Source organism: Shinella sp. GW821-FHT10F02 (genome assembly GCF_058809275.1).
In genome coordinates this window covers 1-55631 of sequence record NZ_JBXASL010000003.1, presented here as the reverse complement: position 1 = coordinate 55631, position 55631 = coordinate 1, and the positions used below count along the sequence as shown (strand labels likewise).

General features: G+C 64.9%; 54 protein-coding genes and 1 tRNA gene (1 of these 55 running past the window's edge). 21 read left to right on the top strand and 34 right to left on the bottom strand.

All coding sequences use genetic code 11. The annotated features are described in order from the left end of the window. The 7 genes from AC1RWL_RS10005 to AC1RWL_RS09975 form a co-directional block, all read left to right on the top strand. On the top strand, positions 1-959 hold the 3' portion of the coding sequence (locus AC1RWL_RS10005; protein ID WP_439616387.1) for a gamma-aminobutyraldehyde dehydrogenase. The gene continues 469 nt to the left of window position 1, outside the view; the window shows 959 of its 1428 coding nt (coding positions 470-1428); its start codon lies beyond the left edge, outside the window; its stop codon occupies positions 957-959. Between the two features lie 61 nt (positions 960-1020). Further along, positions 1021-1539 (top strand): DUF2937 family protein, encoded by a 519-nt coding sequence (locus AC1RWL_RS10000; RefSeq protein WP_493094901.1) that lies wholly within the window; start codon positions 1021-1023, stop codon positions 1537-1539. A 57-nt stretch (positions 1540-1596) separates the two neighbouring features. Continuing rightward, entirely contained in the window at positions 1597-1770 is a 174-nt protein-coding gene (locus AC1RWL_RS09995; protein WP_256117273.1) for a DUF1328 domain-containing protein, read from the top strand. 141 nt (positions 1771-1911) lie between these two features. Continuing rightward, on the top strand, positions 1912-4086 hold the full coding sequence (locus tag AC1RWL_RS09990; protein ID WP_493094902.1) for a TonB-dependent siderophore receptor: 2175 nt from the start codon (positions 1912-1914) through the stop codon (positions 4084-4086). 100 nt (positions 4087-4186) lie between these two features. Then, the gene (fhuF, locus tag AC1RWL_RS09985) at positions 4187-4849 is read left to right on the top strand and encodes a siderophore-iron reductase FhuF (protein ID WP_493094960.1); all 663 of its coding nucleotides are present in this window, start codon (positions 4187-4189) and stop codon (positions 4847-4849) included. After that, a complete protein-coding gene (locus tag AC1RWL_RS09980; RefSeq protein WP_493094903.1) occupies positions 4846-5949 on the top strand; it encodes an ABC transporter substrate-binding protein in 1104 nt (367 codons plus the stop codon). The genes fhuF and AC1RWL_RS09980 overlap by 4 nt, the downstream gene beginning before the upstream one ends. Positions 5950-6007: 58 nt before the next feature. Then, positions 6008-6523: a hypothetical protein gene (locus AC1RWL_RS09975; RefSeq protein ID WP_493094904.1), complete on the top strand. Its 516-nt coding sequence runs from the start codon at positions 6008-6010 to the stop codon at positions 6521-6523. Here AC1RWL_RS09975 and AC1RWL_RS09970 read toward each other — a convergent pair. Genes AC1RWL_RS09970 through AC1RWL_RS09960 form a run of 3 tightly spaced genes read right to left on the bottom strand, consistent with a single transcriptional unit; the run spans position 6520 to position 12247 of the window. Further along, positions 6520-7356, bottom strand: a complete 837-nt coding sequence (locus AC1RWL_RS09970; RefSeq protein ID WP_493094905.1) for an isocitrate lyase/PEP mutase family protein — start codon at positions 7354-7356, stop codon at positions 6520-6522. The two genes, AC1RWL_RS09975 and AC1RWL_RS09970, sit on opposite strands and share 4 nt — an antisense overlap. Next, complete coding sequence (locus AC1RWL_RS09965; protein ID WP_493094906.1) at positions 7353-9800, bottom strand: GcvT family protein; 2448 nt, start codon at positions 9798-9800, stop codon at positions 7353-7355. The genes AC1RWL_RS09970 and AC1RWL_RS09965 overlap by 4 nt, the downstream gene beginning before the upstream one ends. Further along, positions 9797-12247, bottom strand: coding sequence for a GcvT family protein (locus AC1RWL_RS09960; protein WP_493094907.1), 2451 nt, complete (start codon positions 12245-12247; stop codon positions 9797-9799). The genes AC1RWL_RS09965 and AC1RWL_RS09960 overlap by 4 nt, the downstream gene beginning before the upstream one ends. A gap of 128 nt (positions 12248-12375) precedes the next feature. On the opposite strand from AC1RWL_RS09960, the gene AC1RWL_RS09955 reads away from it, so the two are divergent. Beyond that, positions 12376-13224 carry a LysR family transcriptional regulator gene (locus AC1RWL_RS09955; RefSeq protein WP_493094908.1) on the top strand — a complete coding sequence of 283 codons (849 nt, stop codon included), beginning with the start codon at positions 12376-12378 and terminating at the stop codon, positions 13222-13224. Positions 13225-13289: 65 nt separating this feature from the next. After that, entirely contained in the window at positions 13290-13547 is a 258-nt protein-coding gene (locus tag AC1RWL_RS09950; RefSeq protein WP_256117283.1) for a hypothetical protein, read from the top strand. A 167-nt stretch (positions 13548-13714) separates the two neighbouring features. Here AC1RWL_RS09950 and AC1RWL_RS09945 read toward each other — a convergent pair whose 3' ends face one another. From AC1RWL_RS09945 to AC1RWL_RS09910, 8 genes are all read right to left on the bottom strand, one after another. Beyond that, positions 13715-14491: an SDR family oxidoreductase gene (locus AC1RWL_RS09945; RefSeq protein WP_493094909.1), complete on the bottom strand. Its 777-nt coding sequence runs from the start codon at positions 14489-14491 to the stop codon at positions 13715-13717. Positions 14492-14608: 117 nt separating this feature from the next. Then, positions 14609-16258: an OFA family MFS transporter gene (locus AC1RWL_RS09940; RefSeq protein WP_493094910.1), complete on the bottom strand. Its 1650-nt coding sequence runs from the start codon at positions 16256-16258 to the stop codon at positions 14609-14611. A gap of 240 nt (positions 16259-16498) precedes the next feature. After that, a complete protein-coding gene (locus AC1RWL_RS09935; RefSeq protein WP_493094911.1) occupies positions 16499-18508 on the bottom strand; it encodes a sensor histidine kinase in 2010 nt (669 codons plus the stop codon). After that, positions 18501-19892, bottom strand: a complete 1392-nt coding sequence (locus AC1RWL_RS09930; protein WP_493094912.1) for a sigma-54-dependent transcriptional regulator — start codon at positions 19890-19892, stop codon at positions 18501-18503. The genes AC1RWL_RS09935 and AC1RWL_RS09930 overlap by 8 nt, the downstream gene beginning before the upstream one ends. A gap of 151 nt (positions 19893-20043) precedes the next feature. After that, positions 20044-20265, bottom strand: coding sequence for a hypothetical protein (locus AC1RWL_RS09925; RefSeq protein ID WP_435267878.1), 222 nt, complete (start codon positions 20263-20265; stop codon positions 20044-20046). Positions 20266-20441: 176 nt separating this feature from the next. Further along, positions 20442-21800 (bottom strand): histidine kinase dimerization/phospho-acceptor domain-containing protein, encoded by a 1359-nt coding sequence (locus tag AC1RWL_RS09920; protein WP_492646892.1) that lies wholly within the window; start codon positions 21798-21800, stop codon positions 20442-20444. Further along, positions 21797-22453, bottom strand: coding sequence for a response regulator transcription factor (locus AC1RWL_RS09915; RefSeq protein ID WP_493094913.1), 657 nt, complete (start codon positions 22451-22453; stop codon positions 21797-21799). The genes AC1RWL_RS09920 and AC1RWL_RS09915 overlap by 4 nt, the downstream gene beginning before the upstream one ends. 113 nt (positions 22454-22566) lie before the next feature. After that, positions 22567-24213 carry a phosphoethanolamine transferase gene (locus AC1RWL_RS09910; RefSeq protein WP_493094914.1) on the bottom strand — a complete coding sequence of 549 codons (1647 nt, stop codon included), beginning with the start codon at positions 24211-24213 and terminating at the stop codon, positions 22567-22569. A 128-nt stretch (positions 24214-24341) separates the two neighbouring features. Between AC1RWL_RS09910 and AC1RWL_RS09905 the strand changes: the two genes are divergently transcribed. Next, positions 24342-24485 carry a hypothetical protein gene (locus tag AC1RWL_RS09905; protein WP_256117295.1) on the top strand — a complete coding sequence of 48 codons (144 nt, stop codon included), beginning with the start codon at positions 24342-24344 and terminating at the stop codon, positions 24483-24485. A gap of 66 nt (positions 24486-24551) precedes the next feature. After that, positions 24552-25211, top strand: a complete 660-nt coding sequence (locus AC1RWL_RS09900; protein WP_493094915.1) for a glutathione S-transferase family protein — start codon at positions 24552-24554, stop codon at positions 25209-25211. On the opposite strand, the gene AC1RWL_RS09895 is transcribed toward AC1RWL_RS09900, so the two are convergent. The 12 genes from AC1RWL_RS09895 to AC1RWL_RS09840 all read right to left on the bottom strand — a co-directional run bounded on the left by AC1RWL_RS09895 (position 25208) and on the right by AC1RWL_RS09840 (position 41253). After that, positions 25208-25576 (bottom strand): hypothetical protein, encoded by a 369-nt coding sequence (locus tag AC1RWL_RS09895; protein ID WP_493094916.1) that lies wholly within the window; start codon positions 25574-25576, stop codon positions 25208-25210. The two genes, AC1RWL_RS09900 and AC1RWL_RS09895, sit on opposite strands and share 4 nt — an antisense overlap. Positions 25577-25613: 37 nt before the next feature. Beyond that, on the bottom strand, positions 25614-27782 hold the full coding sequence (locus AC1RWL_RS09890; protein ID WP_493094917.1) for a cellulose synthase: 2169 nt from the start codon (positions 27780-27782) through the stop codon (positions 25614-25616). A gap of 157 nt (positions 27783-27939) precedes the next feature. Beyond that, positions 27940-30294 (bottom strand): cellulose biosynthesis cyclic di-GMP-binding regulatory protein BcsB, encoded by a 2355-nt coding sequence (locus tag AC1RWL_RS09885; RefSeq protein WP_493094918.1) that lies wholly within the window; start codon positions 30292-30294, stop codon positions 27940-27942. Further along, positions 30291-32459, bottom strand: coding sequence for a UDP-forming cellulose synthase catalytic subunit (bcsA, locus tag AC1RWL_RS09880; RefSeq protein ID WP_493094919.1), 2169 nt, complete (start codon positions 32457-32459; stop codon positions 30291-30293). Before bcsA ends, AC1RWL_RS09885 begins: the two co-directional genes overlap by 4 nt. Positions 32460-32543: 84 nt before the next feature. Next, positions 32544-33500 carry a cellulose biosynthesis protein BcsN gene (gene bcsN / locus AC1RWL_RS09875; RefSeq protein ID WP_493094920.1) on the bottom strand — a complete coding sequence of 319 codons (957 nt, stop codon included), beginning with the start codon at positions 33498-33500 and terminating at the stop codon, positions 32544-32546. A 143-nt stretch (positions 33501-33643) separates the two neighbouring features. Next, positions 33644-34129: a GlcG/HbpS family heme-binding protein gene (locus tag AC1RWL_RS09870; protein ID WP_256117304.1), complete on the bottom strand. Its 486-nt coding sequence runs from the start codon at positions 34127-34129 to the stop codon at positions 33644-33646. A gap of 108 nt (positions 34130-34237) precedes the next feature. Further along, the gene (locus AC1RWL_RS09865; RefSeq protein WP_493094921.1) at positions 34238-34834 is read right to left on the bottom strand and encodes a response regulator transcription factor; all 597 of its coding nucleotides are present in this window, start codon (positions 34832-34834) and stop codon (positions 34238-34240) included. Continuing rightward, positions 34831-36411, bottom strand: coding sequence for a sensor histidine kinase (locus AC1RWL_RS09860; RefSeq protein ID WP_493094922.1), 1581 nt, complete (start codon positions 36409-36411; stop codon positions 34831-34833). The genes AC1RWL_RS09865 and AC1RWL_RS09860 overlap by 4 nt, the downstream gene beginning before the upstream one ends. Before the next feature lie 72 nt (positions 36412-36483). Next, the gene (locus AC1RWL_RS09855) at positions 36484-37926 is read right to left on the bottom strand and encodes an amidohydrolase family protein (RefSeq protein ID WP_493094923.1); all 1443 of its coding nucleotides are present in this window, start codon (positions 37924-37926) and stop codon (positions 36484-36486) included. After that, on the bottom strand, positions 37919-39013 hold the full coding sequence (locus tag AC1RWL_RS09850; RefSeq protein WP_493094924.1) for an amino acid ABC transporter permease: 1095 nt from the start codon (positions 39011-39013) through the stop codon (positions 37919-37921). Before AC1RWL_RS09850 ends, AC1RWL_RS09855 begins: the two co-directional genes overlap by 8 nt. A gap of 1 nt (position 39014) precedes the next feature. Further along, the gene (locus tag AC1RWL_RS09845; RefSeq protein WP_493094925.1) at positions 39015-40163 is read right to left on the bottom strand and encodes an amino acid ABC transporter permease; all 1149 of its coding nucleotides are present in this window, start codon (positions 40161-40163) and stop codon (positions 39015-39017) included. 70 nt (positions 40164-40233) lie between these two features. Next, positions 40234-41253: an amino acid ABC transporter substrate-binding protein gene (locus tag AC1RWL_RS09840; RefSeq protein ID WP_256117310.1), complete on the bottom strand. Its 1020-nt coding sequence runs from the start codon at positions 41251-41253 to the stop codon at positions 40234-40236. A gap of 569 nt (positions 41254-41822) precedes the next feature. Here AC1RWL_RS09840 and AC1RWL_RS09835 point away from each other — a divergent pair. Next, positions 41823-42020: a hypothetical protein gene (locus AC1RWL_RS09835; RefSeq protein WP_256117311.1), complete on the top strand. Its 198-nt coding sequence runs from the start codon at positions 41823-41825 to the stop codon at positions 42018-42020. 11 nt (positions 42021-42031) lie between these two features. Then, positions 42032-42190 (top strand): hypothetical protein, encoded by a 159-nt coding sequence (locus tag AC1RWL_RS09830; RefSeq protein ID WP_256117314.1) that lies wholly within the window; start codon positions 42032-42034, stop codon positions 42188-42190. A 57-nt stretch (positions 42191-42247) separates the two neighbouring features. Here the strand turns inward: AC1RWL_RS09830 and AC1RWL_RS09825 are convergent, their stop codons facing one another. Together AC1RWL_RS09825 and AC1RWL_RS09820 are read right to left on the bottom strand one after the other, a co-directional pair. Continuing rightward, positions 42248-43462, bottom strand: a complete 1215-nt coding sequence (locus AC1RWL_RS09825; RefSeq protein ID WP_493094926.1) for an MFS transporter — start codon at positions 43460-43462, stop codon at positions 42248-42250. A gap of 50 nt (positions 43463-43512) precedes the next feature. Continuing rightward, on the bottom strand, positions 43513-44211 hold the full coding sequence (locus AC1RWL_RS09820; protein ID WP_493094927.1) for a DUF899 domain-containing protein: 699 nt from the start codon (positions 44209-44211) through the stop codon (positions 43513-43515). An 86-nt stretch (positions 44212-44297) separates the two neighbouring features. Here AC1RWL_RS09820 and AC1RWL_RS09815 point away from each other — a divergent pair, with 86 nt between their 5' ends. Both AC1RWL_RS09815 and AC1RWL_RS09810 read left to right on the top strand, forming a co-directional pair. Beyond that, the gene (locus tag AC1RWL_RS09815; protein ID WP_493094928.1) at positions 44298-45518 is read left to right on the top strand and encodes a helix-turn-helix domain-containing protein; all 1221 of its coding nucleotides are present in this window, start codon (positions 44298-44300) and stop codon (positions 45516-45518) included. A 35-nt stretch (positions 45519-45553) separates the two neighbouring features. After that, the gene (locus AC1RWL_RS09810) at positions 45554-46186 is read left to right on the top strand and encodes a Vgb family protein (RefSeq protein ID WP_493094929.1); all 633 of its coding nucleotides are present in this window, start codon (positions 45554-45556) and stop codon (positions 46184-46186) included. A gap of 3 nt (positions 46187-46189) precedes the next feature. Here AC1RWL_RS09810 and AC1RWL_RS09805 read toward each other — a convergent pair whose 3' ends face one another. Continuing rightward, on the bottom strand, positions 46190-47050 hold the full coding sequence (locus tag AC1RWL_RS09805) for an urea carboxylase-associated family protein (RefSeq protein ID WP_256117322.1): 861 nt from the start codon (positions 47048-47050) through the stop codon (positions 46190-46192). A gap of 316 nt (positions 47051-47366) precedes the next feature. Between AC1RWL_RS09805 and AC1RWL_RS09800 the strand changes: the two genes are divergently transcribed. Continuing rightward, positions 47367-47954: a hypothetical protein gene (locus AC1RWL_RS09800; protein ID WP_493094930.1), complete on the top strand. Its 588-nt coding sequence runs from the start codon at positions 47367-47369 to the stop codon at positions 47952-47954. Between the two features lie 39 nt (positions 47955-47993). On the opposite strand, the gene AC1RWL_RS09795 is transcribed toward AC1RWL_RS09800, so the two are convergent. Then, complete coding sequence (locus AC1RWL_RS09795; RefSeq protein ID WP_493094931.1) at positions 47994-48893, bottom strand: LysR family transcriptional regulator; 900 nt, start codon at positions 48891-48893, stop codon at positions 47994-47996. A gap of 67 nt (positions 48894-48960) precedes the next feature. On the opposite strand from AC1RWL_RS09795, the gene AC1RWL_RS09790 reads away from it, so the two are divergent. Together AC1RWL_RS09790 and AC1RWL_RS09785 are read left to right on the top strand one after the other, a co-directional pair. After that, positions 48961-49293, top strand: a complete 333-nt coding sequence (locus tag AC1RWL_RS09790) for a cupin domain-containing protein (protein ID WP_493094932.1) — start codon at positions 48961-48963, stop codon at positions 49291-49293. Between the two features lie 69 nt (positions 49294-49362). After that, the gene (locus AC1RWL_RS09785) at positions 49363-49782 is read left to right on the top strand and encodes a VOC family protein (protein ID WP_493094933.1); all 420 of its coding nucleotides are present in this window, start codon (positions 49363-49365) and stop codon (positions 49780-49782) included. Positions 49783-49846: 64 nt separating this feature from the next. Here the strand turns inward: AC1RWL_RS09785 and AC1RWL_RS09780 are convergent. After that, a tRNA-Ile gene (locus tag AC1RWL_RS09780) sits at positions 49847-49922 on the bottom strand. Between the two features lie 154 nt (positions 49923-50076). Here AC1RWL_RS09780 and AC1RWL_RS09775 point away from each other — a divergent pair. Beyond that, a complete protein-coding gene (locus tag AC1RWL_RS09775) occupies positions 50077-50832 on the top strand; it encodes an SIMPL domain-containing protein (RefSeq protein ID WP_493094934.1) in 756 nt (251 codons plus the stop codon). 171 nt (positions 50833-51003) lie between these two features. Here the strand turns inward: AC1RWL_RS09775 and AC1RWL_RS09770 are convergent, their stop codons facing one another. The 5 genes from AC1RWL_RS09770 to AC1RWL_RS09750 form a co-directional block, all read right to left on the bottom strand. Then, complete coding sequence (locus AC1RWL_RS09770; RefSeq protein WP_256117397.1) at positions 51004-51390, bottom strand: hypothetical protein; 387 nt, start codon at positions 51388-51390, stop codon at positions 51004-51006. 109 nt (positions 51391-51499) lie between these two features. After that, positions 51500-51850 carry a nuclear transport factor 2 family protein gene (locus AC1RWL_RS09765; RefSeq protein ID WP_256117399.1) on the bottom strand — a complete coding sequence of 117 codons (351 nt, stop codon included), beginning with the start codon at positions 51848-51850 and terminating at the stop codon, positions 51500-51502. 56 nt (positions 51851-51906) lie between these two features. Next, entirely contained in the window at positions 51907-52329 is a 423-nt protein-coding gene (locus AC1RWL_RS09760; protein WP_493094935.1) for a secondary thiamine-phosphate synthase enzyme YjbQ, read from the bottom strand. Positions 52330-52339: 10 nt separating this feature from the next. Further along, positions 52340-52468, bottom strand: coding sequence for a hypothetical protein (locus tag AC1RWL_RS09755; protein WP_256117405.1), 129 nt, complete (start codon positions 52466-52468; stop codon positions 52340-52342). A 52-nt stretch (positions 52469-52520) separates the two neighbouring features. After that, on the bottom strand, positions 52521-52874 hold the full coding sequence (locus tag AC1RWL_RS09750; RefSeq protein ID WP_493094936.1) for a DUF1428 domain-containing protein: 354 nt from the start codon (positions 52872-52874) through the stop codon (positions 52521-52523). 277 nt (positions 52875-53151) lie between these two features. On the opposite strand from AC1RWL_RS09750, the gene AC1RWL_RS09745 reads away from it, so the two are divergent. After that, positions 53152-53436, top strand: coding sequence for a GIY-YIG nuclease family protein (locus tag AC1RWL_RS09745; protein WP_493094961.1), 285 nt, complete (start codon positions 53152-53154; stop codon positions 53434-53436). A gap of 36 nt (positions 53437-53472) precedes the next feature. Here AC1RWL_RS09745 and AC1RWL_RS09740 read toward each other — a convergent pair whose 3' ends face one another. After that, positions 53473-54045 carry a transglycosylase SLT domain-containing protein gene (locus AC1RWL_RS09740; RefSeq protein WP_256117409.1) on the bottom strand — a complete coding sequence of 191 codons (573 nt, stop codon included), beginning with the start codon at positions 54043-54045 and terminating at the stop codon, positions 53473-53475. Positions 54046-54346: 301 nt separating this feature from the next. Here AC1RWL_RS09740 and AC1RWL_RS09735 point away from each other — a divergent pair, with 301 nt between their 5' ends. Continuing rightward, entirely contained in the window at positions 54347-55453 is a 1107-nt protein-coding gene (locus AC1RWL_RS09735) for a branched-chain amino acid ABC transporter substrate-binding protein (protein WP_493094937.1), read from the top strand. Positions 55454-55631: the final 178 nt, after the last annotated feature.

Sequence of the window (55631 nt, the reverse complement as noted above, 5' to 3'; positions counted from 1 at the left end):
GGAAGCTGGCGCCGGCCATTGCCGGCGGCAACACGGTGGTCTTCAAGCCCTCCGAGCAGACGCCGCTGACGGCTCTGAAGATGGCGAAGCTCTTGGCCGATATCCTGCCGGAGGGCGTGGTCAACATCGTGCTCGGCCGCGGCGAGACGGTTGGCAATGCGCTGATCAACCATCCGAAGATCAACATGGTGTCGATCACCGGCGATGTCGCGACCGGCAAGAAGGTGCTGGCGGCGGCCGCAAAAACCGTCAAGCGCACCCATCTGGAACTCGGCGGCAAGGCCCCGGTCGTCGTCTTCGACGATGCGGACCTTGAGGCCGTTGTCGCGGGCATCCGCGCCTTCGGCTATTACAATGCCGGCCAGGACTGCACGGCCGCCTGCCGCATCTATGCGCAGGACGGCATCTACGAAAAGCTCGTCGCCGACCTCTCCGCCGCCGTTTCGACCATCAAATACAACGACCCGGACGACTCGTTGAACGAGATCGGCCCGCTGATCTCGAAACGCCAGCGTGACCGCGTGGCGAGCTTCGTCGAGCGCGCATCCGAACTGAAACATGTCGAGATTACCACGGGTGGCCGCGCCGGCAGCGACGAGGGCTATTTCTTCCAGCCGACGGTGGTGGCCGGCGCCACGCAGGACGACGAGATCGTGCGGCGCGAAGTGTTCGGCCCCGTCGTCTCCGTCACGCGCTTTTCCGAGGCCGACCAGGCGGTCAGCTGGGCGAACGACAGCGACTACGGCCTCGCCTCCTCCGTCTGGACCAAGGACATCGGCAAGGCGATGAAGGCCGCCGCCCGCCTGCAATACGGCTGCACCTGGATCAACACGCATTTCATGCTGACGACCGAGATGCCGCATGGCGGCGTCAAGCAGTCGGGCTATGGCAAGGACATGTCGATCTACGCACTGGAGGACTACACCGCCGTACGCCACGTCATGATCAGCCACGGCTGACGGAAACTTTTGGCCGCTCCGGCGGTTCCGCTCCCGGGATGTTGGTTCCCGGGAGAACGGCATGAAGATTTTATCCCGCACGGCGACTGCAACCGCCGCCCTGGTCGGCGCGCTGACCTTCTCGCAGGCGCCGGAATTCGCGCAGCAATACCAGCAGCGCCTCGGCGGCGCGCTCGATGAACTGCGCATCATCGTCGCCGATTTCGACCGCGACGCCACGCTCGCCGGCATCGACCGCACACAGGCGCTCGCCATCTATGACGGCGCCGGTGAACCCTTCCTGCGCAACCGGGGCCAATCGATGCGGCGCACGCTTACCCGTTTCGAGACGATCGCCCGCCAATCCGCCGGCATGGCCCGGACGTCGCCCTTCGCAAAACCCTTCGCGCTCCTGCGCAATGCCGACGACATGATCCTCACCAATGCCTGGCGGGATTTCCAGCCGGCCGTTCCCGTGACACCGGCCGGCCTTCTCTGGGCGACGACAGGTGCTGGCCTCGGCTGGGGGCTGGTCGGCGCGGCGAGAACGCTGCGCCGCTTTCGCCGCCATCGCCCTGTCTCTGCAAGCCAACTCACCTGACCGGGAACTTTTTTTGCCCTCGCGCGTCCTTCTGTCCATACATCTGGAGACACCGCCATGCTGAAATGGGCACTGATTTTCCTCGTCATCTCGCTGATCGCCGGCTTCCTCGGCTTCTCCGGCGTCTCGGCGGCAACGGCGACGATCGCCAAGATCCTGTTCGCGATCGCCATCGTCATCTTCTTGATTTTCCTCGTGCTTGCACTGATGGCCGGCAGCCTCGCCTTCTGAGTGCAATTCATCCCCAACCTGTGTTGCGCGCCGGCAACACAGGTTGAATCATGACTGTTCCAGTCATATAATTTGTTGCAGCGATCTGAATCCTGATAAAAACGGTCATCTTATTGATCCGCTTCGTCAGAAAGAGCCCGCATGCACAAGCCTCCCCGCACGATGTTCCGCCTGGCGCTCGCCGGTACGTCCCTCCTCACGCTCGCCACGGTCGCCCTTGCGCAGGACCAGGCAGCGACGGCACAGGGCGGCGCGACCGTTCTCGAGGACATCGTCGTGGATGGCGGCAGCGGCGGCGTCATCACCGCGGATGGTTATGTCGGCAAGAGCAGCGCGACGGGCGCCAAGGTCGATACGCCCTTCATCCAGACCCCGCAGTCGATCTCCTCGGTCACACAGCAGCAGCTCGAAGACCGCAACCCGCAGACCCTGCTCGACACGCTCGCTTATACGCCCGGCACCCGTGTCGGCGGCTACGGCTTCGACCCACGTTTCGACAGCTTCACGGTGCGCGGCTTCGACGTGACCTATACCGGCGTCTTCCGCGACAACCTGCGCCAGCCGGGCGCCGGCTCCTCGCTGTTCAAGACGGAGCCCTACGGCCTCGAAGGCGTGTCCATCCTGCGCGGCCCCTCCTCGGCGCTCTACGGCGCCTCCGGTGCCGGCGGCCTCTACAACCTCATCAGCAAGCGCCCGACGGAAGAGGCGCTGCGCGAGGTGCAGGTGCAATACGGCAGCCACGACCGCTACCAGGGCCAGTTCGACCTTTCCGGCCCGATCAACGACGAAGACCCCTTCTACTATCGCCTGACCGGCCTCATGCGCAGCGCCGACACCGAACAGGTCGGCGTGCCCGACGACCGCGCCTATATCGCGCCGGCCTTCACCTGGAAGCCGGACGAGGACACGCGCCTCACCATCCTCGGCGAATATTCGCGCACCAAGACGGGCGGCACGGCGGCCTATTATTATGACCCGGCCACCGGCAAGGTCAGCGATTTCTTCGCCGGCAACCCGGCCTATAACGACTCCATCCAGAACCAGGGCCGCGTCGGCTACGAGTTCGAGCGCCGCCTGAACGAGACCTTCACCTTCCGCCAGAACGCCCGCGCCTCCTGGCTCAACGTCGATGCCGACTGGGCCTTCGCCTACCAGCCGAACGCCGCCGATCCGACGCTGCTTGACAGCAGCGCCGGCACGTTCGAGGAGTGGCTGAACACCTACACGATCGACAATCAGCTCGAAGCGAAGTTCGAGACCGGTGCGCTGGAACACACGCTCTTGACCGGCGTCGATTTCACCAAGGTCTACTGGAAGTCGCTGAACGGCTACGGCGTCTCGCCGCCGCTCGACATCAACGACCCGACGCGCGGCCGCCCGGTCGATCCCATCGCCTTCCAGACGAAGAGCGTACAGGACCAGCTCATCACCGGCCTCTACATGCAGGACCAGATCCGCTACGACGCGCTGACCTTCACGCTCGGCGGCCGCTACGACTGGGTCTCGACCGACACCGACAACACGGACCTCGCCTCCGGCGCCCTCGACACGATCAGCCAGGACGACCGCGCCTTCACCTGGCGCGCCGGCGTGACCTATGAGACCGAATGGGGCATCACCCCCTATGCCAGCTACTCGACCGCGTTCTCGCCCAATGCCGGCGTGAACATGGCGACCGGCAACCCCTTCAAGCCGACCGAGAGCGAACAGCAGGAAGTGGGCGTGAAATACCTGCTGCCGGACAGCAACACGCTCATCACCGCCGCGCTCTTCAACATCGACCAGACCAACGGCCTCTATTACGAAGTCGTCGATCTGCCGACCGGCCCGGCCAACATCCAGGTGCAGCGCGGCAAGCTGCGCTCGCGCGGCCTGGAGCTTGAAGCCTCCACCAGCCTCGATAACGGCCTGTCGCTGATCGCCTCCTACACCTATACGCAGGCGAAGATCATCGACGGCCCGGCCGGCACCGTCGGCAACGACGTCTCCTCCATCCCGCGCCACATGGCCTCGCTCTGGGCGCATTACGATATGCCGGAAGACGGCGCGCTTGCCGGCCTCGGTTTTGGCGCTGGCGTGCGTTTCACCGGCTCCAGCTACGGCAGCGACGAAAATGTCTCGAAGAACGCGTCGCGCGCCTTCGTCGACGCATCGATCGACTACGATTTCGCCGCGATCAACAAGGAGTTCGAGGGCCTGAAGCTGCAGGTCAACGCCACCAACCTGTTCGATCGTCAGGATGCCGTGTGCTCGGCCGGTTTCTGCTACCGCGACCAGGGCCGCACGGTCATCGGCAGCCTGAAGTATTCGTGGTAAGCCCTTGACAAACCTTTCCTCCCAGGACGGCGAAACCGCCTTCAGGCCCCAGGGCCTGAAGGCGGTCTTTACCGGCGAGCACGCCTGGTGCGGCGAGAAGATGATGCTCTCGTCGGACCTCGACGGCGCGGTGCCGCTCGGCGATTTCCTGGCGGGGGACGGGTTTTCGCAAACACTCGACCGCTATGCCGCGGTCCACGGCAGCGCGGACCGGCGCGCCGTCGCCTCCTTCTGGTCGCTCTACTATTTTTCCGCGCTGACCATTCCCTATGTCGTCGCGCGCCGGGCGGAGATAACCCCGCCCATCGCGCTCGACGAGATGACCATCGCCATCGGTGAGGACGGCCTGCCGCGCGCCTTCGGCCTGCCGCATGAGGGCGACTGGAGCGAAAGCAAGGGCCTCGTCGACGTCATCACACCGCTGGTCGATTGCCACCTCGCCCGTGTCGTCGCGCTGTTCAAAGAAAAGACCGGCATCGCGCCGAAACTCGCCTGGAACAATGCGGCCGTCTATATCGACTATGCCTTCAACGCGACCGACCGGTCGCCCGCCGAAGGCGATGACCATTGGCCGTCCCGCCAACTCTTCGATTGCCCGCAACTGGCAAATGGCAGCCGCAACCCCTTTCACGGCTGCCTGCGCCATGAGATGGAAGAAGGCGCGGTCCACTGTCGCCGGAAAGTCTGCTGCCTGCGCTACATGCTGCCCGGCATTCCCGGCTGCGGCGAACTCTGCGCCCTGCCGGAACTGAGAAAACAATGACCATGCGCCTCCTCGCCCTCGCTGCCTTCCTGCTCCTCGCCGCGCTGCCGGCCCGCGCCGAGGTGCAGTACCCGTTGACCGTCACGGACGCGCTCGGCCGCGAGGTCACCATTCCGGCCGAGCCCAAGGCCGTGCTGCTCGGCAGCGGCTTCAACCTGGTGGCGCTGTCGCTGGTGCATCCCGATCCGGTGAGCGTCCTTGCCGGCTGGGCAAGCGACATGAAGGGCGACAACCCGGAAATCTATGCGCGCTTCAAGGACAAGTTCCCGAAGATCGAGGAGGTGCCGATCATCGGCGACGGCATCACCGTGTCCTTCGAGGCGGCGCTGTCGCTGAAGGCCGACCTCGCCATCCTCGCCAACTGGCAGGCCGACACCGAACTTGGCAAGCAGGCGATCGGCTATCTGGAACAGACCGGCGTGCCCGTCGTCGTCGTCGATTTCAACAGCGACGCGCTGAACAACACCGCCGGCAACATGCGCCTGCTCGGCAAGGTGATGAACCGCGAGGAGCAGGCGAACGCGTTTGCCGATTTCTACGAGGCGCGCGTCAAGCGCATCCGCGACCGGGTGGCCGAACACAAGGAACCCGGCCCGACCGTGCTGATGGACGCCTTCCCGAACCCGGAAAAGTGCTGCTATGCCTATGGCACCGGCGGCCTCGGCGCCTTCATCGCCATCACCGGCAGCCGCAACATCGCCGAAAGCCTGCCGGCGCAGGGCGGCATCATCAGCTCGGAATTCCTCGTCGCGGCCAATCCGGACGTATATATCGCCACCGCCTCGCCGGGCGGCACCTACAGCGCCTTCTCCATCGGCCCCGGCGTCGATGCGAACGAGGCGCGCGAGACGCTGGCGCGCGCCGTGTCCAGCCCCTTCCTCGCCAATCTGAAGGCGGTGAAGGACGAACGCGTCCATGGCCTGTGGAATTTCTTCAACGCCGTGCCGCTCAATATCCTCGCCGCGGAGGCCTTTGCGCACTGGCTGCGCCCGGAGATTTTCGGCGATATCGATCCCGACCGGACAATGAAGGAAATCAACGAGCGCTTCGCCGCCGTGCCCTTCGACGGCGCCTATTGGATCAGCCTCAAGGCAAAGTGACGGGCGCGGCCTTTCGACGGGCCGCCGCGCACGCTATATGATGCCCAGGAGGACCTGAATGATCTGGGCATTCGCAGTCGCAGCGGCGGCAATTCTATATCTCGCACTACGCTTCCGGCGCTTTCAGAGTTGGGTCGAACCCGCACTCACCATCGTGGTGGCCATCGGCCTTGCCGCAGCACTGCTCATCTGGTTCGTGGAAGAGCGCGCGCCCTCCGGCGAGGTCGTGGTGCAGGACACGGCGGCGCCGGCGCTTTCGGCGGACAATGTCGAGCTCTCCGAAACGGAGGCGAACGCCGGCCAGACGAAGACGAGTTTTCGGGTAACGGGCCGCATCACCAACAAGGGCACGGTGCCCATGCAGTCCTTCCGCCTCGATGTCGTGCTGTCCGATTGCCCGAACGGCACCTGCCGGGAGGTCGGCCGCGACGACGCGCTGATCGTGCTGCGCGTGCTGCCGGGCGAAAGCCAGGCCTTCAGCACCTTCGCCGTCTTCCCCGGCAGCGACATCACCCCCGTGACCACGCCCGAATGGGATTTTGGCGTGCGCGACGTGCGGGCCTACGGGCGCTAGGCTTCGTCGGCACCTTCATCGAGCATCGCGTTGACCCGGTCGCCGGAGATTGCAGCGGACAATTTGACGAAGCTGCCATCCTTGATGATGGCCTCCATCTGCTCGGCGATTGCCGCATGGGTGACGCGGGCGATGGTCGAGCCGAGCGAGATGCGGCGCACGCCCATCTCCGCGAATTGCGGCACCGTAAGCTGGCGCAGCGGCCCCGCGGCGAGCGCATTGACCGGTTTCGAAACCGACTGCACGACGCGACGCAACTCCTCCGCACCCGGCGGCACCGGCACATAGACGAGATCGGCGCCGGCCTTTTCGAAGGCCTGGATGCGCCGGATGGCCTCATCCAGATCGTAGACGCCGTTCATCACGCCATCGGCGCGCGCGCAGAGAATGAAGGGTTGGCCGAGCGACCGGGCCGCGTCGGCGGCAGCGCGGATGCGCTCCACGGCGAGGTCGAAAGCATAGGCCGGGTTGCCCTCGACCATCTGCGTGTCCTCGATCGAGCAGCCGGACAGGCCGACTTCGGCGGCAAGCCGGATCGTCTCGGCAACATCCTCCGGCGCATCGGCAAAACCGTTCTCGAAATCGCCCGAGACCGGCAGCGGCGTGGCGCGCACGAGGTCTTCGGCATGTTTCAGCGCCTCCTCGCGGGTGACGCGGCCCATGTCCGGGCGGCCGAGCGTGAAGGCGAAGCCGGCGGAGGTGGTGGCGAGCGCCACGGCGCCGGCCGCCGCCATCATGCGGGCGGAGCCGATATCCCAGGGGTTCGGGATGACGAAGCAGCCCGACTGGTGCAGCGCGTGGAAACGTTCGTGGCGTTCGGCAAGCGTCGTCATGCCCTTACCCTTTCCGACTTTGGATCGTACATCGGAACAAGCGAGGCTTCTGCCTTCACCCGCACGCCGGCAATCTCGATCTCGTAGCGGGAGGCGAGCACATCCGCCTCGCTTTCGCCGGCGCAGGGAACATAGCCCATGCCGATGGCGCCGCCGAGATGGTGGCCGTAATTGCCCGAAGTGATGGTGGAGACGATCTTGCCGTCGCGCACCAGCGCTTCGTTGTGGAAGAGCAGCGGCTGCGGATCGGTAAGCCGGAACTGCACCATGCGGCGCTTCAGCCCCTCCTCTTCCTTCCGCAGAACGGCGTCGCGGCCGAGGAAGTCGCCCTTCTTGGTGCGCACGGCAAAGCCGAGGCCCGCTTCGAGCACATGGTCCTCGTCCGTGATGTCATGGCCGAAATGGCGGAAGGCCTTTTCGATGCGGCACGAATCGAGCGTGTGCAGGCCGCAGAGTTTCAGGCCCACATCGGCGCCTGCCGCCTCCAGCGCCTCGAAGACATGCGCGGTCTGGTCGGTGGAGACGTAAAGCTCCCAGCCAAGTTCGCCGACATAGGTGACGCGGTGGGCGCGGGCAAGGCCCATGCCGACCTCGATCTGCCGGGCGGAGGCGAAGGGATGCGCCGTATTGGAAAAATCGTTCGGGCTCACCTTCTGCATGAGGTCGCGCGCCTTCGGCCCCATGACGCAGAGCACGCTTTCGGCCGCCGTGACATCGGTGATGACGACGAACTCATCATTGAGATGCTTGCGCAGCCAGGCAAGGTCGCGCTGGAGTGTGGCGCCCGGCACGACGAGGAAGAAGGCGGTCTCCGAAAGCCGCGTCACCGTCAGGTCGCTCTCTATGCCGCCGCGCTGGTTCAACATCTGGGTATAGACGATCTTGCCGGGGGCAACGTCCATCTGGTTGGCGCAGAGTTTTTGCAGGAAGGCAAGCGCATCGCGGCCCTCCACGCGGATCTTACCGAAAGAGGTCATGTCGAAGAGGCCGACGCCGTTGCGCACGGCAAGGTGCTCTTCTTTCTGGTTCTCGAACCAGTTCTGCCGCTTCCACGAATAGCGGTATTCCCGCTCCTGCCCCTCTTTCGCAAACCAGTTGGCGCGCTCCCAGCCCGCCACCTCACCGAACACCGCGCCGCGCGCCTTCAGGTGCTCATGCAGCGGCGAGCGCCGCACGCCGCGGGCCGTCGCCATCTGGCGATAGGGGAAATGGTCGGCATAGAGCAGGCCAAGCGTTTCGGAGACGCGGTCCTTGAGATAGGCACGGTTCTTCTGGAAGGGCTGGGCGCGGCGGATATCGACCTCCCAGAGATCGAACGGCGCCTCGCCGTCGTTCATCCATTGCGCCAGCGCCATGCCGGCACCGCCGGAGGAGACGATGCCGATGGAATTGTAGCCGGCGGCGACCCAATAGCCCTTCAGCTCCGGCGCTTCGCCGAGATAATAGCGGTCGTCCGGCGTAAAGCTTTCCGGGCCGTTGAAGAAGGTGTGGATGCCGGCGGTTTCCAGCATCGGCATGCGGTTGATGGCGTTTTCGAGGATCGGCTGGAAGTGATCGAAATCCTCCGGCAACTGGTCGAAGCAGAAATCTTCCGAGATGCCGTCCATGCCCCAGGGCTTGGCTTTCAGCTCGAAGGCGCCGATCAGCATCTTGCCGGCATCTTCCTTGTAGTAGGTGCATTCGTCCGGCACGCGCAGCACTGGCAGCCGTTGCAGGTTCGGGATCGGCTCGGTGACGATATAAAAGTGCTCGCAGGCATGCAGCGGCAGCGTGACGCCCGACATATCGGCGAGCGTGCGCCCCCACATGCCGGCAGCATTGACGACGTTTTCCGTCTCGATCGTGAACGTCTCGCCGTTCTGCTCGCAGGTGACCCCCGTCACGCGGCCATCTTTGGTCACCACCGACGTGACCTTGACACCCTCGATGACGGTCGCGCCGTTCTGCCGCGCCCCCTTTGCCAAGGCCATGGCGATGTTCGCCGGGTCGCACTGGCCGTCGAGCGGCAGGTGCACGGCGGCCTTGATATCCGCCGTGTTGAGATGCGGATACATCGCCTTCACCTCGTCGACGGTGATTTCACGCACGTCGATGTCGAAGGCGCGGGCGAGCGAGGCCTGGCGGTAGATTTCTTCCTTGCGCTCCTCGGTGAGCGCCACGGTCATCGAGCCGCACTGGCGCATGCCGGTGCCGATGCCGGTCTCCGCTTCGAGCTTGGTGTAGAGGTCGGCTGAATATTTCGCGAGCCGCGTCATGTTCTGCGAGGCGCGCAATTGGCCGATCAGGCCCGCCGCATGCCAGGTGGTGCCGGAGGTGAGCTGCTTGCGCTCCAGCAGCACCACATCCGTCCAGCCGAGTTTGGCGAGATGGTAGGCGACCGAACAGCCGGAGACACCGCCGCCGATGATGACGGCTCTCGCCTTCGAAGGGATGGGCTTGCTCATGCACGCAATCTTTCATTGTTGGGGTCGAAGAGCGGGCCGTCGGGCTGGACCACCGCCTTGAAACGGTCGCCATAGATCTCGACCTCGATTTCCGTGCCCGGCACGGTGAGGTCGGCCCTGAGCATGCCGAGCGCGATGGACTTGCCGGTGCGATAGCCCCAGTTGCCCGAGGTCGTCTCGCCGACCACCTTCCCGCCGTGCCAGAGCGTCGACATGTAGGGTGCGTCGCACTCGCCGGCCTCCACCGTCAGCGTCACGAAGCGTTTTGTCACGCCCTGCTGCTTCTCCCGCTCCAGCGCCGCCTTGCCCTTGAAGTCAGGCTTCGTCCAGTCGACGAAGCGGTCGAGGCCGCCCTGAAGGATGGTGTAATCGGTCGAAAGGTCGCCCTTCCAGGCGCGATAGCTCTTTTCGATGCGCAGCGAATCCAGCGCCTCCATGCCGAAAGGCTTGAGCCCGTGTTTCTGCCCCGCCCCCCAGACGGCATCGAAGATCGTGGCCGTGTCTTCCACCTTGGTGTGGATTTCCCAGCCGAGTTCCCCGGCAAAGGACACGCGCACGAGCTGGCACCAGCGGCCGGCGATCTGGCAGCTCTGGTGGGTGAGCCAGCCCTTCGCGAGGTCGGCATCGGTCACTTCGGCGAGGATGGCACGGGAGTTCGGGCCGGAGAGGATCTGGCAGGAAAAACTTTCCGTCACGTCGTCGATGGTAAAGGCGGCATCCTTGGGCAGGTGCTTTTGCAGCCATTCGAAATCGTGCCACTGGGCGGTCGCGGCCGTGATCAGGAAGAAGAAATCCTCGTCCAGCATCATGACGGACATTTCCGTGACGATGCGGCCCTTGTCGTCGGAGAAATAGGCAAGGCCGATGCGGCCGGGTTTCGGCAGCTTGCCGGTTGTGAGCGTCGAGAGCCACGCCGTCGCCCCCTCGCCCTTCACGCGGAAGCGCGAGAAACCGGGAAGGTCGAGAATGCCGGCAGCCTCGGTGACGGCACGGCATTCCGCTTCGATGCGCGCCCGCCAGGGGCCTTCGCGGTTCCAGGTCTGGGTGGATTCTTCCGAAAGGTCGTCGCCGGGCTCGGCGTACCAGTTGGCGCGCTCCCAGCCGTTATAGGGCTTGAACTGCGCGCCGAGCGCCTTGATGCGATCGTGGATCGGCGAGAGTTTCTGGTCGCGCCCGGCCGGCCAGGCGTGTTTCGGGAAATGCATGGCATATTCGTGGCCGTAGATTTCCATGCCCTTGGCGACACAATAATCCTTGTCGGCGGCGAAGGATGTGTAGCGGCGCGGGTCGCAGGACCACATGTCCCATTCCGTCTCGCCCTCCGTCACCCATTCCGCCAGCACCTTGCCCGCACCACCCGCCTGGCAGATGCCGAAGGTGAAGACGCAGGCTTCAAAAGCGTTCGGCACGCCGGGCATCGGCCCGAGCAGCGGGTTGCCGTCCGGCGCATAGGGGATCGGGCCGTTGATCATGCGCGACAGGCCGGCGGTACCGAGGATCGGCACGCGCTCGACGGCGTCGTTCAGATACCATTCGAGCCGGTCGAGATCGTCTGGAAAAAGCTGGAAGGAAAAATCGTCCGGCATCGGATCGTCCGGCGTCACCCAGTGCGCCTTGCAATTGCGCTCATAGGGACCGAGGTTCATGCCGGTCTTTTCCTGGCGCAGATAGTAGGAACTATCGACGTCGCGCAGCAGCGGCAGCTTGTGGCCGGCTTCGCGCGACCAGGCGGCGAGTTCGGGAATTTCCTCGAACAGCATGTACTGATGGCTCATCACCATCATCGGCACATCGCGGCCGAACCATTTGCCGACCTCGCGGGCATAATAGCCGGCGGCGTTGACGACCTTCTCGCAGCGAATTTCCCCCTGCGGCGTCGAAATCACCCACTCGTCCCCCTCCCGGCGCGCGCCGGTGGCGGGACAGAAGCGGAAGATTTTCGCGCCCATGTCGCGCGCGCCCTTCGCCAGCGCCTGTGTGAGCTGCGCCGGGTCAATATCGCCGTCATAGGGGTCGTAAAGTGCGCCGGTCAGGTCATGCGTTTCGAGGAAGGGATATTTTCCGCGCATCTCGTCGGGCGAAAGGATATCGAGGTCCATGCCCTGGTAACGGCCCATGCCGACGACACGCTTGAACTCCTGCAACCGCTCCTTCGAATGGCCGAGGCGGATCGAACCGGTGACGTGGTAATTCATCGGGTAATCGACCAGCGCGCCCAGCTCCCGGTAGAGCGAGGCCGAATAGCGCTGCATGTTCATGATCGACCAGGAGGAGGAGAAGGTCGGCACGTTGCCGGCGGCGTGCCAGGTGGAGCCGGCGGTCAGCTCGTTCTTTTCCAGCAGCACGCAATCCGTCCATCCGGCCTTGGCCAGGTGATAGAGCGCCGAAGCGCCCACGGCGCCTCCACCGATGATGACGACACGGGCGTGGCTTGGCAGTGCGGACATTCTCGTTCCCCTTCTTTGCCCAGGATTTGTGGCAACCAAAGCGCTGCGCAGCAAGCCGCGGAATTCCCTTTATTAATCGATACCTTCGATTACACTTGCGCCAAACACTGGGAAAAAATGGCGCATCCATGCAGATTATCCTGATCGAGACATTCCTGGACCTCATGGAAACCCGAAATTTCAACCGCACGGCGGAGCGCCTGAACATCACGCAATCGACCGTCACCCACCGCATCAATGCGCTGGAAGCCACGTTCGCGCGAAAACTCTTTGCGCGCAACAAGGGCGGCACGCAGCCGACCGCTGCGGGCCTGCGATTCCTCGATCACGCCAAGGCGCTGCAGCACCAGTGGCACGAGGCGGCGCGCGCGGTGGAAACGGCCGGCGCCTATGAACGCTCCATGCGCATCGGCCTGCAGCACGACCTCGCCGCCCACTATGCCGGCGACTGGCTTTCGGCGGTGCGCAAGGAACTGCCGGGCACGTCGATCTACCTGGAGGTCGACTATTCCAACCAGATGAACCGTGACCTCGACGCGGGCGACCTCGACCTCGCCATCCTCTTCACGCCGCATTACCTGCCGGACCTGCACTATGAGCGCATCGGCGACGTGGTCTACGAGATGGTGAGCAACAGGGTGGCTTCGATCCAAGACGTGAAGCCGGAGGACTATATCCAGGCCGTCTATTCGCCGGCCTTCGACCGGCTGCACCGGCAGGCCCATCCGGGGCTCTCCACCGCGCCCATCGCCAGCGGCGAAACGACCGCCATCCTGGCGCTGATGCAGAAGCTCGGCGGCTCCGCATATGTGCCGGCCGCCGATGCCAGGCGGCTCATCGGCACCGGCGCGGCAAGCCGGGTCGCCGGCGCCGAGCCGATCGCGCAGGCCGTCTATGCCGCCGTCAACGTGCGCACGCGCCACGCCCACCAGCACCGGCGCATCATCGCCATCCTTCAGACGCTGCTTGCCGCCTGAGCCATTGAAACCACCCGGCGCCACGCCTATTAACGGCGAACCAGAAGCTATGAAAGGAATCGTCCATGGCCGCCCGCGACCGCTACTCGCGCAAGCTCGAATGCGCCATGTGCGGCAATTCCGGCTATGCCGAAGTCTCCGAAGACGACATGCCGAGCCGGAAAAACCCGGATTTCGCCGTCGATTCGCTGCCGCGCGGCTTCCTCACGGAGCGTCCGTCGAAATATCCAGATAAACACATGATCCGCTGCCGCTGCGGCCACGTCTTCAAGTTCCAGCAGAAGACCGTCTACGCCGAAGGCGGCGAGCCGCGGCGGCGGTAAAGGCACCCCCCTCTGGCCTGCCGGCCATCTCCCCCTCAAGGGGGGAGATTGGATGGAGCAATGTCTCGCCCAACACAAACGTTGCAATTCAAGCAATGTGCCTTCGTCTTGCCGATCTCCCCCCTTGAGGGGGAGATGCCCGGCAGGGCAGAGGGGGGTATCCCGCCCTACCCGCGCCCGACGAAGGGCATCGCCGTCGCCATCACCGTCATCGTCAGGACATTGGCGTCGAGCGGCAGGCTGGCCATGTAGATCACGGCGTCGGCGACGTGTTTGACCGACATGGTCGGTTCGCTGGCGATCTCGCCATTGGCCTGGAGCACGCCGGCATTCATTCGCGCCGTCATGTCGGTCGCGGCGTTGCCGATGTCGATCTGGCCGCAGGCGATGTCGTATTTGCGGCCGTCGAGCGCGGTCGACTTGGTGAGGCCGGTGATGGCGTGTTTCGTCGCGGTATAGGGTGCCGAATTCGGCCGCGGCGCGGTGGCGGAAATCGAACCGTTGTTGATGATACGTCCGCCGCGCGGGGTTTGGTCCTTCATCAGCTTGAAGGCCTGCTGGGTGCAGAGGAAGGCGCCCGTCAGGTTCGCTGCAAGGATGTTGTTCCACTCCGCAAAGGGAATGTCCTCCAAAAGCCCGGGCGACACGTTCGAGCCGGCATTGTTGACCAGCACGTCGAGCCGGCCGAAGTCCTGCTTCACCTGTTCGAAGGCCGCAGCGACCTGCGCGGGATCGCCGACATCACAGGCGATGGCGCGCACCGGATTGCCCGTTTCAGCGGAAATCTCCGCCGCCGCCGTCTCCAGCACCGCGGCCCGGCGGCCGGTGATGATGACGGCATAACCCTCGGCGCTGAGACCGCGCGCAACCGCAAGCCCGATGCCCGTGCCGCCACCCGTGACGAGTGCGATCCTGTCCTTGCCGGTCCTGCCCCATTCGGTCATGCCATCCTCCTCGTGTTTGCAACCCCTCTCGTTTGGTCGAAATGCAGGAACGCCGCAAGGGGCAAAAAGAAAGCCCCCGGCGCGAACCGGGGGCTTCGAAGCGTTCCTTGAAGGCTCTCAGAACAACGCGGCGGTGTTCTTGACCGTCACCCAGATGCCCCAGATGAGCGGGATGCCGACAACGGCCCAGGCGATGGCCGCCTTGCCGTCGAAGCCACCCTTGCCGATGCCGAAGGAACCGGTCGGACCGGCATTCGCCGCGGCCGTCTTCGCCTGCAACGAGGCGACCTCTTCGTCCGACATGAACCATTTCTCCGCAAGCGGCCGCACCAGCGAATTGGCGACGAGCCCCACCGCCAGCATGCCGGCGAGGATATACATCGTGCCGGTGTAGAGCGACGGCCCCGGCTCGACGCCGGCGGCGATCTGCGCCTCGCGGATATAGTTGACCACGACGGGGCCGACGATGCCGGCCGTCGCCCAGGCCGTCAGCAGGCGGCCATGGATCGCGCCCACGAACTGCGTGCCGAAAATGTCGGCGAGATAGGCCGGGATGGTGGCAAAACCACCGCCATACATCGACAGGATGATGCCGAAGGCGAGCACGAAGAGCGCCTTGTTGCCCATGTCGGCCAAGGTGGGTGCGGCGGCATAGAGCACGATGCCGAGCACGAAGAAGGTGTAATAGGTGTTCTTGCGGCCGATCTTGTCAGAGAGCGAGGCCCAGAAGAACCGCCCGCCGATGTTGAACAGCGAGAGCAGGCCGGTGAAGCCGGCGGCAATCGCCGCGATGGCCGCCTTCTGATCGGTGCCGAGCTGGCTGAAGGTCAGGTCCGGCTGACCGATGAGGCGGCCACCGAAGATTTCCTGCAGCATGGGCGAGGCCATGCCGATCACGCCGATGCCGGCCGAGACGTTGAGGCAGAGCACCAGCCAGATCAGCCAGAACTGCGTGGTCTTGTGCGCATCGCGCAGGTGAACGTGCTTGGTGGTGATCATCGTCGACTTGGAGGCCGGCGGCGTCCAGCCTTCCGGACGCCAGCCGGCCGGCGGGATGCGATAGCCAAAGGCACCGCCCATCATGAAGCAGAAATAGATCGCCGCCATCACGAGGAAGGTCTGCCACACGCCGGAGGTGACGTCGGTCTTGAAGGCGTTCATCAGCAGGTTGGCGAGAGGCGCACCGATCATCGCGCCACCGCCGAAGCCCATGATCGCCATGCCGGTCGCCATGCCGCGCCGGTCGGGGAACCATTTGATCAGCGTGGAAACGGGGGAGATGTAGCCGAGGCCGAGGCCGACGCCGCCGATGACGCCGGCACCGAGCCACATCAGCCACAATTGATGGCTCATGACGCCGAGTGCTGCGACGACGATGCCGCCGCACCAGCAGCAGGCCGAGACGAAGCCCGCCTTGCGCGGGCCGACGCGCTCCAGCCAACCGCCCCAGATGGCGGCGGAGCAGCCGAGCAGCACGAAGAACAGCGTGTAGATCCAGCCGAGATCGGCGACGCGCCAGTTGCAGCTCGTGGTGAAGAGTGCGGAGATGAGGTTCAGATCGGCGCAGGCCGGATCCGTTACCGGAATGGCTTTGGACAGCGGCAACCAGAACACGCTGAAGCCATAGGCCATGCCGATACAGAGATGGATGGCAAGGGCGGCCGGCGGAACGAGCCAGCGGTTGAAGCCGGGTTTCGCGATAATGCGCTCCCGGTCGAGGATGCTGCCGGAATAAGTTCCGGCATAGGTCTCGGTCGATGCAGTCATTGGGTCTCCTCCGCGACGCACCCCTCGGTGCGAAGATTTTCGTGATGGGGAGCCGGGCGAAAACCGCCCCTTCGGCACCGCCCGCCCGCATCCTCCGTGCGAAACGCCAGCCACCGAACCTCCCGCGCGAAACCTTGCAAGGCCCGTGCCAAAGCGGATTTCCCGGAAAATCAAGGGTTTGAAGGAAAGAGCGGAATCAGAATGGACAGTTTGTCCGGATGCGACGGACAAACTGTCCGGTCAGTCGGCCTCGGGCAGCCAGACCGTGAAGGTGGCGCCCTCACCCGCACGGCTGGCGACCGCGATGGCGCCGCCCTGCCGCGTCACCAGCGTCTGGCTGATGGAAAGGCCGAGGCCGGTTCCCTCCTGCCGCTTGGTGGTGAAGAACGGATCGAAAACCTTGGCGACGAGGTCCGTGTCCATGCCGACGCCCGTATCGCTGACGACGAGCTCGACGCCCGGCCGCCCGTCGCGGTCGCGATCGCGCGTCGCAATCGTCAGCCGCCCGCCATCCGGCATGGCATGAATGGCATTGACGACGAGGTTGACGACGACCTGTTGCAGCTCGGTGCGGTTCATCAGCACCAGTCGCTCCGCGGTGTTTTCCAGCCGTACCTCGATCGCCGCCCTCGCCAGCAGGTGCTGGACGAGCGGCATGCAATCGGCCACCGCAAGGCCCGGCGCATGGCGGTCGACGAAGCCGGCGAATTCCTCGGGCTTGGCGAATTGCAGGAGTTTCGTGACGATCTGGCTGATGCGCTGGATCTGCTCGTCGAGCAGCTGGAACTCCACCTTCGCCAGTTCCGCCCGGTCGCCCACCACGGCGCGCACGACCTCCAGATTGCCCTGCATGACGGCGATCGGGTTGTTGATCTCGTGCGCGACGCCGGCCGTGATCTCGCCGATGGCGGCGAGCTTTTCCGAGAGGATGAGCTGCTTGGTCGTTGCCTCAAGCTGGCGGTTGGCGAGTTGCAGCTCGCGGGTGCGCTCGTCGACGCGCGCGTTCAGCTCCTCGTTCCAGCGGCGCAGTTCCTGGTCGCTTCGTTCGAGCTGGTTCAAGAGGTCGTCGAGATGCACGGCGACGCGGCCGATCTCGTCCTGGCTGTCGACCGGGCCGGTGCGCGCGCCGAGATCGCCGCTCTCCACCCGCGCGATGGTGGCGTCGACGCGTTCCAAAGGCTCGAAGATGCCACGCGCCCAGCGCAGGAAAATCGGCACGCTCGCCGCCGTGATGGCGAAGAAGGCAGCGACGATGGTGAGCACCGTCTGGTATTTCGCTGCCGTGAACGGCGCTTCCAAGAAGCCGACATAGAGCATGCCGACGCGTTTTCCGTGGCTGTCCGTGATCGGCTCGTAGGCGGAAATGTACCAGTCGTTGACGACGAAGGCGCTGTCGAGCCAGGTGCGCCCCTCGCCGAGCACGGCCGAGCGTACGGCGGCGGAAACGCGCGTGCCCAGAGCGCGCCGCCCCTCGAACAGCCGAACATTGGTGCTGATGCGCACGTCGTCAAGGAACAGCGTCGCCGTGCCCTGGCTGCCCTCCGGCAGGCTCGCCTCGCGGTAGACGAGGTCGTTGATCGTGTCGATGAAGACGAGGTTCTGGTTGAGCAGGATGCCGCCGACGAGCACCGCCTGACGCCCATCGCCGAGCGTGACGGGGCTGGCGCTCTGTATGACCATGCCGCGCGCCTCTTCCTTGCGCTCGGTCGGCACCGCGTTCGGCGTCGAGACGAGCGGCAGCTTGGCGCGGGCGGCGAGATCGGGCGAGAGCTTTTCGAGGTCGGCATTCTCGAAGATGTCGACCCCCGTCGAGGGTTTTCCCGCGAGCGCATCGCGAATGACCGGCCAGTCGGTGCGAAGCGCACCCGCGGTCTCCTCGGTCACCGAGGCGACGAGCCCGCCATCCGGCGCGATCACATAGAGGAAATCGAGCTCCAGCCGTGCCCGGGCGTCGTTCAGAAGGGTCTTCAGCGCCGCACCGTCATTCGCGACATCGCGGAACCGCGCCGAGGCGCCGAGCGCGGTGACGTGCTCGCCGGTATTGTCGAGGATGTGGGCGAGATACTGGTGCGCGATCGTCAGGTCGCCATTGACCTTGGAGATCAGCGTCGCATCGAATTTCTCGTTCCAGCGATAGACCGTGACGCCGAGCAGGAGCGGCAGGATCACCAGCATGGGAAGGAGTGCGATGGCGAGCAGCCGGTAGCGCACCGAGCGCGCCGGCCGGATGGCGTGCCTGCCGTCAGCCATCCCAGGCAGCCAGTTTTCGATCAATGGTCTTGCGCGAAATGCCGAGCTGGCGCGCCGCCTCGTCGCGCTGGCCGTTGCAGGCGGAGAGCACCGCCAGGATGTGGCGCCGCTCGACATCGGCAAGCGACCCGCCCGCCTCGCCCGCCGATGCCGGCGCGCCGGAACCGAAGCCCTCCGGGAACCGGCCGAGGATCAGCGTGCGCTCGATGAGGTTGCGCAGTTCGCGCACATTGCCCGGCCAGTCATAGGCCGAAAGCGCCCGGCGCACCGTCGCGTCGATCGGCACGGCCGGCATGGCGAGCTGGGCCGATAGCTTCTTCATGAAGAGCGTCGCGAGTTCCACCGCGTCGCCATCCCGCTCCTTCAGCGGCGGAAGATGGATCTGCATGACATTGATGCGGAAGAACAGGTCGGCGCGGAACCGCCCTGCCTGCACCTCCTTCTCCAGTTCCGCATTGGTGGCGAAGACGAAGCGCAGGTCCACCGGCACCTCGCGCTCGGAGCCGACGGGGCGCACCTTGCGGTCCTCCAGCACGCGCAGCAGCTTGCTCTGCGTTGCCGGCGGCATTTCGCTGATCTCGTCGAGGAACAGCGTGCCGCCCTGCGCATGCAGGAACAGGCCCTCGCGCGCCCGCTCGGCACCGGTGAAGGCGCCCTTGAGATGCCCGAACAGCTCGCTTTCGATCATGTCCGGCGGGATCGCCCCGCAATTGACCGGCACGAAGGGTTTGGCCTCGCGGTCGGAGAGCGTGTGCAGCGAGCGCGCCGCCACTTCCTTGCCCGTGCCGGACTGGCCGGTGAGCAGCACCGTCGTCGGCAGCGGCGCAACGCGGGCGATGGTGTCGCGCACCCGGGCGATGGCCGAGGATTCGCCGATCAGCCGGTCGCGCAGCAGGATATGGTCGGAGGTCGCCTTCAGCTCGTAGCGCAGCACGTAGTTTTCGCGTTGCAGGCGGATGCGGTCGAGGCAGCGCGCCACCGCGTTAAGCAACTGGTTGGAACGGAACGGCTTCAGCACGAAATCGACCGCGCCGGCGCGCAGCGCCTGGATGGCGGTTTCCAGATCGGCATAGGCAGTCATCAGGATGGCGTCGGCGAAGAAGCCGATGGCGCGCTGTTCGGCAAGCCATTCGACGCCGTTCTTGCGCGGCATGATGTTGTCGAGGATCACCACGTCGAAATGGTGCTGGTCGAGCTTGCGCGAGGCCTCGTCCGTATCGGCGGCCAGCTCCAGCCGCTTGCAGCGCGGCGAAAGCGTTCGCATCAGGAAGTTGCGCATGCCCGGCTCGTCATCGACGACGAGGATCGAGGCCTGCGCCAGCCACGGCCCGAATTCCGGGTCGGCGGACGTATCGCGCACCACGCGCGCGGCTTCAGTCGGCACCTCGTCTCCTCCCGATGGTCAGGCGCGTTTGACGTATCGCGCAATTCCGAACGCAAAACAGCTCAACACGTTTGCTGGAATTGCTAGCACCTACCATAAAAAGCCGCCGCCGCGAGCACAAGCACACACGGCGGCGCAGACTGGAGAGACGTCAGGAATGTAGATGTATGCGTTCGCGGCGTTCAAGCATCGCCGCATGTTCCTGATCTATTTGAATTTTCCGGGCATCTTCCATCGCCGCGGCGATGGTTTCGCTAATCACCCGCACACTGTCTTCAGAGATGAGGGGCGATGCCCCACGGCATTCCGCTGCATGCAACTTGCAAAGCGCGCTGGCGAGCAGCCGCGCGTAGTCTTCCGGTTTGCGACCCATGTTCCCCACCTTTTCTTGATTATGACCACAGAAAACCACAGAATAAGTCAGAAAGCCACATATTTCTCACATGCTAATGGAAAAAATTGTGAGTATCCGCCTGCCCCTGCGGAAGGCGGGAATGCTGGAAAACGAGACTGTTCGGAAATGGCGCAGATGGTGCCGCAATGATGCGGTCAGCGGGCGTCCGGAAACATGACGTCTGCCTGGAATCCATCAACACGCCCGGGAATGGGCGAGGTCAGGACAAGGCTTGCGCGCATCTGCGCAAGCAGCCGGTCGGCGATGGACAGGCCGAGCCCGGAACCGGCGGCAAGCGTCTTGCCGCGGGAGAAGCGTTTGCGCACGGTGGACAGCTCCGCATCGGACAAACGGGCCGCCCCGTTTAGAATGCGTACGTTGCCTTCCCCCGTCAGGAGGATCTCGACCGGCTCGTCTACCCGCCCGTGCAGCAGGGCGTTTTCAACGAGGTTGCGCAGCACGATGGCAAAGGCATCGGCGGTGCCCTCGCGTTGCCCCTGCCCGGTGAAATCGTTGCGGAAGCGGATGCGGCCCGCATCTTCCGATGCGCGCTGGAAATCCGTCACCACGACCCCGACGACATCGGCGACGTCGAAGGTGGTTTCGCTGACGCCGATGCCGGCCTCCGCGCGGGCAAGCTGCAGCAGCTTTTCGGTGAGTTTTGTGAGTTTTTGCAGCGATGCCTCGATCTGCTGGGCACGGGCGCGCACCGGCGCGTCCTTCAGCTCGGAGAGAAGAAGCTGCGTCTGCGCCAGCGCGCCGGCAATGGGCGTGCGCAGCTCATGCGCGCTGTTCGAGGTGAATTCCCGCTCGGCGGCGAGCACCGAACGCAGGCGCGCCAGCAGCAGATTGACCGAACGCAGGATCGGCTGAAGCTCCTGCGGCAGGCTAACGGCCTCGATCGCCGCGAGATTGCCGCCGTCCTTCTCGCCGATCGCCGCCCGCAGCGTCTCGACCGGCGAAAGCACGCGCCGCACGACGAACCAGACGGCCAGCACCGTCACCGGCACGATGAGCAGCACCGGCAGCAGCAGCGCGAGCGTGCCTTCGAACATCGCCTCCTGCCGTTCCGCGGCAGAATCCTTCACCTGCACGAAGATGGAACCGTCCGGCGTCGAGGCCGTGTAGAACCGCCCCGTCTCGCCATCGCGGAAACCGACCTTCAACGGTGCCTCGAAGGGCTGTTCGGATGCCGTGTGCGAGTGCAGCAGCACCTGGCCATTCGCGTCGCGCACCTGGTAGGTCAGGTATTCCTCGCCCGGCTGCGACGGCGAGCGCTCGATGCGGCGCGGCTCGTTGATGTCGTTTCGCCGGCGCAGGTCGTCGACCACCAGCGGCACCAGCCGCTCCGCCGTTTCCTGCAGCGAGCTGTCGAAGATCTCGCCGAACTCGTCATGCATGACCAGCGCACCGAAACCCACGGCGACAAGCCACAGCGCCGTGACGCTCGCGGTGATCCACAGCATGAGCTGGCCGGCCAGGCTCTTCGGCGGGAAGGCGAAGGGCTTCCTCATCGGCCGAGCCTGTAGCCGATGCCGCGCAGCGTCTCGACGCAATCCTTGCCGAGCTTCTTGCGCAGCCGGCTGACATAGACTTCCACCGTGTTGCTCTCGATCTCCGAGCCGAAGGCATAGAGCGCCTCCTCGATCTGCCCCTTGGAGACGATGGCTTCGGGCCGGGCGGCGAGCCGCGCCAGCACTGCCCATTCCCGGCTGGAGAGATCGACCGGGGTGCCCTCGCGCAGCACGCGGCGGTCGGCCAGCTGGATGGTCAGCGGCCCCGCTTCCAGCACGGCAACGGCGGCACCGGCATAACGCCGCGCGACAGCGAGCATGCGCGCGCCGAGCTCGCCGAGATTGAACGGCTTGACGAGATAGTCGTCCGCCCCGCTGTTCAGCCCCTCGATGCGGTCGGAAATCTGGTCATGCGCGGTGAGGATGATGACAGGCGTGACGGCGCCTGCGCGGCGCAGGTCCTTGAGCAGGCTGAGCCCGCTCCCGTCCGGCAGGCGCAAGTCGAGCAGCACGAGGTCGTAATCGACCGTGCCGGAGGCCGTGCGGCCATCGTCGAGCGTCTGCATCCAGTCGACGGCATGGCCGAGCCCGGCAACGTAGTCACGCACCGCCTCGCCCAGCACGGCATCGTCCTCGATCAGCAGAATTCTCAAATGCCCGTCTCTCCGCATCGCTGCGACGGTTTTCGCAGGCGCCTTTCGGCGCCGATCACCGTCCGAAGCGGGAGAATACACGGGACAGTTCCCGTTGCCAGCACCCATGCCGATCAGGAGAGCGCCCCCGACCGGCAAGGGGAAACCAGATCGAGCGCCGGATCACGCACTTTCGTCTCCACCCGCATCAGGCCGAGCACCGTGTGGAAGAGATTGTCGTGCGATTGCGGCTTCGTGGTCTCGGCATCGAGGCAGGCGGCCGAATAGGCGGCCTTGGCGGCCTTGCCCAGCCACAGCACGAAGGGCACATGGGTCTGCTGGCTCGGCGCGATCATATAGGGCGCGCCGTGCAGGTAGAGGCCGAATTCGCCGAGCGATTCGCCGTGGTCGGACATATAGAGCATGGAGACGTCGAGCCGGCCCTGCTCCTTCTCCAGCCGGTCGATCACGCCGGCAAGAATGTGGTCCGTATAGAGGATCGTGTTGTCATAGGCGTTGACGATTTCCTCGCGCGTGCAGTCGGAAAACTCGGCGGTGCGGCAATCGGGCGTGAAGCGGCGGAATTCCTGCGGATAGCGCTCGAAATAGGCCGGGCCGTGGCTGCCGATCTGGTGCAGAACCAGCACGGTGTCCTTCTGGACGGAGCCGATCCAGCCGTCGAGATTATCGAGCAGCACCTGGTCCCGGCACTCGCCGCCTGAACAATAATGCGGGTCGCCGCCTTCGATCAGCGAACGCTCCTTGACGCGTGCGGCGATCTTCTTGCTGCCGGTATTGTTGTCCCACCATTCGACGTCCACGCCCGCATGGGAGAGCACGTCGAGCAGGTTCTGCGTCGCCAGTCCCTTGTCATGCGAATAGGCGCTGCGGGTGTAGACGGAGAACATGCAGGGCAGCGAGACGGCCGTCGCCGTGCCGCAGCTCGTCGTGTCGGAAAAATAGCGGATGTCCTTCGCCTTCAGTTCCGGATTGGTCTCGCGACCGTAACCGCCAAGCGAAAAATTGTCGGCCCGAGCGGTCTCGCCGGCAACAACGATCATCAGCCGCGGCTTGCGCGTGCCAAGCGGCGCATCGCCGATCCGGGCGTCCTCGCCGATGGGCGAGGCGACCACATTGCGGTCTGCCGACTGGCGGACGGCGAAGCGGGCGGCGGTGACGAGCGGGATGACGGGGTTCAGCGTCTGGAACCAGTCGCGATGCGTGCGCGCGGTGGCGGCGTAGACCCGGGCATGGGAGAAGCCGGCCACCAGCGCGATGATGAGCGCCGGCACGACGACGACGAGATTGGCCCGCAGTTTCCAGAAGAACGTGTAATGCTGAACGTTCACCCAGACGAGAAGCGCCGAGGGCAGCACCCCGAAGACCAGCATGTGGAAGAGAAAGCCCGGCGTGATCAGGTGTCCGGCCTCTGCACTGTTCGTCTCGGCCGCGTTGCGCAGCATCTCCATGTCGATGATCGCGCCGTAGCTGTCCATGAACCAGGCGCCGGACGCGCTCGTCAGGATCAGCAGGATGAAGATCGGCTTCATCACATATTTCACCGAAACGGCGACGCAGAGCGCGATGTAGAGGCAGGCGATGCCGATGACGATGGAGGCGAAGGTCGTCGCCCGGCCATCGAGGTAGAGCCAGCCCTTTTCCCAGAAGCTCCGGTTGGTCAAGGCCAGCAGATAGATCGCCGTCAGGATGCTGACCGCAATGCTGCCGAGTTGCGGCCGCCAGAAAACGGCTCTGCCGGCCGGGCCGGTTCTTTCGCGCATCGGATGTCCTTTCACGTCTTGTGTCCGGCGCTTCCTGGCGGAGCAAACTGACAGCCGGCTGAACGCGACGTTCAGCGCGGCGTCAGGTTCGACGTGGATAGATCGGCCATTCGAGTATGAGGTGACGCGTGAAATCCAGACTGCTGCATCCGGGAATGCTGTTCGTGACGGCGCTGGTCGTCCTGGTCCTGGCTATCCCGGTCGCCCAGATGCAATTTTCCAGGCCGCATGGCGAGAGCCTGCGGCAGGTGCTGCTGCTGCGCGCCGGCTGACATCAAAATCCGGTTGCAATTTGCAATCAGATTTGCGACAACCGTTCCGCAGACGCGGAGGTTGCCATGAAACCCGTTCTCTACGCCCATCCCTTCTCGAGCTACTGCCAGAAGGCGCTGATCGCGCTTTATGAAAACGGCACCGATTTCGAATACCGCATGCTCGACCACAACGATCCCGACACGCTTGCGGATTTCGAGGCGCGCTGGCCGATCAAGCGCTTTCCGATCCTCGTCGATGGCGAGCGCACCGTCATGGAGGCGAGCGTGGTCATCGAATATCTCGGGCTCTATTATCCGGGACCGGTCAAGCTCATCCCCGACGATCCGAAGGTGGCACTCGACGTGCGTATGCTGGACCGCTTCTTCGACAACTACGTCTCGACGCCGCAGCAGCGCATCGTCTTCAACGCCATCCGACAGGAAAAGGACCGCGATCCCCTCGGCGATGCCGAGGCGCGAAAGATGCTGGAATGCGCCTATGCCTGGCTCGACCGGCACATGGAGGGCAGGCTCTGGGCCTGCGGCGATGCCTTCACGCTCGCCGACTGCGCCGCCGCACCCTTCCTGTTCTACGCGGACTGGACGCATGCCATCGACCCGGCCTTCGCCCGCGTGCACGCCTATCGCCGGCGCCTGCTCGCCCGCCCCTCCTTCGCCCGCGCCGTGGATGAAGGGCGTCCGTACCGCGCGTATTTCCCGCTCGGTGCACCCGACCGCGATTAACCGGCCCGGCAGTGCCGCCGCTCGGCGGCCGTGGAGTCGCGCGCGATGCCGGTGATGACGAGGACCGGCAGGCTCTGGCGCTTGCCGGCAATATCCTGCTCGCGGTCTTCCGTGTGCCCGCTCAGCACGAACCTGCCATAGTAGAGCGCATCCGTTTCACGGATACGTTGCTGATCGGCCTCCGCAAGTCCGCTGATATCGGGAGCCACGCCCCTGAATTCCTCGCCGGTTTCGAGATTGCGCATGGTGGAGGACGGGCACGGCGCCTTCACGCAGCGAAGGCCATTGTCGCAGACGACATAGAGGTTTTCCGCCCCGGCGACCGGCGAAACAAGCAGCGCAAAGATGAGAAAACCGAGACGCATGGCCCACATCCTCCCCGGCGATTGCGGCCAAATCGCGTTACTGCCGTCCGTCCCGTTCCCGGCGCATCTCGGCAAGCGCGCGGATGGCGTCCTGCCGGCCGGTCTCGCTGAGCGCCTCGAAGAGCCGTTGTGCATCGATGCGCATGCCGAGGTTCTTGTAGGCATAGGCGCGCAGCACCATCAGGTCCGTCGGCTCGGCGCGGAACTGCGCCCGCTGGTCGAGATAGACCAGGGTCTCGCGAAACCGTTTCGCCCTGAAACTGCTGACGGCGCGGTCGGAGAGGATGGCGGTCTGCAATTCGGCGCCGCGGCTCTGGTCGAGTGTCGCCTTGGTGGCCGCCACGGCGGCGTCGCTCGTCAGGCCGGCGCGCAGATAGGCGAGGCTCTGGCCATAGGCGGCGTCGCTGCGTGTACGGCCCTCGCCGGACAGCGCGGCCTCGAAGGCCTGCGCGGCTTCCAACGGCCGGTTAATCTCCATCAGGCACCAGCCGAGCGACAGCGCACTCGCGGGGGAAAGGCTGCGCGGATCGCGCGTGCTGCGGCAATCGACGGCCCCTTCCGCCCGCCGCCCCGTGCGCACCACGCGCTGCGGCTTCAGGGCGACCTCTTCGACCGCCGTCTCGCGGGCCGGCAGGCGCCGCTGGGTGCGCGCGACGAGCGCCTCGCGCCCACGCCGCACGGGGGCCGCGTCGTCGCTGGTGTCGCGCTCGCCGAGCAGCGCGATGCGTTCCGAGCGCTCGCCCCAGGCCTGCTTGACCGCGGCAAGGCCGGCAAGGTCCTCCAGCCGCAGCCGCGCCACGCCGAGGCCATAGGCGGCGGGTTCGTAATCCGCCTTCCACTTCAGCACCTGGGCAAACCATTCCTCAGCCGTTGCCGGCTGGTCCATGGCGAGCGCATACCAGCCGAACTGTTCGCCGGTCTCAGGGTGTTTTTCCTCAAGCGTCACCTGCGCAATGCGGTTCAGCACCTTGGCGTCGAGCTTCGGCGGCGGATCGAGCGCGAGCAGGTTGGCGGTCGCGGCGAGATAGGTCGCCATCGCCTGGTCGGAGGTGGTGCGCCAGGCATACATTACATCTTCCGCCTCTATCGGCATCTTGCGGGCAAGCAGGATGAGTGCGAGGCCCTGCGAAGCCGAGGCCGAATCCTCGACGGCGCGCGCCTTGCGGAAGAAGGGTTCGGCGGCAGCGTTCTGCTCGCGGCGCAGGTGATACCAGCCGAGCAGCAGCGCATCGGAGGCAAGCCCCTCGTCCGCAACCAGCTTTTCGACGATCTTCAGATAGGCGGGCGCCACAGTGATCGCGGCATCCTCGTCGCCCTCGCCGACGAAGCGGCGGGCAAGGTCGCCGCGGATCGTCTCGAATTCCTTGACACCGTCCGTGCCGGTGCGCTCGCGGGCGATGAGGTCCTGCATGTCGCTATATTTGAGCAGGGTCGAGGCCTTCTGCACGGTGGCGATGCGCACCGGCCCGTCCGTGCAATTGTCGAGCATATAGCCATAGGCATCCTTGCCGCGCTGCATGCGGTCGGTCTTCACGAAGGCCTCGGCGACGCGCCAGAGCACGTCGGCATCGCTGCAGGTCAACAGGCTCGGCGTCTCCGCCCCGAGGCGCACGACATCCTCGCTCTTGCCGGCATTGGAGGCGGCGACGAGGGCCGCGCGCTTCTCCGCCACGTCGAGACGGTCGACGAGGTCGGCGGGCGGCGTCCATTGCGGGTCTTCCTGCTGGCGCTTGGCGATCGCCGCGCGCACGTCGGCATAGCGCGACTGGCTGTAGAGCGCCCACATCTCCTCGAGCTGCTTGTCTTCGTTGACCGGCACGGCGAGCGGATTTTCCGGCGGGATCCAGGTGGGGTAGAGCGTGCGCAGCCGGGCGATCTCGGCGTTCAGCCGGGCGGTATCGCCGCGTGCCGCGAAGTAGCGCAGCGCACTTTCGTCGACGACCGGCTTGTTCGCGGTGACCGCCGTGACCGGCGTCTGCTCCGTGCCCGTCGCCTGCGCCGTCTGCTGGGCTTGCGCGATTTCCACGCGGTCCTGCTTGGCGAGCCGTGGAAGGCTTTCCTGCGTGCTGCTGGTGGCGAAATCGTCGGTTCCCGCGCCGAGGCGCGGCAAACCTTTCCGCAGCCCTTCAGGCACGCCGAACGACACGCCTGCGACGCTGGCCGCGCCGGCGGAGACGAGGACGAGCGCCACCAGGATCGACTTCATCCCGAATATCCTTCGGTACATCACTAACACCAAGCTCCGGCTTGAACCGCGACGACACCATGCGCCATGAACGTGGAACGCGTCGCCGCGTCCCCCAAGAAGAGCCAACCAATTGTGATAAAACCCTGTTACGGTTAACCGCCGGTAAACGGGCCGCTCAACCGCCCCGTCCGAAGCGGCGAAGGAGACCCGAAGTCGCGATGCCGAGCAGGATCGCCAGCGCGCAAAACAGCACGGCATAGGCGAGAATATTCGAGGACAGCCAGTTCGCAGCGACCAGCCGCATATTGGCAAAGGTCCAGGGCTGCGTGGAGACGAAGCGAGTGCGGCTCACCGCGCGCGTATCCAGCGCCTGCGTGCCCTTGCTGTCGAGGCTCACATAACCGTCGAGCTGCTGCCAGCGGTCGTCCTGCGCCATTGCCGCCATGCCGGCCCTGAGATCGACCCCGGTGGGGGCGGAAAGCACGGTCCAGGTCGCGGTCTCCTCGGGGCTGTTGCCCTGTGCGACCAGGAAGCGCGCGGTGTCGTCCGGCACGACGAGTTCCTCTTCGCCGGGCAATAGGCGCAGCGAAGAGAGCGAAATGTCGAACGTCTCCTGCAACCAGGTTTCAAGCGCCGAAATCTGCCCGCGCCACGAACCGCCGCGCACGCGCGACTGCCATTCGTCGAAGGCCTCCTGCGTCGCGCCGCGTTCCCCGCCGCCATCGGCCGGGCCGCCCCAGGAGGAGGCGCTTTCGGCGGCAATATGCGTCTGGCCGAGCACGAGCGGCGGAAGCTGCGAGATGGTGCCGACGAGAATGGCGTTGCGCTCGCCGATCGCCAGCGCCGAGGATTCCGGCCGCACCAGCAGCGCCCGCCCGCTCGAAACCGCCATCTTGCCGAGGAAGGTCGCGCTCGTCGAAAGCGTGTCCGCGTCGAGACGGTCGAGATAGAGTGCGGTCGGATCGACCTGGCCGTTATAGGGAAAACCCGTGCCGGACAGAGCGGACAGGTTCGGCAAGCGCGCCACGCGGGCAAAGCGCGGCATGCGGAATTCGGACGAATCGAACAGCGCGAACCGCGGCTCCTCGCTGGCGCTGGCGCCCGGCGCGCAGATCTTGTCCGCCTCCGTCATCAGCACGGTCTCGATGTCGACGCGGTTCGGCCCCGGCCGGAAATGCCGCATGGTCACGCGGATCGGCAGATGGCGGAAAATGCCGCCGTTGCGGCTGGTGATCGGCACGGTGGTGGCGATGTTGCCGTTGACATAGATGTCGATATGGCTGCCCGGCAGCACTTCCGGCGAATAGGCCGCATCGAGCAGCAGCCGCGCCTCGCCATAGGCATCCGCATAGAAATCCGACGGGATGCCGATGTCAAAGCCGGTGCGGTAGCGCCGCCCGGTGAACTCGCCGGTGCGCACGCCAAGCGAGGCGAAGGACAGCGACATCTCGCCGGAGACCAGCGGCATTTCGGTGGCATTGCGCTGGCGCACGCTGAGCGCCTCGCGCGTCACGCCGAGCGGCCGGTCGATGGGCGCCAGCATGCCCTCCACCGCCCCCTCGATCGAGGGCCAGTCCGGCCCGCTGACGACGAAGATCTTGCGGTTACCCGCCGGCGCATCGACGAAGGTGGCGACCGCGGAGGACCGCGCCGTTACCGGCAGGCTCGGCAGCATCGCCGCCAGGTCGTCGGCGGTGCCGACCAGCACCGTCATCTCGCCGGCACCCGCCGTCGCCGGCAACGCGTCAACGATATCGAACGTCTGGTTCGGCATCTTCGCCATCAGGGCGAGGCCCTGGCTCAGCCGCATCAGCGCATTGGTGGCGACCGGCTGGCCCATGTCCGGCGCCACCATGACGAATTTCGTCTGCCCGGTCGGCCCAAGCCCGATGGCGGCGATGTCGTCGGTGGTCAGAAGCCGGCCGCTGGTATCGGCCGGCACCGTCAGGAAGGTGCGCGACGGATCGACCGCGGTCCACAGGTCGTAGGTCGAGCGGACCGTACAGTCGGTGCGGTGGCGGTGCACGGCGTTGAAGGTGACACGGTTGAGACCCGGCCGGAGCAGGCCCTTGGGCAGGTCGAACCGCATGTCCTTGGTGCCTTCGGCCGATTGCACTGGCAGTTCGCCGACCGAAACGTCGTTGACGACGACGGTGAGCCGCGAGGATTCCGGCGCCACCACGACGGCATTGGAATAACCGAGGTTGATCGACGTCGCGCTCTCGGCCTGCTGCGGGGTCAGGAAGACCGGGAAGGACTGGCTTGCCGCCTCCCCTTCGAGAAGCAGCGAGGTCGCGGGAACGATATAGCGCCGGGTCAGCGGATCGGGCGTCGCAACCTTCTTTTCCGGCTCCTTGGTTTCGGTCGTCGTCACCGGCGTGCCGCCCTCGACGATCGGCTTCTGCTCCGTGCCCGGCGCGCGTTCGCCGGACATGTCGAAGGGCACGGTCGAATCCTGGCCGAACGCGACGGACGCGGTCAGTGCGAAAGCGAGGCCAAGCAGCGCGGCTTTTGCAGGGAGCAGCATCATGGTGCAGCCTCCCGCTTGCCGCCGCCGAAGCTGCGCGCGAAGTAAACGAGCCCGCGGCTCGTCTGGTAGAGGGCGACGCCCAGGAACCACAGCGAGCCGCGGAACAGGCCCGGATTGTAGCGCCGCGACACCTGGAAATCGCTCCACTGGTTAGAATTGGCGAAGATCAGGTCGGCGACGAGCGAATGATGCCGCGCCTCCTCCGGCAGGAAACGGCAACCGACGGCGACCACGCTGCCCTGGTTTTCCACATTGCGCACATCGACCGGCAGGGCTTCCTCGTGATCGGAGCCATAGGGCGTGAAACGCAGCTCGCCGCGGACACCCGTCGCAAGCTCCGCCTCCAGGCCGAAGACCTGCACGCGCGCGCCATGGGCCGAAACGTTCTCCAGCGTGGCCGGATGGTGCAGGCCGCCGGCGACGAAGGTGCAGCGCCGCTTGACGGTCACGCGCCGGCTCGCCGCCCGCTCGCTGCGCTCCGAAACGACGCCGAGTGCACAGCCGGCGATGAGGAGGTTCAAGAGGTTCCAGGCGCCGACGACGAGTGTCACGTCCGCCTTGTAGGGCTCGGAATAGAAGCGGTAGATGCTCATCAGGAAGGCGATGAACAGCACGGCGAAGATGACGAAGAACGGCCGGCTGATTTCCGACAGCCGCGCCACCGCGATCGATTCGTCCTTCGCCGTCACCTTGAAGGTCGGTTTGGTCGGGTTCAGCATCACCGAGACGACGGCCGGCAGCAGATGCACGCTCTGCACATATTCGTAGAGCTCGGAAATCCACGGCCAGCGGAACGAGCCGTAAAGGTAGTTCTGCATCATCAGGTTCACGAGCATGTAGGCGAGCGTATAGCCGAGGAACTCGCCGCCCGATGCCGTGAAGATTTCGAGGTCGAAGAACAGGTAGAACAGCGGCGCGAAGAGGAAGATCGTGCGCGGGAACGGAAACAACCAAAACAGCATCGACGACATGTAGCAAAGGCGCTGCGGCACGGTGAGCCCGCGCTTGAACAGCGGAAAGCGGAAGCGCAGGATCTGCATCATGCCCTGCGCCCAGCGGCTGCGTTGGCCGATGAAGCTGGCGAACGTGGCGGGCTGCAGGCCGGCGATCAGCGGCTTGTCGACATAGACGCTGTTCCAGCCGCGCGAATGCAGCGCAAGCGCCGTCTCGCAGTCCTCGGTGATCGAAAGGCCGGAAAAGCCGCCGGCCTCGTTGAGCGCCGTGCGCCGAAGCACCGCCGCCGAGCCGCAGAAGAACGAGGCGTTCCACTTGTCGAGGCCGCGCTGGATGATGCCGTAGAACATCTCGTTCTCGCTCGGCATTGTCTCGAAGGTGCGCAAGTTGCGCTCCAGCGGATCCGGGTTGAGGAAGAAGTGCGGCGTCTGGACGAGGAAGAGTTTCTGGTCGTCCGCGAAATAACCCACCGTCTCGCGCAAAAAATCGCGCGCCGGCGCATGGTCCGCATCGAAGATGGCGATGAGTTCGCCTGTCGAATGCTGCATGCCGTTGTTCATGTTGCCGGCCTTGGCATGTTCGTTGCGGGCGCGGGTCAGGTAGTTGACGTTAAGATCGCGGCAGAGCGCCTGGAGTTCGCGGTGGCGGGCTTCGGCCATCTGCGCCTCGATGACGGCGGCCGCATTGCGCTTCTGCTCCGTGCCGCCATCGTCGAGCAGCCAGACGGTCAGCTTTTCCGCCGGATAATCCATCGCCTTGGCGGCGGCGAGCGTGTTGGCGAGAAGGCCGATATCCTCGTTGTAGCTCGGCACGAACACGTCGACGGAGGGCAGTTTGCCCACCTCCGCGACGCGGCTCTTGCGCGGCGGCAGCGGCATGGCGACGACGAAAAGGCTGAGCGCCAGCATCATCACGCTGTACATTTCAGCGAGGTAGAGCAGGAAGCCGGGAATGAAGTTTTCCAGCTGGTTCAGCGGCGGCAGCGTGCTGGTCGAGCGCCAATAGACGTAGCGCAGCACGACGGCCGTACCGAAGGCGAGCGCGATCAGCCGCCAGATTCCCTCGGCGCGCAACACCTTGATCACCGCCATGAAGGTGACGACCGCGATGCTGGCAACAAGCTGGGTCTGGAGGTTGATGGGCAGCGTGATCACGAGGATCACCACGGCGGAAATCATCGCCCACAGGATGACCGTGCCAATATGTCTCATTCGCCGTCCTTCGCCGTCATAGCGCGTTTGGGCAAACCTTACGCACCATTATGTTAACGAAAAATGAGGTTGGCGGCCCCTAAATCAATTGCAGGTTGTCGATCCGGTGGTCGATGTAACACATACGGGCGACGGCACCACGACGGCCTCGCCTTCGGTTTCCGTGCTCGCCCCGCCCGAAGGCGACGGCACGATGACGGCGTCGCCCGTGTCGAGAAGCGTAGGCTTCTTCTCCGGCAGGCGGCGGGTTGCGGGCACGCGCGCCTCCGTCTCCACGCGAACGGTCGCCACCGGCACCTTGCGCTCCTCCACCGCAACGCGCAGCGGTTGACCGCCGCCGATCTGGCTGTCGACGGAGGCCGGCGTGCCGTATGGGTTCCAGGTCGTGCCGGAGAAGCCGCCGACGATGGTGTAGCCATACATCATCTCGACCAGCTCCTTTTCGCTGGCGCCCGTCTGGCAGACGCGCAGGCGGATCTGGAGCATGCCGAGGCTGTTCAGGTGGTTGCGATCGGCCTCGTCCGAGCGGATCTGCTGCCAGCCGTACAGGCAGCCGTCGTCGCCGGCACCCCGTCCATAGGCATAGCCGAAGGGGCCATAGTTGTTGCGCACGAAATTTGCCGAGATCGCGAGCGAGCGCCCCGGCAGGTAGGTGCGCATCTCGCTGCGGATCGCGCCGTGCTGCACAGGCTTGAAGGCGAGCGCGCCGGCCGGCAGCGCCACCGTTTCCGCCGGCCCGAAGGCCTGGATGCTGATGAAATTCTGGCCGGAAGTGGCGGCGGACGTGGAAAGGGCGATCTGCTGTTCGATCGCATTGGTATATTGCCGCTGGACCACGCTGATGATCGACAGGGAGCCCGGCGCGGGCAGAACCAGCGCGCTTGACGTCGGCACGGTGGTGGAAAGCGTCGCAATGCCGACGCCCGGCCGCGCTGCACAGCCGGCGACCATCGCTGCCGCCGCAAAGGTTGCGAGCAGGGAGACCGTCCGGAACGCCCTGCCGCAACGATCGGAAAATCGAATCGCTGCCGAATCATCCATGAATCACTCATATTTCGCCCGGCCGCGAATAGGAATCCCAGAAATGACGGTGGCGACCGTCGTCACCAGCTTGATGCAAGGCACACAAACGCGAAAAGCCCCGATGTCTGCACGACACCGGGGCTTTTTCTCAAGCAAATGAATTACTTCAGCTTGGCGCTGACCGCTTCGATGCCGGCGCGGGCGCATTCGTCGTCGATGTCGCCGCTCGGTGCACCGCCGACGCCGATGGCGCCGATCGTCTCTTCGCCGGCCTTCACCGGCACGCCGCCGGCAAGCACGAGCAGGTTTTCGATCGAGACGAGTTGGGCTGCGGCCGGGTTCTTGCCGACATTTTCAGCGATCTTCTGGGTCGGGGTGCGGAAGGAGGCGGCGGTGTAGGCCTTGCGGACGGCGCTATCGAGCGTGTGCGGGCCGGCGCGGTCGGCGCGCAGCACGACGCGGGTCACGCCGGCGCGGTCGACGACGGCCACCGTCACGTTGAACTTCTTGGCAGCGCAGGCCTTGACGGCGGCATCGGCAGCTTCGACGGCGATGTCGAGCGGCATATTGCGCTCGGTGAGGATTTCAGCCTGGGCGGCGCCGGCAAGCGTGAGGGCGGCAAAGGCGGCGGCTACGAACGTCTTCATGTGGATCTCCATCTGGGCCGCCCGGGTCTCGTTGGCGGCGACGGCCCTCTTTTCGGAGATTTCTGCTTGTGGCGGTATCGGTGGACGGACGGAGCGGGGTCCGTAGGACTACGGAGCCTGGCCGATCAAGGCGAGACGCGCGAACTCTGCGACCGAGGTCGTGCCGAGTTTCTGGGCGATGTTCGCCCGGTGCGTATCCACCGTGCGGGGCGAGAGTTGCAGGGCTTCCGCGATCTCGCGCGTCGACCAGCCGCGACCCACCATGTCCAGCACCTCGCGCTCGCGATCGGTCAGTTGCGCCACGAGCTTCGCCGCCTCCGCTCGCTCCGCATGCACGTCGAGTGCGCCGGATGCCTGTTGCAGAGCCTCGATCAGTACCTGCTCGTCGACGGGCTTCGTCAGGAAATCGACGACGCCGGCCTTGAAGGCGCGGCGGCAGGCATGCACGTCACCATGGCCAGTGCAGATGATGGTCGGCCAGTCGCAGCCGATGGCGGCGAGCTTTTCGTGCAGCTGCAAACCAGTGATCGCCGGCATGCGCAGGTCGAGCAGCAGCACGCCGGGTTTCAGCTTTGGCGCACGGGCCAGGAAGACGGTGGGGTCGCCAAACGTCTCGATGCGGATGCCATAGGTGCCGAGCAGCAGCGACAGGGCGCTGCGCACCCCCTCGTCGTCATCGACCAGATAGACCGGCGCCATCGTCATTCCGCTGCTTCCTCTTGTGTCTGCGTCTCGCGCGCGGCGGGCAGGCGCACGGTGAACACCGCCCCGTCCCCTGCCCCGTTTGCCGCCGAAATGCTGCCGTCGAAACGCTCGACGATGCTTTCGCACAGGCTGAGCCCAAGCCCCATGCCGTCCGGCTTGCTGGAGAAGAACGGTTCGAACAGGCGCGGCATGACATTGTCGGCAATGCCCGTGCCGTTGTCCGAAACCGTGATTTCGTAGCTCTGCCCCGCCGCCCGCAAGGAGATCACCACCCGCCCATCCGCCCGACCCGCCTGCTCCACCGCATCGGCGGCATTGCGGACGAGGTTGTGGATGACCTGCTCGATCTCCACCGGATCGACGCGCGCCGGCGCCGGTGCATCCGGCAGGTCGAGATCGAGCGCGATGCCGCGCCGGTCGAGGTCGATGCGCGACAGCGCCACGATATCGGCGACATGGCGGCAGAGGTCGTGCACGCCCGGCGCCTCCGCGCTCTTGCCGACATAGGCGCGCAGCCGCACCAGAATATCGGCGGCGCGCTTGGCCTGCAGCACGTTGGCGGCGAGCACGGTGTCGATCGGCGTGTCCTGCAAGCCATTAGCCGCCGCGATGCGCCGTCCGGCCTGACTCTGGCTGAGAAGCGCCGTCAGCGGCTGGGTCAGCTCATGGGCAATGCCGGATGCCATCTCGCCCATGCTGTTGATGCGCAGCGCATGGGCAAGCTTCGTCTCATGCTGCCGCAGCGCCTCGCGCCGCGATGCTGCCTCCGCAGCCGCCCGCGCCGTGGCCGCGTCCTGCCGGTGCCGCAGCAGCGAGCGCACGAGTACCAGCCCGGCCAGCGAGACCGCCGCGAAGAGCGCGAGGGGTAGCACGGGCAGAAGCTCCGCGAGCGTGACATGCCGTTGCAGCGAAAGCCGCAGCGGTTGCGTGGCGCTGGCGATCGGCGCGTCGAAGCGGATGGTGCGCGCGAGGAAGGAGGACGCGGCGGGCTGTTTCGCGCCGGTTTCGATGAGCGGCCCATCGGCGGTCGCAAGCGTCAGCGCGGCCCAGCGCGGCAGTTCCTCGCCCTCGATAAGCTTGGCGCCGTCGATGTCTAAGCTGACGGCCATGGTGTCGTTCATGCGCTTCATCAGACGGTAATGGCCGGGCCGGGCATCCGCGCCATAGACGGCCTTGCCGGAGGCGAGGCCCTCGACCACCCTTGCGACCTGCGCGGGATCGACCGTCGAACCATCCGTGGATTTCGCCGAGCTCACCACCTCGCCCGCCGGCAGGCGGATGAGGTCGATGGCGACGACGCGCGGATAGAAGCGCAGGATCGATCTGGCGACGAGGTCGAAATCCGCCGAGGGCTGCGCCTGCGCGAGGCCGAGCGCGCTGAGGCTCGTCAGATGCGCATCATGCTGGGCGACGCGCTGCGAGATGGCGCGCTGCAACGAGCGCCCGCTTTCCGACACGTCCTGCTCCAGCGCCTGCCGGTGGCTTGTCGCCGAATAGAGGCCGAAAGCGGTAAGCATTAGCAGCCAGCCGCCGGCAAGGGCGGCCGAGGTGCGGAGAAAGGTTAGGCGTCGGGGCATGGTGGGCGAAGCTGCGTCAGGGATCGGGAGAAACATCATAGGGCCTCCCCCGCGCCTTGGCGATCCGCAGCATCACGGATGCGACAGCACCGGCAACGAGAGCGGCGCCAGTTCGGAAGCGGAGCGCCCGCGCGGATCGTTCGCTTGCAAACGACGCACGGCAAAATCCTGCACCGCCTGCAATTCCTGAAGCGCACCGTCATAGTCGACCATCGTCGGCCGGTCGTTCTCCATGACGCAGGCGCCGTCGACATAGACCGCGGCCACCGCGCGCTCGGCGGCGCAATGCAGCAGGTTGCGCAATGGGTCATAGACCGGCTGCATGCCGGGGTGCTTGAGATCGATCAGCGAAAAATCCGCCTTGGCGCCCGGGGCGATGCGGCCGAGATCGCTGCGCCCAAGAGCCTTGGCGCCGGCAAGCGTCGCCGCTTCGAAGACATCGGCCGTCGAAACGTCGAACACCGAGCCGCCGGCGATGCGGGCACAGATCATCGCCATGCGCATCTCCTCCAGCATGTTGAACGGGTAGCTGTCCGTTCCAAGCGCCACGTTGACACCGTTTGTCCGGTAACGCCCGAGCGACTGCAAAACCATGCCGCTGCGCGAAAACGTGACCGGGCAATGGGCGACGCTCGTGCCGCTTTTCGCCAGCCGCTCCAGGTCGAGCGCCGTGCGCTGGCGCGTCCAGCTGTGGCTGTCGATGAAGATGCAATGGCCGAGGATGAGGTCCGGCCCGAGAATGCCGAGCTTTTCGAGATAGTGCACGGCGGTGAGGCCATGGCGACGCAGCAGTTCCTCGTGTTCGGCCATCGTCTGTGCGGCGTGGATGGTGATCGGCACACCGCGCGAGCGCGCCGCCTCGGCCGCCTCCTGCAACAGCTCCGGCGAGCAGGTCTCGACCTGCGCCGGCGCGACCACGCCGCCGAGCCGGCCGGAGGGATGAGCTTGAGCGGCATCGACCGTCTCCAGCGCCCGGGCAAAGGCCTCTCGGCCGCGCGCCTCGTTCCAGCGGAAATCCAGCCGGTGGCTGTCCTCCACATGCCAGGCGGCCTCGCGGAAACTGGGGGCGACATAGGCGCGCGCGCCGCTCTGCGCCAGCGTCGGCAGCCAGCAGTCATGCGGGCCGGCAATGTCGACGAAGGTGGTGACGCCGCTGCGCAGCAGGTCGCCGAGCATGACGGTGAGTGCCGCCTGCACCGCATCGTCGCCGATCTCGATGAGGGTGGAATATTCATACATCGCCTGGCCCCAGAGCGCCGCGGTGCCGGCATCCTCGAACAGGCTCTTGGAAATCGGCTCCTCGCCGGAATGGCAATGCACATTGATGAAACCCGGCAGGACCATGCGGTCGCGGCCCGAGATTTCGCGCTCGAACGGCCCGTCGTATCGGCCGCCGACCTGAACGAAACCCTTCGCGTCGAAGACGACGTCCGCATCGTGCATATAGGCATGCCCCCCGCGGGCGGCATCATAGGCGACGATCGTGTGGGCGTTGCGGATGACAGTTCTAGGCATGGGTCGTCCTGAAATGCTGTTCGAGGAAGCGGCTATAGGCTCCCATCAGGGCGCTGAAGGTGAAGTAGACGGCGGCGGCGACGAGGTAGCCTTCGAGCACCGCAATGCCCTGCCATTCCGGATCGCGGATGGCGGAACGCACCGTATCGAGGAAATCCACGAGGCCGACGATGGTGACGAGCGTCGTATCCTGGAAGAAGCCGATGAACAGGCCCACCATCGGCGGGATGACCTTCTTCAACGCCTGCGGCAGCACGATCTTGCGCATGACCTGCCAGTAATGCAGCCCGAGCGATTTTCCCGCCTCGAACTGGCCGACGGGCACGTCCTGAAGGCCGCCACGCACGATCTCGGCGATATAGGCTGACGCGAAGAGGATGATCGCCACCTGCGCGCGCACCAGCTTGTCGATGGTCACGCCATCCGGCATGAACAGCGGCAGCATCACCGTGGCCATGAAGAGGATGCTGATCAGCGGCACGCCACGCACGATCTCGATGAAACCGACGGCCAGCACGCGGATCGCCGGCAGGTTGGAGGCGCGCGCCAAGGCCAGCACGACGCCGAGCGGCATGGCGAGCGTCAGCCCGATGAAGGAGAGCAGGAAGGACAGCGGCAGGCCGCCCCAGCTCGTGGTCGGCACCGGCGTCAACCCGAAGAGACCGCCCGCCATCAGGACATAGAGCACCGGCAGGATGACGACGATCCAGGCGACGAGCAGGGCTCGGCTCCAGAAGCGTGGGACCATCGAGACGCCGCAGGCACCGAACAGCAGGAGAAGCGCCGTGAGCGGCCGCCATTGTTCCTCGTAAGGATAGAAGCCGAACAGCATGTAGCGCAGTTTTTGCGCGACGAACGGCCAGCAGGCGCCGCCCGATACCTTGCAGGTCTCGCCATTGCCGGAAAACACCGCATCGACGACCAGCCAGCCGAAGGCGAGCTTGATGACGAACAGGATGATGGCGATCGATGCCACGCTGATGATCGTATTGCCCGGCGTTCCGAAATAGGCGGAGAGCTTGCCGAGGCGTTGGGTGGTGGGTGCCGGCTGCGGCGGGGCCAGTGCGAGCATTTGAACATCGGCCATGTCAGCGCTCCTTCAGCGCGACATGCGCATTGTACCAGTTCATGATCAGCGAGATGGTGATCGACAGCGCAAGATAGACGCCCATGAAGATGGCGATGGTCTCGATCGCCTGGCCGGTCTGGTTCATCACGGTGTTGGAGACCATGACGAGGTCCGGATAGCCGATGGCAATCGCCAGCGAACTGTTCTTGAAGACGGTGAGATAGGTATTGGTGAGCGGCGGGATGATGATGCGCAGCGCCTGCGGCAGCACGACGAGCCGCATGGTTTTTCCCCGCGGAAGCCCGAGCGCGGCAGACGCCTCCCACTGCCCCTTGCCGACCGCCTGGATGCCGGCGCGCACGATTTCCGCGACATTGGCCGAGGCGCTGAGCGCCAGCCCGAAGAGCAGCGCCACGAATTCCGGCCGCACATGCAGCCCGCCCGTCAGGCGGAACTTTCCAGCCGTCGGGAAATCCCAATCGACGCTGAACCCGCCGGCAAGCCAGAGAAGAATGACCGGTGCGAGGAAAGCGGCGATCGCAATGAGGCCGCCCTTGTTCGGCTGGCCGGTCGCAATGCGCCTGCGCGTCGCCACCGTGCGGATGACGAACGCCGCCGCCGCGCCGCCGACGAGGCAGGCAAGAAGCGCCAGGCCACCGCTTTGCAGCAGGGCTGCCGGCACGACGAGGCCGCTGTTGGAGAGATAGACGCCGGGCAGAAGGTTCAGCGCCTGCTTGACCGGCGGCAGCACGAGGATGATCAGCGAATACCAGAGGAAGAGATAGAGCAGCAGCGGCACGTTACGCAGAAGCTCGACATAGGTCAGCGCAAGGCGCGCCAGCAGCGGATTGTGCGACATGCGCGCGATGCCGACGGCAAGGCCGAGCAGCGTACCGAAGATGGCGGCGAGAAGCGACACCTTCACCGTATTGGCGATGCCGACGACGACCGCCCGGCCGACCGTATCCGTCGCCTCGAAGGCGATGGCGGCCTCGGTGATGACGAAGCCCGCCGGCCGCGTCAGGAAGTCGAAGCCGGTCGCGATGTTCTGCTTGGCGAGGTTGTCGCTGGCCGTCGAAAACATCGTCCAGCCGGCGAGCACCACGAAGCCGATCGCGACGACCTGATAAAAATAGGCGCGAAAGCGCATGTCATGCAGGAAAGCCATGAAACCTCGCCGCCGGATATAGGGAAAGGGGACGCGCGCGAAAAAAGGCGCGCGTCCGGCTATGGAGCGATCAGCGGATCGGCGGCGAATAGATCAGGCCGCCGGCATTCCACAGCGCGTTCGGGCCGCGCGTCAGGCCGAGCTTGGTGCCTTCACCGAGGTTGCGCTCGAACACTTCGCCGTAATTGCCGACGCTCTTGATGACGTTGTAGCCCCACTTGTTATCGAGGCCGAGCATCTTGCCGAGTTCTTCGGTGGCGCCCAGCATGCGCTGCACGTCCGGGTCCTCGCTCTTCAGCTTCTCGTCGACATTCGCCTGGGTGATGCCCTTCTCTTCCGCCGCCATCAGCAGCCAGACAGACCAGGAAACGATGTCGCCCCAGTTGGAATCGTTCTGGCGGAAGGCCGGCGCCAGCGGCTCCTTGGAGATGGTCTCCGGCAGCACGATGTAATCGTCCGGGTTGTTGGCGACGGCGCGGATCGAGGCAAGGTCGGAGCGGTCCGAAGTGATCGCCTCACAGCGGCCGGAATAGAAGGCGGCGCGGTTCTCATCCGGGCTTTCGAAGACGACGAGTTCGAACTTGCCGTTGATGGCGCGGAAGAAGTCGGAAATGTTCTGCGCGGTCGTGGTGCCCGGCAGGGTGCAGATCGCGGCTTCCGTCAGTTCCTTGGCGCTGGAAACGCCGAGCGACTTGGCGACCATCAGGCCCTGGCCATCATAAAACACCGTCGGGCCGAAATCGAGGCCGAGCGAGGCGTCGCGCGAGAAGGTGTGGGTGGTCTGGCGCGACAGCACGTCGATCTCGCCGGACTGGAGCGCCTGGAAGCGCGTGTTGATGTTTGTCGGGACGAAATCGACCTTGTCGCCATCACCGAACACCGCAGCCGCAATCGAGCGGCAGATATCTGCATCGAAGCCCTGCATGCGGCCCTTGTCGTCGGGCGCCGCAAAGCCCGGCGTTGCCAGCGATACGCCGCAGACGAGCTTGCCGCGCGCCTTGACGGTTTCAAGCGTGCCCGCCGCCGATGCCGCCCCGGCAACCGAAAGCCCGAGCGCCGCCGCGCAGATCGTCAGAAGTGCCTGTTTCATGCTTCCCCTCCCAATCGGGTGTTGTTGGGTGCGGCCGGCGGCACCGCCCTCCAGCAGCCCCGCCCCACACCGCGACCATTTGGATCGCAATTATTGTGTACGATGCAAAAAGATTATCATCAACACTTTCAGACATGAAATGTCGACAATCCGCCTGGACTTCCCATGTACAATGATCATCAAGCCATGTACGACCGACATGAACGGGTTCGAAGCGCCGTATAAAAAGCGTTTCGCCATACGAAAAGGCTTGCCGGCGAGCTGAAACGACGACAAAATACAATCGACCGGGTCTCACGGTATGCAATTTACGTGTGACGAATTTGAGATGCGCGCGCCGGTAGCAGGCTCCTGAAAAGTTTCTCCCGGACGGCGGGGTCGGATCTGGAATGGTCCGGCCCCGTCTCTGTTTAGCCCGTTTGGCGCGGCAGTTTTCCCACCAAGCCTCGCATCTTGCAGCACGGCACAAGCGGGTCCGCGCTCCGCCCGAATTTTTCCCCGCACCCATCGGAACAATCGCCCGCCTTTCCGGTTGAAGGACCGTCGAAGACCATTAGGCGTGATCGCATATGCCGGACCAATCCAAGCTCTTTCCCGACCATCGAAGGCTCTCGGGAGAACGCTACACGGTGGAAACCTTTCGCGCGGCCTATGACCTGCCCGCGCAGGAGGCCAGGCGCCTGTTCGAGAAGTTCGGTCCCTCCAAGCGGGAACTGGACCTTCTCATGCGCGCCCGCCGCGACCCCGAGCAGTTCCTGAACTTTTGAGGAGACGCACCATGACGAACCCAAAAAATCCTTCTCCCGAAAAACGCAAGCCCGAGGACGGCGCTCCCGTCGAGGGCAGCGAGATGGAAACGGAAGACGAGAAGATCAAACGCGAGCAGGCCACCAAGCCCGCTTTGATGCCGATCGGCGATCCCGCCGGCGCGGCGTGACAACGACGATCGAACAAAACCCGCCGTCCTTCGACGGCGGTTTCTCGTGCGTCGCGATCAAGCTGCCGCAAGCGCTTCCCGCGCCTTCGGCACCGGCTTGAAGGTCATGGCGATCAGGAAGGCGCCGATGCCGATTCCCCAGGAGCCAACATAGAGCCAGGTGTAGCTGGCGAAGGTATCGTAGATCAGCCCGCCGGCGACCGGACCGAGCGCCATGCCGAGGCTACCGGCCATCGCCGTGCCCCCGATGACCGTGCCCATCATGCGCAGCGGAAAGTTTTCCCGCGCGATCACCGCATAGAGCGGCATCACACCCGCATAGATGAAGCCGAACAGGCCGGCGACGATGTAGAACGAGGCAAGCCCGCCGGTGAAAACGTAAGCCAGCGCGCCAAAAGCCTGCGCGAGCAGCCCGAGCACGAGGACGTGCTTGGCGCCGAACCGGTCACCCAGGATGCCGAAGGCCACACGGCCGCCGAGGCCGGCTAGCCCCTCGATGCTGTAGATCGAGACGGCGGCGATCATCGGGATGCCGCAGGTGATGGCATAGCTCACCGTGTGGAAGATCGGCCCCGAATGGGTGGCGCAGCAGAAGAAGTTCGTCAGGCAGAGGATGACGAATTGCGGCGATTTCAGCACGTCGCGCGTGCTCATGCCGCCCTGCGGCTCGTCGGCCTCCACCAGGTCGGCGCCGCCCGCCTCGAGCGCCGGCGCACGCCGCACCAGAAGCGAGATCGGGATCATCACCACCGCGACGACGACGGCGATGATCTGCATGGAGGTGCGCCAGTCGTAGCCGGAGACCAGCCATGCGGCGAAGGGCGACATGGTCATCGGCGCCATGCCCATGCCGGCCGAAACCAGCGAGACGGCAAGGCTGCGATGCGTGTCGAACCAGCCCGTCACGCAGGCCATCATCGGCGCGAAGACCGCTGCGGCGGCCACGCCCACCAGCAGGCCGAAGACGAACTGGAAGGCGACGAGCGACGTCGCGATGCTGGCAAGCCCCAGGCTTGCGGCGAGCAGCACGGAGCCGGTGAGCACCACCGGCCGCGGCCCCCAGCGGTCCGACAGGCCGCCCCAGACCATGCTGGCGAAGGCCATGGCGAGGAAGCCGATGGTCATGGCGGTGGAAACGCCCGTCACCGACCAGCCCGTGTCCTTGGATATGGGCAGCAGGAAGACCGGCAGCGAGAACATGGCGCCGATGGCGATGCAGCCGAGCAGGCCGCCCGCAGCGACGATCACCCAGCGATAATGCGTATGGATCATTGTCATCTCCTTCGCGGCCGGCCGGATTTTTGGCCGGTGCCGCCCCAAAATCAATACTCATCGTGCCGCTTCACCCATTCCATCGGATAGCGCAGGCCGCCTTCGTCGCGCCCCTTCGGCACGAGGTCGAGGTAGTGATAGGCACCGTTCAGCATCTCGACCCCGCGCGCGTAGCAGGAATAGGTGTGGTACACCTCGCCCGGCCCGCTCCTGTAAAAGACGCTGACGCCGACCATTTCCGACACCGTGACCGGACGAATCGCAAAATTGTAGGTGGCGCGGCCCGCCGCCAGTTCCTCGGGCGTCGCCGACGCCTGGTAATCGAAGTTGAAATCGCTGGCGCCCGACGACACCCACGGGAAATGCCAGCCCATGCGCTGCCGGTAGGCCTCGATCTGCGCCAGCGGCGCGCGCGAGATCGCCGTGAAGGTCACGTCGCGCTCAGCCAGATGGATCGGGATGCCGTCGAAATTGTCAGCCCAGAAGGAGCAGTGCTTGCAGCCCTCCTGCCAGTCCGGCCCGAGCATGAAGTGATAGACGAGGAGCTGCGCGCGACCGTCGAAAAGATCCTCCAGCGTCGCCACGCCCTTCGGCCCCTCGAAACGATAGGGTTTCTCCACGCGTTCCCAGGGCATGGCCATGCGGCGGCGCGTCAGCGCCTCGCGCTGGCGGGAAAATTCCTTCTCGGCGGCAAGCAATTCCAGGCGGGCCGCCAACCAGTCCTCGTGCGAAACGACTTGATTGCGCATCGGGAAACTCCATTCTCCTGTTTCGGTGCTCTGAGAATAGGCGGCCCACGCCGGAGCGCGGGAGTTACAAGTGTGACGGGAAAACCATGGACTCGATGATCACAGCCGCTGCCCGGGCCCTTGCCACCGGCGATCCGCTCGGCGCGCTGAACCGCGTGGCGCTGCGCGACGACGCGCCGGCGCTGGCGCTTCGCGGCATCGCCATGGCGCAGCTCGGCGATCTCGACCGCGCGAAAACCCTGCTGAAAAGTGCCGCCCGCGCCTTCGGCCCGCGCGAGGCCGTGGCGCGGGCGCGCTGCATCGTCGCCGAGGCGGAAATCGCCCTCGTCTCGCGCGATCTCACCTGGCCGGTAAAGGCGCTCGCCGCGGCCGGCGCAACGCTCGCAGCCCACGGCGACCGCCTCAACGCCGCCCATGCCAAAACGCTCGCAATCCGCCGCCTGCTGCTGATCGGCCGACTGGACGATGCCGCGGCCCTGCTCGCCGAGGTCGATCCGGCGACGCTTCCCCCGCCGCTGCGCGCCGCGCACGAGCTGTCGGCCGCCGGCATCGCGATCCGCCGGCTGCACACGACGATCGCCCGCGAGGCCTTCGCCCGCGCCGCAGACGCCGCCCGGCAGGCCCGCATCCCGGCCCTGATGGCGGAGGTGGAGGACGCCGCCGCCATCCTGCAAAAACCGGCCGCCCGCCTGATAACCCGCGGCGAGGAACACCCGCTGCTTCCCGAGGCCGTCGAAGCGCTGCTGGCAACGCCAACGCTCGTCGTCGACGCCTGCCGTCACGTCGTCCGCTGCGGGGAGCAGTCCATTTCGCTCGCCACCCGGCCAATCCTGTTTTCCCTGCTAAGGACGCTGGCCGAGGCCTGGCCCGGCGATGCCGGCCGGAAAACGCTGCTCTTCAACGCCTTCCGCGCCAGGCATGCCGACGAATCCCACCGCGCCCGACTGCGCGTGGAAATGGGCCGGCTGCGCGCGGAGTTGGAGCCGCTGGCGGACATCACCGCTACAAAGGATGGTTTCCTGCTGGCGCCACGCGAGGACCGGCCGGTCGCCGTGCTCGCCCCGCCGCTGGACGAACCGCATGCCGATGTGCTGGCGCTCTTCGCCGATGGCGAGGCCTGGTCGAGCTCCGCGCTTTCGATCGCGCTCGGCACCAGCGCGCGCACGGTGCAGCGCGCGCTCGAACAGCTTTCGGCCGCCGGAAAGGTGCAGGCGATCGGCGGCGGGCGCAGCCGGCGCTGGCTGACGCCGACCGTCGGCGCTTTCTCGACACTCTTGTTACTCCCAGGTCCGCTGCCGGGCGACTAGGATCACACCATTCAACGATCCAAAGGAGACAGACGATGACCACTTCCCAGGCAGATATCATCCGCGAATACGGCCCCTTCCCCGGCGTGGAGCAGGTCCACGGCGTCACCTATGACGGTAAAAACGTCTGGTTCGCCTCCGGCGACAAGGTCAATGCGGTCGACCCGGACGAGGGCACCGTGCTGCGCTCGATCGACGTCGCCGCCCATGCCGGCACCGCGTTCGACGGCCGCCACCTCTTCCAGATCGCCGAAGACCGCATCCGCAAGATCGATCCCGCCTCCGGCGCGGTCCTCGCCACCATCCCCGCCCCCGGCGAAGGCGGCGATTCCGGCCTCACCTGGGCGGAGGGCTCGCTCTGGGTCGGGCAATATCGCAGCAAGCAGATCCACCAGATCGATCCCGAGACCGGCGCCGTCATCCGCGTCATCCAGAGCAACCGCATGGTGACGGGCGTCACCTGGGTGGACGGCGAATTGTGGCACGGCACCTGGGAGGGCGAGGAAAGCGACCTGCGCCGCCTGGACCCGAAGACAGGCGCCGTGCTCGACACCATCGTCATGCCCGAGGGAACCGGCGTGTCCGGCCTGGAATCCGATGGCGCCGACCGCTTCTTCTGCGGCGGCGGCCGAAGCGGAAAGATCCGCGCCGTCCGCCGGCCGCGCTAACCCCTAGAGCCCGTGGGTGCCGTCGTAGCCGTTCACGGCCGGCGGCGCCCAGCCCTCAGGCAAGCCGGCGGGCTTGTAGATCTCGACAACCATTGGATAGCACTTCGCCGTGTCGGACGAATGCTGCGCCGAGCAATCCCCGCCCGGGCAGGCCGACATGCAGCCAAGCAGATCGATCTCGGCAAAGAACTCCAGGTAATCCCCCGGCCGCACCGGGCTCGCCTTCATGAAATACTGTCCCGTATCGCGCGTGAAGCCCGTGCACATGAAGACGTTCAGCACGTCATGCACATAGCTCTCCGCCTCGCGCAGCGCCATGCCCGTCTTCGCCGCGAAGGCGCGCGTCAGGTTCGAATGGCAGCAATGATGATACTGCCCGCCATGGCTGAGGAGATTGTGCGTATAGGGATCGCAGCGCGTGCCGATCACATCATGCACCGCCCCGCCGAATTCATCGAAACCGTACCAATCCAGCGTGTCATGCGTGATGGTGGCGATCGGCCGAAGATAGGGGAAATTGGAAAACAGCTGGTCGCCAAGCCCGACATGCGTGCCGTTCAGCGCCCGCGTCTTGCCCGTATAAAGCCGCTCCTTCAGATCCTTCGCATTGAACAGGTTGAGATCCCCCACCTGCGCCCCCTCGCTGCAAACGATCCGGCAAAAATACCCCGCCGGCACCGCCCAGGTCGCCGCCTCGCGCGGCGGCACGACAACGGTCTCGACCAGCGTCAGCCCATCCCTCAGCGCCCGATAGCTCGCAAGATCGGGCCGCGGCAACGTCTCGACAGGATAGCAGACCACCGGCGCGATTGCCTTGCGCGCCACGGCATCGGCGGGCTGCGCGGTTATCGGATTAGGCTTCATGAAACTCCCTCCCCTTCACGGCGGTACAACAATGCCGTTCGCGATCTTGTTGAATAACATTACTACGATTGTTCAACATAATGCAATATGAGCTTGCGCGCCATCTGGCTGCGCCGGAGAGCGGCAGCACCGTTATTGTCTGGCGCCGAAATCGGCTTTTAACGGCTGGATATCATTGGTGATTATCCGATTTTCTATTGACCCAAAATTGGCTGGATTCGCCCGAAGGTTTTCACCACCAACTGATTGCCAAAGCACCGGAAGAAACCGAAGACGGAGGTTCACGGACAAGAACGCCGCTAAAAGAGACCGCGCCTTGGCGGCAACGAAGGGAGACCGGCAATTGGCTAAGCATGAAATCGCGCAGGTGATCAGGGGTATGGTCGATACCAAGACACGCCGGTCCAACCTCTTCCATTACTCCACGACAGCATATTCCGCTAATGAAACGGGCTTTTACTTGCTTGTCGAAGAATATCGCAAAACGGGAAGCAAAGGACAGGCGAGCTTCCTTCGTGACACTTACCTCAAAGGCAAGGTCGTCAAAGGTCTGGAAAAGGTCACCGGACAGATAAATCTTGACCGCCGCGACAAGACAGATGACCTCATAAACAAGATATCGTCCCAAGTGGATGGCGTCGGCCTATCGATGATGGACAAGATCAGAGACAACGGCCTCTTCAAAGCAATAGAACTTAAGGTGGGAAATACTGCAATCGATACGACATTGTTCGACGACGCTCAGGAAGAGGCAGCGGCAAACATCTACAGAAGCCTTGAAAATTACAGCTTCCAACTGGACAAGAAATACCAGCCAAAACCGGACTGCCAGGCGCAAGTCGCGAAATTTCGCCAAAAACTCATCCTCCTGAAATTCGACATGTTCGCGCTGGGAATGTGGTAGTCGCCCGGCACCCGTAACCCGGCCCGGAAATTCCTGCCGTCAAGCAGGTCGATCGCCGTGAAACAGCGGGCGCAGCGCCTGGAATTCCTTTGCAAGAAAGTCAGATAGAACCCTGATGCGCCTCGTGTGGCGCAGTTCGCTATGCGTCAGGAACCAAAGATCACTCGATAGTTCGTCGATAGGTTCGCCCACCCGGGTGAGCCTCGGGTTGAGATCCGCCAGATAGCAGGGCAGGATGCCGGGGCCGATGCCGCTGGCGACGGCTTCGGTGAGCGTATAGAGGCTGTTGACCTGAAGTGCGGCGCCAGAATACCGGCCATTGTCCTTCAGCCATCGCGCCGAGGCCAGATGGGCGAGCTCGGCGTTGGGGACAACCCAGGCCTTGTCGTCGGCAATGCCATCACCGTCTCCTGTGCTGCGGTAAACCGAAACGGCGATCCGGCAGAGCTTGCGACCGACAAGGCTTTCGGGCGGTTCGCCGCCGGCGCGTAGCGCGGCATCGACTTCCCGCTGGCGCAGATCCGACATGCTGACGCTTGAGCGCAAATCAAGCAGGATGGCAGGATGTTCCGACCCGAAGCGCCGGATCAAGGGCATCAAGGGACCTGCCACAAGGGTATCCACGGTCGCTAACCGGACTGTCCCGGCCGCGTCGGAATTCTCGTTGCCGACACGCGCCTCGAGCGCACCGATATCCTCATCGATACGTTCGGCCAAGGCGGCAGCCTCTCTCCCGGCTGCGGTGAGAGACACACCGGTCGTGTCACGATGAAAGACCAGGGTTCCCAGCCGCTCCTCCACCGCCCTGGCGTGGCGAAACACCGTGGGCGTGCTCACCCCGAGCCGCACGGCGGCACCCGCGAATGAGCCCGACCGCGCCACAGCCAGGATCAGGCTCAGATCATTCCATTGAAGTCGCTGCTGCACGAAATCCGGCATTTCATTTTTGCCACTACCCGAATTCCACTTTTAGCGGCAAATCTCTTTTCAAGCAATGGAGACTGTCATGGCGACCAACAGCATCAAATGGACGGACGGTGCGACATCCTGGGACGGTGAATTTCAGGGCGGCGGCTTTGGATCCGGCGTGTCGATCATTTTCACCCGGCTCGACAGGCCGGGCGGAGGGCCGGCACTCCACCAACATCCCTATTCGGAGACTTTTCTCGTCCGGAAGGGAGTGGTGCGTTTTACGGTCGGCACTCAGAGCCTGGACGCCGTAGCGGGTGAGATCGTGGTGGTCGCCCCGGATACGCCTCACCGGTTCACAGGCGTCAGTGACGAGGTCGAGATGATCGACATCCACGCCAGTCGCCGGTTCATCACGCAGTGGCTGTAGCCACGGCCGACAAGCAATCCGCGCCGCCACTTTAGCGCGCACAAAAATTCAACCAAAGGAGAACAGGCAATGCCAAAGATGATTTTCGTCAACCTGCCGGTAAAGGATCTGGCTGCTGCAACCCGATTCTACGAGGCGATCGGTTGCCAGAAAAATGCCCAGTTCAGTGACGAACAGGCGTCCAGCATGGTCTGGTCAGATGACATCACGTTTCAGCTGTTGTCGCGCGACTATTTTTCGACTTTCACCGCAAAACCGGTCGCTGATGCGCATGCAAGCTGCCAAGTGCTGATCGCTCTCAGTCACGACAGCAGGGAGCATGTCGACGCGATCGCCGATGCGGGCGCAGCGTCGGGCGGCAAGGCCGATATTCGCGAGCCACTGGACATGGGCTTCCTCTACAACCGCGCCGTCGAAGATCCCGATGGCCACATCTTGGAACTCGCCTGGATGGATATGAGCCAAGCCGGCGAAATGGTGGGCGCATAACTTAATAAGCCCGCTCCCCAATCAGGCCGGATTTCACCGCTTGACCAAGCTGGGCGAAGGGGAGTGGTGGGCCCGGAGGGACTCGAACCCCCAACCAAGCGGTTATGAGCCGCCGGCTCTAACCATTGAGCTACAGGCCCTTCCCAGCGTTGACCGGGGACCGTCGGTCAATGGCGGCCGACGGCTAGAGATCGTCTAGACGAATTCGGCGGGCCTCACAAGCACCGCCGTATTCTCTACACAATCCCGGGCGAAGAACGGCGCGAGGGACACAACCATCAGGAGATAGTCTTCATGTTCTACGGAACACTGGGCCGCCGCACGGGTGCCGGCCTCTTCGCGCTTTCGCTCGCTCTCGCCGCTGCCGTTCCCATGGCCGCCCGCGCGCAGGACGCCGCAAAGCCGCGCGAGGCAACCATCGTCGTCACCGGCGAAGGCAGCGCGGAAATCGCGCCCGACATGGCGCTGATCGACCTCGGCGTCGTCAAGGATGCCAAGACCGCCCGCGAGGCGCTCGATGCCAACAACAAGGCGATGGCCGAGATCCTCGCTGCCTTGAAGGACGCCGGCATCGCGGAACGCGACCTGCAGACCTCCGGCTTCATGATCAACCCGCAATACCAGTATCCGCAGAGCTCGACGGGCGAAAATCCGCCGCCGATTCTGACCGGCTTCCAGGTCACCAACACGGTAACGCTGCGCGTGCGCGATCTTTCCAAGCTCGGCGAGATCCTCGACAAGGCCGTGACGCTCGGCGCCAACCAGGGCGGCGGCATCCGCTTCACCAACGACAAGCCGGACACGGCCGTTAGCGCTGCGCGCAAGAAGGCCGTCGAGAACGCCATCGCCAAGGCCAAGGAACTGACGGAAGCCGCCGGCGTCGGCCTCGGCCGCGTGCTGGAGATTTCCGAAACCAACTACCGCGCGGAACCCGTGCCGATGATGCGCGCCATGGCCAAGGACTATGCCGAAGGGGCCTCCGTGCCGCTCGCCACCGGCGAGAACAGCTATTCCGTCATCGTCAACGTGACCTTCGCGCTCGGCAACTGATCCGCACGACAGAAATGAACGAAAGGGCCGGGAGACCGGCCCTTTTTTCGTTTGCGGGTTCACGATGCCCGCACCGGAACGCAAAGAACCCTCCCGGCAAAAGCCGGGAGGGTAGCCGTTCACCGGCCGGGGGTGACGAGGCGAACGACGTCCGTTGGGCAGGCCTCTGCCTTAACGCCAGAGAACCGGGCAATGACGATCGTTGGCGAAGACCATGCGGCTGTAGCCCTGATAGCGGAACCCTTCGACGACGACCTTGCGCGGCGTCACATCGGCCACGCGGGCGCGGCGCAGGCCGAAATCGCGCGCCTTGGCGACGGCAAGCCCGATATCGCAGCGGCCGCGGCCACCGCCCCAGTTGCCATGGCGGCGGTCGTGGCGGCGATCCCAGCGGTCGCGGCCGCGGTCGTGATCGCGCACTTCGAGGAAGCCGTTGCGGTAGCCGACAGTCTCGACCGACAGCTCGATATTGGCGGCGGACGCGGCCGGGGCGAAAGCGGTCAGGGCACCGAGGCCGAGCACGGCGGCAAGAAGGGTGTTTTTCAGAAAGCTGGTCATCGGGATCTCCTGTTCGCTTGCACCGGACCGTCGTGTCCGGCGATTGAGGAGACCTTAGCGGGGGGAGGCTGAACGCAGGCCGAAGCCGCCGTTCAGCCTCCGTTCAACTTCATGAACCGGAAAAGAAGGCGATGCGGGTGATGGATCCCTCCTCGAGCTCGAGCAGCAGGATCTTCTCCTTCGAATAGGTGGCGCCGGCGGCGGATTTGCCATGCGCCGTCAGGCGGATCGCGACGTTGTGGCCGAGCGCATCGCTCATCACCAGCGCATCGCCATAGTTTTCATCAAACGCTTCGAAATGCCGGGCGAGACGGTCGCGCAGCGCGTCGCGGCCGTTGTCCATACCCTCACCGATGCCGGAGATCGAGACGTCCTCATGGACCTTTGCGGCAAGTGCGGCAAAATCCCGGGCATTCAGCGCCTCGATGACGGCGTGGTTGATGCTTTCCGTGTCTGACATGGATCTCTCCTCTCGTGAGCCACGCCAGGAACGTTCCTCCGTGTGAACGGGTTCCGTCAAGGGCCGAGATGCAGCACGATTTCGCGCCGGTGCGGCCGGTCGCGGTGCTCGAAGAGATAGAGGCCCTGCCAGGTGCCGAGCGCCAGACGCCCGGCGATGACAGGGATACCGATCGAGACCTGGTTGAGCGCCGCCTTGATATGGGCCGGCATGTCGTCCGGCCCTTCCATCGTGTGGACGATCCAGCGCATGGAGGGATCGTCGGAGGGCGGCACGAGGCGGCGGAAGAACTGGTCGAGATCGCGCCGGACATCCGGGTCGGCATTTTCCTGGATGAGCAGCGAGCAGGAGGTGTGGCGGACGAAGACCGTCAGCAGCCCCTCCTCCCCGCCGGCCTCCTGCACAAAGGCGGCGGCCTCGCGGGTGAACTCGTAGAGCCCCTGCCCGCGGGTCGCGACCGTCAGGATTTTTTGCGGCATGGCGCCCGCCTCAGCCGCCGATCGCCCAGAACAGGGTGCCGACGACCGCGATGAAGACGATGATCACGCCCATGAAGCGCGCGAGACCCATATTCGTATCCGTGGTGGTGCCGACGATTGCGTAATAGAGGTCCTTCATGGCGCATCCCTTTCATCGTGTTGGATGCGGTAATAGCGCACCCGCGCTCCGCTCACAACTCGACGAAGGCGCGGAAGCCGCCATAGATCATGCGCTTGCCGTCGAAGACGTTCTTCCACTCGTCGCCCTTCAGGCGCTCGTCCGCCATCACCTTGGCCATGATTTCGTCGCGCTTTTCGCGCGATTCATAGGTGATCCAGGAAAAGACGACGACCTCGTCCTCCTTCGCCTGCACGGCGCGCGGAAACGAGGTGAGCTCGCCATAGGGCACGTCGTCGCCGATGCATTCGACATAATCGATCGCGCCATATTCCTTCCACACCTCGCCCCCCAGGCGCGCCATATCCTTATAGGCCTCCAGATTGGCCTTCGGCACGGCCACCAGGAATCCATCGACATAGGTCATGATCGTCTCCTCCTTTGGGTTGGACATGCCAAGGACGTGTGTCACGGGACGGATCCGACAAGGGGGTGCGCTTTTTTGTGAAGTCCAGGCGAACCCACCACGAACGCTCTACCGTGATGGTGGATCCTCGGGTCAAGCCCGAGGATGACAGTGGGGAGGCGACGTGCTGCCCCTTGAATGGTCGCGGCATACGGGGCGACCGTTTTGCACGCCGCCCTCTCTTCTTTCGTCATCCTCGGGCTTGACCCGAGGATCCAGAGCGGCACACATTTCCCGCATGGCGGGATATGTTTACATCGTGACCAACCAGAGACATGGTACGCTCTACATTGGCGTCACCTCCGATCTTGAGCGACGCGTTCATGAACATCGCGAGGGCCTGACACCGGGCTTTACGCGGCAACACAGTTGCACAAGGCTGGTCTGGTACGAGGAGCACCTGAGTATCGGCACCGCCATTCAGCGTGAAAAATCGCTGAAGCGCTGGTATCGGCAATGGAAAATCGAACTGATCGAGGCATTCAACCCGCAATGGCGGGATTTGTATCCGGAACTCTGGTGAAGATCACGCTGTCGCTCTCGACCGGCCCTACCGCACCTACCACGACCCGCAGTCACGCAACTGGCGCGAATAGCTCGACGCCATGTTGGCGGCGCGCTTGGCGCCGGCCTTCGCCGTGCCGCTCCAGTTGCCGCGTTTGTAGCCGGCGTGGCCGTGGTAATAGGCGATGTAGAGGCGGTAGGTGTCGTTGAGCGCGATGCCGTTCTTGCGGTTGCTCTCGCTGTGATACCAACCGATGAAGCGGATCGCGTCGGAGAAGTCCGTGCGGTTTGCCGTCCAGCGGCCCGTCACGCGCTTGTAGCGCGCCCAGGTGCCGTCGAGCGCCTGGGAGAACCCCAGCGCCGTCGACTGGCGCTTCCACGGAATGAAGCCCAGGAGTTTGGTGCGCGGCGGGCGGGCATTATGGCGGAAGCCGGACTCCGTGTAGATCGTCGCCATCAGCACGGGCACGGGCACGCCATATTCCCGCTCGGCGCGGTAGGCGGCTCTCCGCCAGTTATCGAACATGCCGTCACGTTGCTCGAAGATGGCACAGGCGTTCTGCGTCTGTCGGGGGACGGACGCGCAGCCGGCAAGCAACAGGAGGACGACGACCAAGACGCAACGCATCGCAGTTCCTCAGAATTTCCGGATATTTATAAATCGTAAATCTTAACAATCCGTTTTGATTCAAATGCCGGGAAGTGCCCTTCCATTCACGGGGGTGATCCGCCCATCAAATATGCAAATGCATTATTTTGTTGCGCTTTTTGGCCTTCCGGCCTAATCAATCTGCAGCACGCCGGCCCTTCGCGCACGATTGTTCCGGACCGTGAAAGAACCCGCTCTGCCATCGGATCTGGACCTCGCCATCCGGGCGCGTGAGCGTTTGCGACCGGGCCTTCCCAAGGCCCCAGCCAGGAGAAAAATCATGAAGAAGCCAATTTTTGCCGGAGCCCTGCTCGCGGCTTCCGTCGCCTTTGCGCCGCTCGCCCATGCCGATATCGTCATCGGCCTCGTCGCACCGCTAACCGGCCCGGTCGCGGCCTATGGCGACCAGGTCAAGAACGGCGCGGAAGCGGCCGTTGCCGAGATCAACAAGAACGGCGGCATTCTGGGCGAACAGGTCGTGCTGAAGCTGGCGGACGACGCCGGCGAGCCCAAGCAGGGCGTGTCGGCCGCCAACCAGATCGTCGGCGAAGGCATCCGCTTCGTCGTCGGCCCGGTAACCTCCGGCGTCGCGATCCCGGCTTCGGACGTTTTCGCCGAAAACGGCGTGCTGATGGTGACCCCGACGGCAACCGCACCGGACCTCACGGCCCGCGGCCTTACCAACGTGCTGCGCACCTGCGGCCGTGACGACCAGCAGGCGGAAGTCGCCGCCGCCTATGTCGTCAACACGCTCAAGAACAAGAAGGTCGCCATCGTCCACGACAAGGGCGCCTACGGCAAGGGCCTGGCGGATGCCTTCAAGGCGGCGCTCAACAAGGGCGGCATCACCGAGGCGCTCTACGATTCGGTCACGCCCGGCGACAAGGATTTCAGCGCGCTGATCACCCGCCTCAAGGCTGACGGCGTCGAGGTCATCTATTTCGGCGGCTACCATCCGGAAGGCGGCCTTCTCGCCCGCCAGCTGAAGGATCTTTCGGTCAACGCCACGATCATCGGCGGCGAAGGCCTGTCGAACAGCGAATATTGGGCGATCGGCAACGAAGCCGCTGGCGGCACCCTGTTCACCAACGCCTCGGACGCGCTGAAGAGCGCCGATTCGCAGGCGGCCGTCGCCGTCCTCAAGGAAAAGGGCGTGCCGCCGGAGGCCTTCACGCTCAACGCCTATGCCGCCGTCGAAGTGCTGAAGGCCGGCATCGAGAAGGCCGGCAGCGCGGAAGACTCCGCCGCCGTCGCCGCGGCCCTGAAGTCCGGTGAAGCCATCCCCACCGCCATCGGCAAGCTCACCTACGGCGAAACGGGCGACCTCACCTCGCAGAGCTTCTCGCTCTTCAAGTGGGAAGACGGCAAGATCGTCGCTGCCGAGTAAGGTTTGCGATTTGGAATGAGAAACGCCGGGGTGAAAACCCCGGCGTTTTTGTTTGTGGATGGGAGCCGCCCCTCATCCGCCTGCCGGCACCTTTGTAACTTCCTTTCACCGGGATTGGCGGTGTATTGCCGGTTGCGGTGGCGGATGAGAGGCCGCAGCACCTTTGGGCCTTGAAGCC

Excerpts from the sequence above, each read along its gene's own strand:
- AC1RWL_RS09805 (WP_256117322.1), bottom strand. The coding sequence starts at position 47,050 with ATGAAGCCTAATCCGATAACCGCGCAGCCCGCCGATGCCGTGGCGCGC.
- AC1RWL_RS09735 (WP_493094937.1), top strand. The coding sequence starts at position 54,347 with ATGAAGAAGCCAATTTTTGCCGGAGCCCTGCTCGCGGCTTCCGTCGCC.
- AC1RWL_RS09885 (WP_493094918.1), bottom strand. The coding sequence starts at position 30,294 with ATGATGCTGCTCCCTGCAAAAGCCGCGCTGCTTGGCCTCGCTTTCGCA.
- AC1RWL_RS09865 (WP_493094921.1), bottom strand. The coding sequence starts at position 34,834 with ATGACGATGGCGCCGGTCTATCTGGTCGATGACGACGAGGGGGTGCGC.
- AC1RWL_RS09845 (WP_493094925.1), bottom strand. The coding sequence starts at position 40,163 with ATGGCTTTCCTGCATGACATGCGCTTTCGCGCCTATTTTTATCAGGTC.
- AC1RWL_RS09920 (WP_492646892.1), bottom strand. The coding sequence starts at position 21,800 with ATGAGGAAGCCCTTCGCCTTCCCGCCGAAGAGCCTGGCCGGCCAGCTC.
- bcsA (WP_493094919.1), bottom strand. The coding sequence starts at position 32,459 with ATGAGACATATTGGCACGGTCATCCTGTGGGCGATGATTTCCGCCGTG.
- AC1RWL_RS09835 (WP_256117311.1), top strand. The coding sequence starts at position 41,823 with ATGCCGGACCAATCCAAGCTCTTTCCCGACCATCGAAGGCTCTCGGGA.
- AC1RWL_RS09795 (WP_493094931.1), bottom strand. The coding sequence starts at position 48,893 with ATGCCGGATTTCGTGCAGCAGCGACTTCAATGGAATGATCTGAGCCTG.
- AC1RWL_RS09950 (WP_256117283.1), top strand. The coding sequence starts at position 13,290 with ATGGCCGCCCGCGACCGCTACTCGCGCAAGCTCGAATGCGCCATGTGC.
- AC1RWL_RS09995 (WP_256117273.1), top strand. The coding sequence starts at position 1,597 with ATGCTGAAATGGGCACTGATTTTCCTCGTCATCTCGCTGATCGCCGGC.
- AC1RWL_RS09970 (WP_493094905.1), bottom strand. The coding sequence starts at position 7,356 with ATGACGACGCTTGCCGAACGCCACGAACGTTTCCACGCGCTGCACCAG.
- AC1RWL_RS09820 (WP_493094927.1), bottom strand. The coding sequence starts at position 44,211 with ATGCGCAATCAAGTCGTTTCGCACGAGGACTGGTTGGCGGCCCGCCTG.
- AC1RWL_RS09765 (WP_256117399.1), bottom strand. The coding sequence starts at position 51,850 with ATGTCAGACACGGAAAGCATCAACCACGCCGTCATCGAGGCGCTGAAT.
- AC1RWL_RS09785 (WP_493094933.1), top strand. The coding sequence starts at position 49,363 with ATGCCAAAGATGATTTTCGTCAACCTGCCGGTAAAGGATCTGGCTGCT.
- AC1RWL_RS09855 (WP_493094923.1), bottom strand. The coding sequence starts at position 37,926 with ATGCCTAGAACTGTCATCCGCAACGCCCACACGATCGTCGCCTATGAT.
- AC1RWL_RS09975 (WP_493094904.1), top strand. The coding sequence starts at position 6,008 with ATGATCTGGGCATTCGCAGTCGCAGCGGCGGCAATTCTATATCTCGCA.
- AC1RWL_RS09990 (WP_493094902.1), top strand. The coding sequence starts at position 1,912 with ATGCACAAGCCTCCCCGCACGATGTTCCGCCTGGCGCTCGCCGGTACG.
- AC1RWL_RS09910 (WP_493094914.1), bottom strand. The coding sequence starts at position 24,213 with ATGCGCGAAAGAACCGGCCCGGCCGGCAGAGCCGTTTTCTGGCGGCCG.
- AC1RWL_RS09755 (WP_256117405.1), bottom strand. The coding sequence starts at position 52,468 with ATGAAGGACCTCTATTACGCAATCGTCGGCACCACCACGGATACGAAT.
- AC1RWL_RS09980 (WP_493094903.1), top strand. The coding sequence starts at position 4,846 with ATGACCATGCGCCTCCTCGCCCTCGCTGCCTTCCTGCTCCTCGCCGCG.
- AC1RWL_RS09890 (WP_493094917.1), bottom strand. The coding sequence starts at position 27,782 with ATGAAGTCGATCCTGGTGGCGCTCGTCCTCGTCTCCGCCGGCGCGGCC.
- AC1RWL_RS09935 (WP_493094911.1), bottom strand. The coding sequence starts at position 18,508 with ATGGCTGACGGCAGGCACGCCATCCGGCCGGCGCGCTCGGTGCGCTAC.
- fhuF (WP_493094960.1), top strand. The coding sequence starts at position 4,187 with ATGATGCTCTCGTCGGACCTCGACGGCGCGGTGCCGCTCGGCGATTTC.
- AC1RWL_RS09895 (WP_493094916.1), bottom strand. The coding sequence starts at position 25,576 with ATGCGTCTCGGTTTTCTCATCTTTGCGCTGCTTGTTTCGCCGGTCGCC.
- AC1RWL_RS09825 (WP_493094926.1), bottom strand. The coding sequence starts at position 43,462 with ATGATCCATACGCATTATCGCTGGGTGATCGTCGCTGCGGGCGGCCTG.
- AC1RWL_RS09815 (WP_493094928.1), top strand. The coding sequence starts at position 44,298 with ATGGACTCGATGATCACAGCCGCTGCCCGGGCCCTTGCCACCGGCGAT.
- AC1RWL_RS09830 (WP_256117314.1), top strand. The coding sequence starts at position 42,032 with ATGACGAACCCAAAAAATCCTTCTCCCGAAAAACGCAAGCCCGAGGAC.
- bcsN (WP_493094920.1), bottom strand. The coding sequence starts at position 33,500 with ATGGATGATTCGGCAGCGATTCGATTTTCCGATCGTTGCGGCAGGGCG.
- AC1RWL_RS09760 (WP_493094935.1), bottom strand. The coding sequence starts at position 52,329 with ATGCCGCAAAAAATCCTGACGGTCGCGACCCGCGGGCAGGGGCTCTAC.
- AC1RWL_RS09965 (WP_493094906.1), bottom strand. The coding sequence starts at position 9,800 with ATGAGCAAGCCCATCCCTTCGAAGGCGAGAGCCGTCATCATCGGCGGC.
- AC1RWL_RS09955 (WP_493094908.1), top strand. The coding sequence starts at position 12,376 with ATGCAGATTATCCTGATCGAGACATTCCTGGACCTCATGGAAACCCGA.
- AC1RWL_RS10000 (WP_493094901.1), top strand. The coding sequence starts at position 1,021 with ATGAAGATTTTATCCCGCACGGCGACTGCAACCGCCGCCCTGGTCGGC.
- AC1RWL_RS09900 (WP_493094915.1), top strand. The coding sequence starts at position 24,552 with ATGAAACCCGTTCTCTACGCCCATCCCTTCTCGAGCTACTGCCAGAAG.
- AC1RWL_RS09870 (WP_256117304.1), bottom strand. The coding sequence starts at position 34,129 with ATGAAGACGTTCGTAGCCGCCGCCTTTGCCGCCCTCACGCTTGCCGGC.
- AC1RWL_RS09945 (WP_493094909.1), bottom strand. The coding sequence starts at position 14,491 with ATGACCGAATGGGGCAGGACCGGCAAGGACAGGATCGCACTCGTCACG.
- AC1RWL_RS09860 (WP_493094922.1), bottom strand. The coding sequence starts at position 36,411 with ATGCCCCGACGCCTAACCTTTCTCCGCACCTCGGCCGCCCTTGCCGGC.
- AC1RWL_RS09850 (WP_493094924.1), bottom strand. The coding sequence starts at position 39,013 with ATGGCCGATGTTCAAATGCTCGCACTGGCCCCGCCGCAGCCGGCACCC.
- AC1RWL_RS09940 (WP_493094910.1), bottom strand. The coding sequence starts at position 16,258 with ATGACTGCATCGACCGAGACCTATGCCGGAACTTATTCCGGCAGCATC.
- AC1RWL_RS09770 (WP_256117397.1), bottom strand. The coding sequence starts at position 51,390 with ATGACCAGCTTTCTGAAAAACACCCTTCTTGCCGCCGTGCTCGGCCTC.
- AC1RWL_RS09810 (WP_493094929.1), top strand. The coding sequence starts at position 45,554 with ATGACCACTTCCCAGGCAGATATCATCCGCGAATACGGCCCCTTCCCC.
- AC1RWL_RS09960 (WP_493094907.1), bottom strand. The coding sequence starts at position 12,247 with ATGTCCGCACTGCCAAGCCACGCCCGTGTCGTCATCATCGGTGGAGGC.
- AC1RWL_RS09840 (WP_256117310.1), bottom strand. The coding sequence starts at position 41,253 with ATGAAACAGGCACTTCTGACGATCTGCGCGGCGGCGCTCGGGCTTTCG.
- AC1RWL_RS09925 (WP_435267878.1), bottom strand. The coding sequence starts at position 20,265 with ATGGGTCGCAAACCGGAAGACTACGCGCGGCTGCTCGCCAGCGCGCTT.
- AC1RWL_RS09790 (WP_493094932.1), top strand. The coding sequence starts at position 48,961 with ATGGCGACCAACAGCATCAAATGGACGGACGGTGCGACATCCTGGGAC.
- AC1RWL_RS09745 (WP_493094961.1), top strand. The coding sequence starts at position 53,152 with ATGGCGGGATATGTTTACATCGTGACCAACCAGAGACATGGTACGCTC.
- AC1RWL_RS09750 (WP_493094936.1), bottom strand. The coding sequence starts at position 52,874 with ATGACCTATGTCGATGGATTCCTGGTGGCCGTGCCGAAGGCCAATCTG.
- AC1RWL_RS09775 (WP_493094934.1), top strand. The coding sequence starts at position 50,077 with ATGTTCTACGGAACACTGGGCCGCCGCACGGGTGCCGGCCTCTTCGCG.
- AC1RWL_RS09740 (WP_256117409.1), bottom strand. The coding sequence starts at position 54,045 with ATGCGTTGCGTCTTGGTCGTCGTCCTCCTGTTGCTTGCCGGCTGCGCG.